Source organism: Aquabacter spiritensis, from assembly GCF_004346185.1.
In the GTDB taxonomy this organism is placed as follows: domain Bacteria; phylum Pseudomonadota; class Alphaproteobacteria; order Rhizobiales; family Xanthobacteraceae; genus Aquabacter; species Aquabacter spiritensis.
In genome coordinates this window covers 1-56,856 of sequence record NZ_SMAI01000016.1, presented here as the reverse complement: position 1 = coordinate 56,856, position 56,856 = coordinate 1, and the positions used below count along the sequence as shown (strand labels likewise).

Here is a 56,856-nt window from a genome sequence, read left to right as displayed (position 1 = left end):
GCCGATCATCCCATTCTTGACGCCGAGGCCGGCATCATTCTTCAGGAAGACCACCTGGTCGCCGGCAGCGAAGCGGCGGACACCGTCCTCCGTCAGGAAGGCATGATCTTCCCCGAGGATCCCACGCTCGACGAGCTTGGCGCGCGCCAGCTCGTTCAGCATGCGCACATCCCGTCGGAGGTGCGCGAGGATCAGGGAGGAGGTCTGAGGATCGTACTCCCGGTTCCAGTCGCTGATCAGGTTGTCGATCGCCTGCGCCTTCAGCTCGGACGCGATGACCCGGCCGTGGGCCTCGTAGGTGGCGAGCGCCTCAGCGACCCGGCCGCGCGCGAAGTCGAACGACGCCTCGCGCATCCATTGCTCGCGCTGGCGACGGATGGTCTCGAGTTCGGCATATCCTATGCGCTCGGCGATGGCGCGGAAGGCGGCTCCCGCCTCGATGGGCTGGAGCTGATCGGGGTCGCCGATCAGGACGAGCTTTGCGCCTGCCCGGGACGCGGCTTCCACGAACATCGCCATCTGCCGGGAGGCGACCATGCCCGCCTCGTCGATGACGATGACCGTCCGGTCGTCGAGAAGGTCTCGGTCCTTCTGCCAGCGCAGCTCCCATGACGCGAGCGTCAGAGAGGAGATGCCAGCTTCCTTCTCGAGGCCCTCGGCGGCTTTGCCCGCGAGCGCCGCGCCGACAACCCGATAGCCGGCCGCTTCCCAGACCTCGCGGGCAGCCCCCATCATCGTGGTCTTTCCGGCGCCCGCCCGGCCGACCACCGCCGCAATGCGCGCCGGCGATGTGAGACGTTCGATCGCCGCGCGCTGCTCTCCGGACAGGGCCGCGTGGCGCGCCAGCGTCGCCTTAGATGCCGCCTCCGGAATGGCGAAGCCATTCGCCCGCGACAAGTGCGCAGCCCTGCGGGCCATGTCCGCCTCGAGGCGGATCAGCTCGCGGGTGGAGAGCCTGGCCGGCGCCCGCGCGCCGGTCGGAAACGCGATGCCCTCCGGCTCCAGGCGCACCACATCCGGGCTCTGGAGCACGCGCGCCATCAGCCCCTGAAAGATCCCGGCATCATTCACATAGCGGTGCAGCACCTTTGCGATGTCCCGCTCGTCGAAGACGCTCTTCTCCCGACTGACAATGTCCAGGACGATTTCAGGGCGACGCTCAATCCGCCGGGCATTTTCCGCCCGCTTCGCCTCGAAGATATCCAGTCGATCGAGCTTCGGCGCCGAGCCGTCTCGCGCTGCCCTTCGCTCGATCGCCTTGGCGGCCACGCCGATATGCGTGGTCGGGACAGTGTCGATCCCACGCTCGGCGTAGGATCGCCCGTCCACACGGACGTCGAGGCCCGCGAGCACGAGGTGGCGGTTCTGAAGGTCGATCCAGCTCGCACGTTGCGCAAGGAATTCGGCCTTCTCTCCGGCCCAGAGCCGGTAGCGGATCTTGCCGGCCTCAGTCCGCTGCGGCGCTCCGTTGTCGCCGAGCACCGGGACCTTCTTCGGGCCGAACCCGGATTCGGTCAACGGGCGCAAGGTCGTCATCAGATGGGCATGCGGATTGCCCGGCTCATCGTGGAAGACCCAGTCCGCGACCTGACCGCGCGAGAGGATGTGCTCCTTCACGAAGTCCCGCATCAGGGCAATGTTCTGCTCGATGCTGAGCTCCACCGGTAGCGCGATGATCGCCTCACGCGCGAACTGCGCATCCGGTCGCTTCTCGAAGGCCTCGACCTTGTTCCAGAAGGCCTCCGCGGCGCCTGATACGGACCGGTCGGCGATCAGCGCCCTGACCCAGGCGGGCGCGTCGGGTGGAAGAACAAACTCCTCGTGGGCGAGCCCGCGCTTATTCCCATAATCGACGGTCCGACCCTCGGCCTCGTGCTCCATCCGCGCGCAATGGCGGTAAGCGGCTGACAGCACCGCACTGCGCCCCGCGCCGCGGCTGATGATCTGGACCGTGAAATGGGTGATGGCCACGCCTGGGAGCGTCCCAGCAGATGGAGGTGGATGGCACTCCCCCGGAACGGCACCACGGCCAGAGGCCGGAAGCAGGACGTCGCGATCGCGACGTATAACTGCGCCCTTGGAACCGCTCCTTCGGAACGGCCGGGATCATCCGCCAAAGCGTCGGCTTCGCCGACCCGGCATTTCTGCCGGGTCGCGCACAGGCGCGCGCCCGGGCAATGGTGTGGGGCATCGCTGATGCTCCCACACGAAAGGCTCTCGGAAATGGTGAAGAAGGCGTCCGGAAAAATCAGGGAGGAGATCGCCCGTCTCCAGGAGCAGCTGAAGCTCGCCGAGACGCGCGAAGCGGAGCGGATCGGCCGTATCGCCCTGAAGGCCGGATTGGGCGAGGTCGAGATCGACGAGGAGGACCTCCTCACGGCGTTCACCGAGGTGGCCGCCGGCTTTCGCAAGCGGCCGAAAACGGCCTCGAAGGCGGACGCGGCTGGCACTTCTCAGGGGGCAAACGGAGCGGCTTGAGCGCATGCAGAGATCGCAAAGCGCGGACGCCCGGAAGAAGGATACGCGAGAGAAGATCGAACTGGGCGGCCTCATCGTCAAAGCGGGGCTTCGCTATGAGAAACGGGCGCTGCTGCTTGGCTTGCTCATCGATGGAGCGGAGCGCCTTAGAGCAAGCGATGCCGAGCGGGCGAGGCTGATGCAGCTCGGCGCAAAGGCGTTCTCGGATGAAGCCGAATAGGATCCTGCTCGCGCTCGCGCCTGCGACACTGATGGTCGGCATCGCTATGGCGACCTCGGGAGGGGAGACCTGGCTTTCTGGTCTCGGCGCAACCCCGCAGGCGAAGGTTACGCTCGCTGCGATCGGGCGCGGCCTCCCTTACGCGCTAGCGGCGGCGCTCGGCGTCATCTTCCTGTTCGCCGCGCATGGTGCGATAGCCATTCGAGCGGTGGGATGGGGCGCTTTCTGCGGAGCCGTCGCGACCACGAGCATCGCCGCCCTTCGGGTGTTCGCCCGCCTGCAGGCTACCGCGGATCGCATCACTGACCACCAGGGCCTCGCGGGCCTCATCGATCCGTCGGTGGCGGTCGGCGTCGCGGCCGTGCTCATGTCCGGGTTCTTTGGGCTGCGCGTCGCGCTGCACGGGAACGCTGCCTTCGCATCGCCGGAGCCGCGGCGGATCCGCGGCCGCCGCGCGGTGCACGGCGATGCGGACTGGATGGCGATGAGTGAGGCCGGCCGACTTTTCCCGGACACGGGTGGCATCGTGATCGGCGAGCGATACCGCGTCGATCGCGACCCGTCGTCTGATCGAGCCTTCCGCCCCGATGATGAGGAGACTTGGGGAACCGGCGGTCGCGCGCCGTTGCTCTGTTTCGACGCATCCTTCGGGTCCTCGCACGGGATCATCTTCGCCGGTTCCGGTGGATTCAAGACGACCTCCATCACCATTCCAACCGCGCTCAAATGGGGCGGCGGGCTTGTGGTCCTCGATCCCTCCAACGAAGTGGCGCCAATCACCAAGGAGCATCGTCGCGCGGCCGGCCGCGCCACCTTTGTGCTTGATCCCCGATCCCCGGAAACGGGCTTCAACGTGCTGGATTGGATCGGCCAGCATGGCGGCACGAAGGAAGAAGACATTGCCGCCGTGGCTTCCTGGATCGTCAGTGACAGTGCGCGAAATGGATCCGCGCGCGACGACTTCTTCCGGGCCTCAGCGCTGCAGCTGATCACGGCGCTCATCGCCGACGTGTGCCTGTCCGGTCATACGGAAAAGGAAAGCCAGACGCTGCGACAGATGCGGGCCAATCTCGCGGAGCCGGAGCCGAAGCTGCGCCAGCGGCTTCAGGCGATTTACGACAACTCCGAGTCCATCTTCGTGAGAGAGAACGTCGCCCCGTTTATCGCCATGACGCCGGAGACCTTCTCGGGTGTCTACGCCAATGCCGTGAAAGAGACGCACTGGCTCTCCTATGTGAACTATGCTGCGATCGTGTCCGGGCGGAGCTTCACGACGGCGGAGCTGGGCGAGGGGCGAACCGATGTCTTCATCGGCCTCGATCTCAAGACGCTCGAGAACCATGCGGGGCTCGCCAGGGTTATCATCGGGGCGCTGCTCAACGCGATCTACAACCGCAATGGTCAGGTCGAAAACCGCACGCTTTTCCTTCTCGATGAGGTCGCCCGGCTCGGATATCTCCGCATCCTCGAAACCGCGCGTGACGCCGGCCGCAAATATGGCGTCAGCCTGCTGCTCCTCTACCAGTCGATCGGGCAGATGCGGGAGGCCTATGGCGGACGTGATGCCAGCTCGAAATGGTTCGAGAGTGCCTCGTGGATCTCGTTCGCCGCGGTCAATGATCCTGAGACCGCGGACTACATCTCGAAGCGCTGCGGCGACACCACGGTCGAGGTCGATCAGGTCAGCCGCGCGTCCCAGACATCGGGAACGTCACGCACCCGCTCGAAGCAGCTCACGCGCCGGCCGCTCATCCTGCCCCATGAAATCCTCCGCATGCGCGGAGACGAGCAGATCGTCTTCACGGCCGGGAACGCGCCCCTGCGGTGCGGTCGCGCCATATGGTTCCGGCGCGATGACATGCGCGCCTGCTCGGGGACGAATAGATCTCATCCGGAGGAAAGATCGTAGGGCCGCACGCAGCGTGCCGAAGCCCTAAGGGAGGGGATACATCAAAGCGTTGAATCGGACCTGCCCGATCGATTCACGAAATGCGTTGGACGTCGTTTCCGGCGAGAGCGACTCTCTGGAGCATGTCACGGACGGACCCACGCCCAGTTCATCTTCGCCGCATCGATCCCGCATTGAACATGCGCCGGTTCTACGTGATCTCGATTCAGCCGACGCTGTTCGGCGGCGCGTCGATGATCCGGAACTGGGGCAGGATCGGTACTGGCGGCCAGTCGCTGATGGAAACGTTCGACACGCCGGAGGAGGCCGATGGCGCGTTCGGTCGGCTGGAGCGGACGAAGCGGCGCCGAGGATATTCGGATCCGTCAGAGCGGAAGTGAGGGCCCTCGCCTTGAGGCGAGGGCCCTTCGGGCGGGGGCCTCAGTCCCGACTCGGCCGGGACCAGATCAGCTGGAAACCTTCCTCGCCCTCCACCTTGACCAGGGTGGCGTAGATCGGAGCGGGGAAGCTCGGGTCATCCAGCTTCACCGAGAGGTAATCGCGATCCGTCTCCCGCGCCGTCTTCTTCCAGGCCGCGCCCAGCTCGACATTCGCGCCCGCGAGAACGCGGAAGTGAGGACCCTTGTCAGAGGGATTGTCGACGCGGACCAGCTTGACCTTGATGTTGAGCGTGAGGGTACGGATGGTGCCGGTGAAGCCGTTGTCGATGGTGGTGAAGGTGCCGATGATAGCCATGTGTCGCAGTCCTTAGATGTTTCTCGGTCGCGCCCATCGCGGCCTCGATAGCGGTCGAGAGACCGGAGGCGATCGGCCCGCACCCTTCAGGGCTGGAACGCAGTGGAAGGCGGCCGGCGAGGGCTTTTTTGCTTCGCGATGCAAAGCCGCTCGGGACCCCGTAGGGGTGGGCGGCGGCGGAAAAAAGCCAGCGACGGACGTTGCGGGAAATAGATCGAGAGCACGCGCCAGCGTGATGGTCCTTCGGTCAGACCAGCCCCGATCGAGATCGCTGGTGGGAGCACCCAGAAGCGTCATCCGGAATGAGATAGGCGATTTCAGATGGCCTCGTTCCGCGCACAATGGAAGCTGCTGCGTGCGTCCACCCACAGCCACCATAAGCAGCTGGATTCGGCGCGAGCATCGCCTTGACGGTCCTGCCGGTGGAGCCCTCACGCCGATGGGGAGCAGCCGGCTTCAACGAACGGCGGGAAGATTGCGCGTGCCTTATCGAGCTGGCCAGACCTTGGCCGCCGATCGGTCTCTTGCTCCATGGCGATGGGGCTGATGGCTCAGCCGTCGCTACGAAAGGAGGCGATCAACCAGCGCGCAGCGCAGGCGGCGAGGGAAGATCTGGCCCGTCTTCAAGGGGCGTGAGGGATAAGAATTCCCACCACGGAGAGGTCGATCTTCAACTCAACCGGCAGTGCGTGCGATCCAACGGTCCTTTGTCCAGCCAGCGCCGACAAAAAAGGGGGGCTTATGCCCCCTCTGCCTCCGTTCGCCGGCGTTCCGCTTCGACGAGCATGTCGTTGAGCTGCCGGAGTGTCTCCTTGCGCTCCTTGACGGTAAGCATGCAGTGCGCAAGCTCCGCGCGCAGCTCGGCGATTTCAGCGTGGATGTCGATGACGGTCTTCATGGAAGCCTCCTTCGTCTTGATGACGAAGGCGAGCCACCGGGCGTTGGAGGGGCGAGTCAGGGATCGCGAAGCGACCGGCGGAGCCGGCGCGTGGGGGAGCCGATTTTGTCGTCGCGCAGCGGCGGAAAAATTGGGAGTACCGCACGTCCTTGAGGCGGCGCGACTGCCGGTATGATGGATGGTCGTTGAGAGAAAGCGGGCCTGGTACAGCGCCGGGGTTTGGCTCTGGTCCAGCGGCGAGGCTGGGAAATCCCCGGCAGGTCAAGTGTCTGTGAACTCGTCTGGCCAGATCTGCGCACCGTGAAGGACGCGCAGGATCCGCACGTTGGTCTTCGTCACCGTGTAGGCGGCGACATAGAACGTGCCGGGAATGACCAGTTCGCGCGTTCCAGGAACACGGCCCGGCCTGCCGCTTTCGGGAAACTCGATGAGCCGGCGGGCGGCCGCGGCAATGCGCTCGTCGATCGAAATGGCGGCATGCGGACTCTCGGCTTCGACGTAAGTGAAGATGGCGTCACGGTCGGACAGCGCGAAGGCGGACCAGACGAGCCTCATGAGCCGGCAGAGCCGGCCTTGCGCAGCGCGGCGTCCCGCCGGGCCGCAAAATGCACATTCGCCTCTTCGTCAGGAGTATCCGGCCGGGCATCCTCGAGCGCCTGCAGCACCTTCGCCCGGAACCAGGCATCATGTGCCTCGCTGTTAGTGATCAGCTCGAGCGGAAGGGTGCCCTCATTGGCCGTCCGCGTCAGCAGGATGCGGACGGCATCGGACACGGTGAGCCCCATGCTCTCAAGGACCGCGGATGCACGGTCCCGTACGTCAGCATCAATGCGGGTCTGGACAAGTGCATTGGCTGCCATGTCGATCTCCTTCTCTTCCCACAATGTAATGCAAATGAATGACGATTGCCAGCATCACATCGTCTGTGCTGTGTATCCTTGAGGAAGGGCTCATGCTCTCCATCGCAGAGCAGGCATCAGGCGGCATCTCGGCCCGCCCCTGACTGCGGCTGGAGACCGTGAAGGAAGGAAACGGCGCGCTGCGCATGGGCGGCCGCGGAGAAGATCGCCCGCTTGTCATTAGCAAGCACGGTGAGCCAGCTGCCGATGTAGGCGGCATGATCGGGCCGTGGCTCCAGCTCCGGCGCGATACCGAGATCCGCGCAAAGCAGGGCGGAGCCGATTTCCGCGACCAGTTCCTCGCGAGCGCGCTCGCTTCGATCCTTGGAATAGCGGCTGAGATCCCTGCCGACGCGCTCCGTAGGGGCCGTCCAATGGACCGTTTCATGGCCGAGCACGGCGACATACGATGCCGCATCGCGGAACGTCTCGAAAGCGGGCATCTGGATGTGATCGGTCGAGGGGGAATAGAATGCCTGCCCCCCGCCGTGGCGGATGACGGCGCGCGTGTTGGCGAAGAAGCGGTCGGCCGCTGCGATCCGTGCGACCGGATCGAGAACCGGCATGGGCCGATGGTGATAGTGTTCGGGCAATCCCTCGATCTGCGCGACGTTGAAGACGCTGTACGCCTTGAGGAACGGGACCTCCCGTTCGACCTCATCGCCTCGTCCATCGGTCTCCGTCTTGGTGAACCGGCTTGCATAAATGACCGTTGCCGCAGACTCGCCCTTGCGGACATGGGCTCCGAGTTCGTTTGCCTGCTTGAAAGTCATCCAGATGGGGGACACGAAGCCACGCACTATTCCTTCCGACCACAGCAATAGGACGTTCATGCCGGTATAGGGCTCACCGTTGTGGCGCAGGGGCCGGGTGATCCGGCCTGTGGCATTTGTCGCGCTCCAAGGCTGCACCCAAGGACGGACGCCCTTCTCCAGCTCGGCGACGATCCGCTCGGTGATGCGCGTATAGAGATCGGCACACAGTCCCTCGTCTTTCCTGCTCATTGTCCTGAACCTCCGCTTGCGGAGCCGCGTCCATCGCGGCCCGTCACGGGGTCGAGGGCCGGGGCCTTCAGAGGGCGGAGCACCCTCCGGGCCGGAACGCAGTGGAGGACGGCGAAGCCGTTGCGCCGTCCACCGGCCACGGCAGGACCCGACCCGAGGCGGGCCGAGATGACTGCTACTGGTCGCTTGCACTCTCTGCCTGGGATCTACTTTCGGAAATGAGGGAGGCGCGATGGGCCGGCCGCTGGCGGCCAGCCGCTTTGCGGGTCGAACCGGGGAGGGCGAGGCCGAAGCCCCGCCCAAGGCCTATCAGCCGAGCGCCGCCATCTGCACTTCGGCCGCCCGGCGATCCACGGTTGGACCGGACGTCTCGGCCAGACGCTCGAAGGGTTTCCAGCTCTCGCCGACAACCTCTTCGTAGGCCGCGGCTGCGCCCTCGGCAGCCATGCAAAGCGCGTGGGCCTGAAGGGCCATGTCGGCTGCGAACTCGCGCCTGCGCTGAGCGGCGCTGTCGAACCCGACCGGGCCGTCACGATCTTCATCCCGGCTGTCGTTGGCGGCCTTGGCGGTCGCGTCGCGAGCTTCGGTCACAGCGCGGCTGTAGAACTGCCCCGCTCCGAAGGCGGAGCTGACATAGGCACCCACGATCCGCTGGAGATGGATCTGCATCGCGCGCTCCGCGAGCCCGTCGCGCAGGCTCTGCGCCGTCTCCACGATGAAGTCCTTGTGGGCCGTGCGGATTCCGTCGCTGTCGATCAGCGAGAGACCGAAGCTCTCGGAAATCCGGTGGACCTGTGCATCATCCGGGCAGGCGAGGCGGACCATTTCAAGGGTTGTACCCTTGCGCAGCGGGACGACACGGGCGGAGGCGCGGGAGGGGGTGACTTTGGCCATGGAACATTCCTTCGTTAGATGTCCCGAAGGCTCGGCCCGGTCCCTGCCGTCCTTCCTTCGGGTGCGGCCCCGAGAAACCGGCGGACAAGCGGCGCTTCATGGTCCGTGGACACCGAGGTGAGCGAAGCTGAGTTGCGCACCCGCGGGGCTGCCGCCCCGCGCCGGGCGCGATCCCTGCTTTGCCGAGACCGGCGTCCTCGGCCGCACCGCGGCGCGCAGCGGCCTTGAAGGGACGCCCGCCGGTTTAAGACCGCGCAAACCCAAGGGGAGAACGACGAGGGCCCTACACAACAGCCGAAAGTGACATAGAGGGAACGCTTGGCCAAAGCCATCCCCTCCCACTCCCCGCAGATCAGGCGTAAAGGTGCCCGAATATGGCGCCGGCCAGAGCCGGCGCCATGTCGATTGGAAAGAAGACACCGGCGCTATTCCGCCGCGATCCGATAGGCCTCATCGACCACAGCGGCTCCTTCCACAGCCTCGGCCGGGTCTCGCTCGGACACCGAGGCACTCTCCTCATCGTCGGCCTCCGCTTCGCCTATCCTGGCGAGCCACGTGGCGAGCTTCGCCGGGTCGGGGGAAAAGAGCGCGGCCGGGTGGACGAAATGCCCGTCCTTGAAGTGCCCCACCAGAGCGGCGCGGGTATCCTTCACCCTCTGTCGCGGCAGCACGGGCGTGTCTGCGCAGGCGCGTTCGAGCGCGGGACGCGAAAGACAGGACAGGAAGTCTTCTGTGCCCATGTTCGGCAGGAAAGTGTCCGCACCGATGGCACTGCCAGCCATGCGGGCTACGATGCCGCTGTCGGATCGATTTTCACGCGCCGACAGGACATCGATGAGTGCTGCGCGCGCGGCGGCGCGAAGGGTGTCCATGTCGAAGGCGAGGTCGCCGCCCTCATCGAAAAGTCGGATGGCGTGCCGCTCCATGCGCGCATATCCGTACACGTCGGAGGAGGCCCCAGACTGGATTGAAACATTGCGCCCAGCAAGCGCGAGCACGAGCAACGCCATCAGCATGTCGTCCTCGATCGGCGCACGCGCGAGGGCCTCATGCAGGGCGTCGGTCCGCAGATCCCCGATCATCTCGACGCCCTTTCGCGTGAGGTCCGGGCGCGAGGCCGGCAAAGCTGGGGCGTCGTCCGGATCCTGGGAGCCAGCCTTGGTCTTCTTGGGCTCTGGCATTCGGAAATGAATGGTCTCCACCTTGCCATCACGATCAAGGTACATCGCAGTCCGGTCGCCCTTGCCTGGCTTGCCATGCACCCGCTCGGCCTTCGGTGGAAGCTGTGCCTGTCCCCATGTGTTGGTCTCCGCGATGATGCCGCGCTTGGGTAGGTTGGCGGTCATCCACTCTTGCTGAGCGCCGAGGAACGCTTCGACATCAGTGGTGTAGCGGCTGTCCTCGTCAGCGGGCGCGAACAGATCCTCCACCCAGGCGATGCCGTACGCTTTGGCGAGTTCATCATCGAAGCTGGCATTGCGCGCATACATCTTCTTCTTCTCGAGCCCGTTCGCGACGTTCGACCAGGAGACTTGCGGGTCGGCCTTCGATGGCTTGTGCTTTTTCCAAACCTCGCGCTGCTCGTCCAAAGATGCCGCAGCGATGATACGCAGCTGCCGCTCGTCGGGTGCGTCGCCCTTGGCCATATGGTCAAGCATCGCGGGGAGAATATGAGCAAGGAGGCGCAGCTTCTTGATCTGGCGGACCGGCAACGCGAGGGCGACGGCGATCGCGTCCTCGGTCCAGCGGAGCGCAACCAGTCGCTCGATGGCGCGCCATTGGTCCACCGGATTGAGCGGCTCGCGTGCGATGTTCTCGACCATCGAGCGCATGGCACCTCCATCCTCGGTCGCATCCGCAACGAGGACGTCAATCTCCTCAAGGCCCGCTGCGATTGCCAACTTCACCCTCCGGTGCCCGGCACTGATGACGTAGCCGTTCCCACCGCCGGCATCAGGGGCGATGATCGGGGGCTGGACGATGCCGACCGCCTTGATAGTCGCGAGCAGCAGCGCGTCCGCCTGCGGCGTGGATTTCGTCTGCCGCGTGCGGTCGGGGTTCTCCTTCAACGCGCGCGGATCAACTTTCATGAGGTGCATGGGAAGCTCCTTTAGAGGCTCCGGACGCGGCGCCCTGCCGGTCCTTCTCGTCTTCTTCTCGAAGACCCCCTCCGGCCCGCGGAGCGGACGGGCCGGCACAACTGCGGCGGAGCATCCCTTTCCGGCCGGCCAAGCGGGGCAATCGCCCCGCGAAGGACGACGGGACGGGATCGCTGGCGGCGCGGTTGAGCTTCAGCGGTGCCGGTCTGGCCGGTCTGCGAGCGGGCTCCTTGCTTCCCTCTTTTCCCTTTCCCCCATCATCAATCCGCCGTGCCGCTTCGGCGGGGCACGGACCGTACGAATGTCATCGTCAGCTCTTCATGCCGCTTATCGTCATCCCAACTCATCGTGACCCAATGAGCTGCTTTACCCGGAACTGAAATCACGATTCGGGCCGGCCGATACTTTGCTCTACGCAAGAACGGATACTTTTCCATGTCCATAGGCGCGAGCAGGAGGACGAAGTTGATACCGAGGATGTTCAGCGCCATGCCCTCGAGTTCGTCTCGTGCGTTCGTCAGCGGCTGAAATTGGAAGCGAAAATGATTTGAGGCCAGGTCGCCAGCATTCATAGTGCAGTAGAGACCAGAACCCTCCGGCCACGTCTCATGTCGATCGAGCATATCGAGTATCAGATCGTCGTGGGCAAACGCGCCTGACAGCTGCTCTCGGCCCCGCGCGAAGGATCCCGAGGCGGCAGCCACCTTAGCCGTCTTCAGAAGCCATCTTTCGAGATCGTGCCCCGACACCAGGGCGTGTTGCCGACCCGTCGCCGTTTCCAGGGATGACTTCAGCGCGGAGAAGAAGAATCCCGCGGCATCGTCGAGCGGGTGCAGGGCGCTATTATGCTTTCGGCAAAGCACATTGGCGGTGAGGTTTTGTGGCCCGATGATCCTCTCCTCACCGTCCTCCAGCCAGGGAAAACCCGCGACCGAAAAATCCCCGGTGCCCGCTAGGACGCGGATGACGGACGCCGAGATGATGTGCTCTCCCGAAATGGTGCCCTCGCAGCTTTCGAGCGCGCGCATGTAGCACTTGGCATGCGACAAGGCTTTAGGAAGGGTCTTGAGACCGAGGGCGGCAGCCGGTTTGTGCCATCGCGTGCCGTCGTGGCAGCACGCATGTGACGCCCTTTTAGATCCGCATGGACACGGCCCCGTGAGGACCGCTTCGATCTTTCGCTTGCGCTCACCCATGCACGCCCCCGTGTCCCGCCACGAATTCAACGCGCAACCCCACGAAAGACAAGCCGGTGAGATCGACATGGCGCTGGCAGGCGACTCTCTGGCGCTGGACGAGCGTCAGGATTTCCTGCCTCCTTCCCTTTCCTGCCCCATCAGCGTTCTGAGGTCCTCGTTCCAATCGGACGCTGTGGGTCGGAGCCGAGCAAACCGGCAGGGGGACGCGACCGTGATCGCAGTGAGACGATCGGCATAGATCTCGCCTTGAGGATTGTTGTCGGTGGCCGCGACGAGATGGATCCCGGGCCGCGCCACAAGGGTGCGGATCGCCGCTTCGGTCGCCGGCGCCCACCCGCCCCCGGTGCTGAGATAAAGACTGTCGTCGGGCAGGCCCTCCAGGGCCGCGAGGCTCATGGCATCGATCGCTGCTTCGGTGACGCAAACGCGGCCGGCATTGGCGGGGCCGAAGCGAAAGAGCACTTTCGCGCCTCCGGCTGCGAAGCCGCGCCAGTCAAGCCCGCGTTCCTCCCACCCGGTGACCGCTCCCTTCTCGTCGCGATGCACCGCCCACATGCTGCCGTATGGCCCCGCCCGAATGCAGTCCTTCCGGACCGCGACGCGCAGGATAGCGTCGGGTATGGCGCGCTCGCGACGGAGATAGCGCCAGGTCGCGGACCCCGGCCACGGCGCGCGGCGCCGCGCCCAGCGTTCGGGTATTCCGAGATCGGGCGTGCGTTTGCGCTCCATCCGAGGCCAGGCGGGTTCGAACGGAACGAAGTCGACAAGCCCCGCCACCCGCCGCAACGCCTCGGCGAAAGGCATTCCGTCGAGATGAGCCACAAGCGAGAAGACGTCGCCCTTGGCGTCCGACCGGGGGTCGAACCAGCCCTGCCCGCGGTGGATCACGATGATGATCTCGTCGCCGCGGCGGTGCTTGACGGCGTTGCGGGTGCTTTCCTTGATGTCGATCGCGAAGCCTGCCTGCTCCAGAACGGCCCCGCAGAGGACGCGGCCCCTCAACGCGTCGATTTCACTCTTTTTCATCCTATTCTCCCGCACGGCTGCGGGACGTCCGTCGCCTTGCCTTCGAACGTCCACCTTGCGAGATCCGCCATGCCGCGAAGACCGGAGCGCGCAGGGGCGCGAGGGACAATCCGGCATATATGCCGGGGCTCGGCTGCGGCGCAGCCTCCCTTGCGCGCGCCCGGGCGTAAGCGGCACCCACTCCAACAGACGAACCCGGCTCAATGAGCCGGTCCCGCCTGGTAGGGGTCGTATTCGTGGATGATGGCCACCTCGACATCGTCCAGCTCCGCGCTCGGAAGGACACCGAATTCCCCGTCCACCTCGAACAGCGTCACCGGCACCATCAAGGTGCGGGCGAGGTGCAGCGCGTGAGATTGGGCGAGGGAAAGATCGTGCGACATGTGAGGGCTCCATCCTGCAGCGGGGCCGATCCCCGCTCGATGGCGCCCATCAGCGTCCGGTGGCGGTCGCGATCACCGCCGAGGCAAAGCCTCGAAGCGGCCGCACGCGTGCGTAGCGGACCCCCTGCGGGTTGATCGTTGAAGATCCGAAGCCGGACCAGGAAGCCATGGAGGAGAGCGGGTATCGGACTTGCTGTAGGTGGCTCGCGCCTGCCGCATGTCCCCCGTCGGGGACCGCTCCACCTGTTGACGGCGTGATTTGCAGGGCGCGGCTATGCCGACGGGAATAGGGTGTGTCCGATCGGCAACCGTGTTTCGAACGACATCCGCGTCAGGGATCGAAGCCCGACAGGGTGAAGACCGCCGGCGGGCTTCAGCGAAGCCGAGAGCCCGACCCGCGCGCGGGGGACGCCACCTTGTCTTGGCTCAACGCGGTTGAACTCACCCCTCCGAACTTTACATATCCGATAATTTGTCAATCTTTAGATGACATTTTGAGTCATCCATAAAGGTCCTCTAGCGCTGACTTTGATCAAATGCTAATTTGTCCATCATGGATCAACAAAGGGGATCAAAGCTAAAGGGCCTACTCCAATCCGTTCCACCCGGCTTTCTGGTGGATACGGCCTGGATGACCCGTCACGTCATTTCGCGCCAGTCCGTTTCCGCCTATGTCAAGCAAGGTTGGCTCGAACGCGTGATGCAGGGCCTCTATCGTCGACCCCTGCCGGTGGAGGAAAACGCGGAAGCGACCATCGGATGGAAGATCGCCGTGCTGTCAGCCCAATGGCTCATGAGGCACGACTTTCATGTCGGAGGAACGAGCGCATTGACCCTGCGCGGGCACATCCACTACCTGCAGCTGGGCGGCGCCTTCACCCTCTATCTCTACGGTTCGGACACCCCCTCCTGGCTCCTGAAGCTCCATACGGACGCACGCGTGATCCATCGAAATGAGGGTCTATTTGGGACCGATCGGATTGGGATTGAGAGCAACGACCTCGACCTGTCGGAGAATGCTGATGCGGCGTTGTCCCGGAGCCCCTGGCGATGGCCGATCCGCGTATCGACGCCGGAGCGAGCAATCCTGGAGGCGATCGATGAAATACCCCAAACCGAGAGCTTCCACACCATCGACATGGCATTCGAGGGGCTCGTTAACTTGCGGCCCAGACAGCTGATGAAGCTGCTGATCGATTGCCGAAGCGTGAAGGTGAAGCGGCTCTTTTTCGTTTATGCCGACAAGCATGCGCATGCTTGGCGCAAACACATCGACCTGACCTGCATCGACATGGGGCGCGGCGACCGGGAGCTGGCGCGCGGAGGCCGCCTACACCCGAAGTACCGGATCACCATCCCGGAAGATCTCCTGCCCAGCGAGACACGTGATGGCGCGTGAGATCTATATGCGTCAGGTCGAACTCCTGGTCAGAACCCTACCCTTCATCGCACGGGAGAAGACACTCGCGCTCAAGGGCGGGACCGCGATCAACCTGTTCTATCGCGACATGCCGCGGCTGTCGGTTGACATCGATCTGGTCTACCTCCCTCTCGAAGATCGTCCAACGGCCCTCGCTGGAATCGACGCTGCGCTCGGCCACATTGGATCGGATCTGACGCGAAGCCTCCGCAGCGCCACCGTCCAGAGGGTTTCTGGCGGGGGCAACAGCGATACCCGCCTCCTCGTCCGGCAAGGTGGAAGCGAGATCAAAATCGAGATCTCGCCGGTCGCGCGCGGGACCGTACACCCAACCGAACGGCTGCCCGTGAAGGAGGCCGTGGAGACCGCGTTTGGTTTTGCCGAAATGCAGGTGGTGTCTTTTGCCGATCTTTTCGGCGGGAAGCTTCATGCTGCAGTCGATCGGCAACATCCGCGCGATCTCTTCGACGTCAAGCTCCTCTATGAGAATGAGGGCCTGACGGACGAATTGTTCCGCACCTTTCTGGTCTATGTCGCGAGCTCGGGTCGACCGCCCCACGAGTTGATCAGGCCGTCCTTTCACACGCTCGACGAAAGCTTTGTGCGTGAATTCCAAGGGATGACGGTCGAGCCAGTTACGCTCGATGACCTTGAGCACGCGCGGGCACGGCTGGTGAAGGATCTCACCGCCCGCCTTGATAAGGGGGCAACGCGTTTCCTGCTCTCGCTGCACGATGCCGAGCCCGACTTCGATGCGATCGGCCTGCCGCAAGCGGCTGCGCTCCCTGCGGTTCGATGGAAGATTAACAATCTCGCGAAGCTAAAGCTGGAAAACCCCGCAAAGCACGCAGAGCAACGCCACGCCATCGAAAACCTGGCGCCATAACTTTCACTCCGGCACACATGTCATGAAGCCCGTCCGACCGTAACATCGGTGCGAGGAACGGACGCAGACGTACATTTTGTCAGAAAACCGGCAATTCGCCCTGGTTAAGAACAAGATGGCGGGCGCCTTTCCAAACTTCCCCCTCAGCGCCCCCTTGACGCCTCGCCAAATAAGCGCAAGTTTATTTCCATGAATATCGAAATAGCATCCCGTCAGCTTGAGGCCCTAGGCAACCCTACCCGGCTTGGCCTCTACCGCACACTCGTCCGGGCGGGCGGGGCAGGCCTGAGTGTCGGCACCCTTCAGGAAAAGCATGAGATCCCGGCATCCACGCTTTCCCATCACCTCCGCAGACTGATCGACACTGGCCTCGTGACCCAAGAGCGCCAGGCGACGACGCTCATCTGCCGAGCACACTATCCCAGCATGAATGCCCTCGTCGGCTACCTCGTGGACGAATGCTGCGCTGACGTTGGCTGCATTGTCCCATCGTCCGAAACTGCCGCGTGAGGTCATCGTCGTGTTCAGAATTTTCGTGATTCTGGAAAGATCGAAGGAGTTGTCGTGATGACCAAAAGTCTTCCCGTTGCAGTCATCGGTGCCGGACCTATCGGCCTTGCCGCAGCGGCACATCTGGTCGCACGGGGCATCGTTCCGGTGATCCTGGAGCGTGGAACCCAAATCGCCGCGTCCATGCGGGACTTCTCCCACGTCCGCCTGTTCTCGCCCTGGCGCTACAACGTGGATGAAGCGGCCCGCGCCCTGCTGGAGGAAATCGGCTGGAGGGCACCCGATCCGGATGGTCTCCCGACCGCCGGCGACCTGATCGACAGATACCTTGCCCCGCTTGCCGCGCACCCCTCCATCGCCCACCGGATCATGCTCGGCACGACGGTCACCGCCATCGGCCGCCTCGGTCTCGACCGGATGAGTTCGGCTGGGCGCGCGGATACGCCCTTCCAGGTCAGATGGAAGGCGAAGGATGGGCATACGGGGACGATCGAGGTACGCGCGGTGATCGACGCTTCGGGGACATGGGCCGAGCCCAATCCCATGGGCGTGGATGGGATGCCGGTCGAGGGCGAGGAGACACTCGGCGACAGCATCGCTTACGGTATTCCCGACGTCCTGGGACGCGAACGGTCACGATACGCGGGAAAGCGCGTCCTAGTCGTCGGTTCAGGACATTCCGCCACGAATGTCGCCCTCGACCTCGTCCGTCTCCGGAAGGAAGCGCCGGAAACCGAAATCCTTTGGGGTCTGCGGAGGGACTGGATCGGAAAGCTCCTCGGCGGCGGGCTCGATGACCAGCTTCCCGAACGCGGTGCGCTTGGGCTCGCGGCCGGAGGCGCAATCGCGAGCGGCCAGGTGAAGACGCTGGCGCCCCTTGCCATTCATGGCGTGAAGCGGACCGAGCGTGCGATCGCCGTCACCGCGAGCTTGGACAGTGCAGCCATTACACTGGAAGTCGACCGGATCGTCGTCGCGACCGGCTTCCGACCGAGTTTCGACATGCTCCGGGAACTGCGCGTGGCCGTCGACCCCATCACCGAGGCGCCTCCGGTCCTGGCGCCGCTCATCGATCCCAATGTGCATTCCTGCGGCAGCGTCCCGCCCCACGGAGCCGTGGAGCTCGCCCACCCCGAGCCGGACTTCTACATCGTCGGATCGAAGTCTTACGGGCGTGCGCCGACGTTCCTGATGGCCACCGGATACGAGCAGGTTCGCTCGGTCGTGGCCGAGATCGCGGGTGATCATGAAGCCGCACGGCGGGTGCAGCTCGTCCTCCCGGAGACCGGCGTGTGCAGCGCACCTCCGCGGAACCGCGTCGCTTCCGGATGCTGCGGAGGCCCTGCCCCCAAAGAGATCGACGCCTGCTGCGTCGACGATGCCGTCGCCAAGACCGAAGGGAAGTCCGGCTGCGGCTGCGGAGCCGCCGCATGACCGGGCACGCGGATGCGGCAGCCTACAAGCCCCTCAGCGGTCGAAGCCTCTTCATCACCGGCCTCGGCATCGGCCAGGTCTGCTCCTGGGGATCGCTGTACTATTCCTTTCCGTTGATCGCCGAGGCCATGGGGCGGGACCTCGGCTGGTCGAAGCCGCAGATGTACGGCGCCGCGACGCTCGGCCTCGTTCTGGCGGGGATCGCGAGCTACCCGATCGGGAACGCCATCGACCGCGGCCACGGCCGCCTCGTGATGGCCGCGGGCTCGGTGATGGCGGGCTTATTTCTCCTGGCCTGGTCCCAGGTCGAGGGACTCCTCGCCTTCTATATCTGCGTTGCCGGCATCGGCATCCTCCAGGCGGCCACCTTGTACGAACCAGCGTTCGCGGTGGTGGCGCGGCGGAGCGGAACGGTCGGCGCACGGTCTGGCATCACGGCCCTGACCCTGTGGGGCGGCTTCGCCTCCACCGTGTTCATCCCCCTGGTCCAGTTCCTCCTCGACGGGTTCGGATGGCGCGGAACGCTCATGGTCCTGGCGGCGATCAACCTCGTCCTGTGCGCCGGTGTCTACGCCGCGGTGATCGATCCGGCAGCGGATCATCCCGAGCATGCGCATGCCAAGGGCGGGCCGTCGGCGGGATGGTCGGTCGTCCGCATGGTCATGCGCCAACCGGCATTCTGGGCGCTCGCCGTCGCGTTCACCGCCTACTCCGGGACATTTTCGGCCTTCACCTTCCACCTGTACCCGCTGCTCGTCGAGCGAGGCTTCGATACCGGGACCGTCGTATCGGCCATGGCGATCATCGGTCCGGCTCAGGTGGCGGGACGGATCGCCATTTGGATGTTCGCGCCGAAGGCATCCGTGCGCCTCATCGGCTGCTGCGTGGTCTTGGCCTTTCCTTTGGCCCTCATCGTCCTGGAGGCCGCCCCGCCCAGCTTCGCCATCGTGGCGTGCGTCGCGGCCCTGTACGGGGGTGCGAACGGCATCATGACCATCGTCCGAGGCCTTGCCGTGCCGGAGATGGTGACGCGCGAGGCCTACGGCGCCGTCAACGGCGCCCTGGCCGCTCCGGCGACCGTTTCCAGGGCGATTGCACCCGTTGGGGCGGCCGCTCTTTGGGCATGGAGCGGATCCTACGATCCCGTCCTCTTCGCTGCCATCGCAGGCGCCCTCATCCTCGTCGCCGGATTCTGGACGGCGGCGATCCTGTCGGCCCGCACCAATCCCTCTTGAACTCCTTGGACACCACTATGCACGACGCTCCTTTCGATCCGGACTTTCCTGCCCTGGAAGGGCACCACCTGGACCTGCCGGATCTCCCCAAGCTCGAGCCGAAGGCAGCCTCCGTTCATCGGCCGCGCATCCTGCTTCTCTATGGCTCCCTGCGTGAACGCTCCTACAGTCGCCTCCTGACCGAGGAGGCCGCCCGCCTTCTCGACCGCATGGGCGCCGAAACGCGGATCTTTGACCCGCGCGGCCTGCCGCTTCCGGACAGCGTTCCGCCCGATCATCCGAAGGTCCAGGAACTGCGGTCCCTGTCCGAATGGTCCGAGGGACAGGTGTGGTGCAGCCCCGAGCGGCACGGCACGATCACCGGTGTGTTCAAGAGCCAGATCGATTGGATCCCGCTTGAGATCGGCGGAATCCGTCCCACCCAGGGCCGCACGCTCGCGGTGATGCAGGTGTCCGGCGGGTCGCAGTCTTTCAACGCCGTCAACGCCCTGCGGGTACTCGGGCGCTGGATGCGCATGGTCACGATCCCGAACCAGTCATCGGTGGCGAAGGCCTACCAGGAATTCGACGAGGCGGGCCGGATGAAGCCTTCTCCCTATTACGACCGGGTCGTGGACGTCATGGAGGAGCTCATGAAGTTCACCCTCCTGGTCCGCGACCGGTCGGACTACCTGGTGGATCGCTACTCCGAACGGAGGGTGCAGGCGGAGGAGCATCGTAAGTCCGTCGCGGCCAGCCTGGCGGATGCCACCGGCCGGACCTGATCCGGAATGTCCGCTGTCATGTGTCGATGGGTTCCGATATATTGAAATAATGCCAAGGTGCCGTCCCTTCGCGGCACCGAAGCCAACGATTTCCGTGCGATCGTCACGGGAGGTGTAGCGCAATCCGGGCACTGACTTCCGAATCCTGAACGCGCTGCATCGAGAACAAGAGTGGGAAGGATGCGGATGGGCACGGGAGCGCTCAATCGGCGTTCCGCCATGATCGCGACGGCGGGATTGCTCCTGTCCTGCTCCGGCTTCGCGCGCGCCCATGAGATCGTTCCGGAACGAGGTCTGCGCTTCGGACTAACCCCAGTGTTCCTCACGTCGGACCTGGAACTGCTCGGACGGCTTCAGGCCTATCTCCAGCGCACCATGGGCGTGCCGGTCTCGCTCATCACGCGACGTACCTACCAGGAGATCACCGCTCTCCTCGTTTCCCGTCAGCTCGATGCCGCTTGGATATGCGGCTATCCGTTCGTCGCCCATCGCCGCGACCTCCAGCTCGTGGCGGTTCCGCTTTGGCGCGGGAAGCCCCTCTACCAGTCATATCTGATCGTCGACCGGGACCGTCCGGCGGAAGGCTTGATGGACCTGCGTGGTGACATCCACGCCTTTTCGGACCCCGACTCCAATTCCGGCTTCCTCGTCACCCGCGCCGCCCTGGCTGAACACGGTCTCAGGCCCGACACCTTCTTCGGCCGGACCTTCTACACCTATGGCCACCGCAATGTGATCCGCGCCGTGGCTTCAGGGCTCGCCGCATCCGGTTCCGTGGACGGCTATGTCTACGACGTGGTCGCGGAGCTGGAGCCGAGCCTGACGGTGTCGACCCGCATCCTTCACGCTTCGGAGCCGCTCGGATTCCCGCCGATCGCGGCGCCCCGCGTCCCTGTGGACGCCGGCCGGCTCACTGCCCTGACGGATGCCCTCCTGCGGATGGGAGAGGACCCGGAAGGGCGCGCCGCTCTCCGGATGCTTCGCCTCGACGGCTTCGCGGCTGAAGATGTTTCCCTGTTTGACGGCATCGCCGCGAAGGCGGCGCTGGTCGCAGCTTCGGGATGACGGCGATGCGCCTCGATCCGCGAACCTGGCCGATCGCCGCCAAGGTCCCGCTCGCGGTCGCGGTGCTGATGATGCTGGTCGGCATCGTGCTGTCCGAGCGCGTCCTGGCGCGCCTCAACGAAACCCAGGAAATGCACGTCCGGGATCTGGCGCAGAGCTACCTGGATATCCTCTCCACCGGCATCACGGAATCGGTCCTTCGCGAAGACACCTGGGAGGTCTTCGACGCCATCACGCGCGCCCAGGACCTCAGCAAGGGCCTTCGCGCGACGGAGGCGATCGTAACCAACGCCAAGGGGCACGTCATTGCCGCGTCGAACCCCAGGCAGCACCCCGTCGGGTCCCTTGTCGAGGTTCCCAACGGCGGAAGTCCGGGCATGCAGCCCTTTCGTTTCGAAGCGGGCGCCGACGTCGCCAACGCAACCCGCGTCCTCGCCTATCCCGGGCGCGTGGTCGGGGTGATCCATGCCGCGTTCGACACCAGCCACCTGGCCGTGGAAAGGCGCGAGGTGCTCACGGCATTGATCGTGACGAACGGCATCCTGACATTGATCCTCGCCGCCGCCGGATGGCTCCTGGTGACGCGGATGATGGCGCCGATCAGGGTCCTCTCCAGGCACCTCGGCGCGGCAATGGAGGGGTACGCGACGCCCGTTCCCGAAGCCACGATCGCCCGCAGCGGCGACGAGTTCAGGCACCTGTTCGGGTCGTACAACGCGCTCGTGAAGTCCATGCACGAGCGAGAGGACCTCGCGAGGAAGCTCTTCGACGAGCAGCGCCTGGGCAGCCTCGGCCGTCTCGCGTCCGCCCTGGCTCACGAGATCAACAATCCCCTGGGCGGTCTCTTCAACGCCATGGCCACCCTGAAGACGCACGGGCAGTATGCCGCCGTGCGCAACAACGCGCTCGGGCTCCTGGAGAGAGGGCTCGTGGGCATCCGGGACGTCGTCCGGACCACCCTGGCGATGCACCGCCAGGAAACGTCCGGGCGTTCGATCTCGGCCAAGGACATCGCCGATTTGCGCCTTCTCATCGTCGCGGAGGCACGGCGCAAGTCGGTCACGGTCGCCATCAGGAACAGCGTCGATCAGGATATCCCGCTGCCGAGCACCCAGATCCGGCAAGCCCTCTTGAACCTTCTACTGAACGCGGTCGCGGCTGCACCGCCCGGGTCCGAGGTCAAGCTGGAGGCCGCGCGGCACGGCGATGTCCTGGTCCTGGTGGTCACCGACCGCGGCGACGGCATTCCGGCGACGGGGATCGACGTTCTCACCGGAGAGGACTCTTCGCCGCCTTTGCGAACCGGCGGCGGCCTTGGCCTTTGGACGACCCGTCGGATCGTGGACGAATTGCACGGGCGGATCGAGGTGTCGCAGCCGAGCCAGGGTGGGACCGTCATCAGGATCGCCGTTCCCATCGAGAAGCCGATCGAGGAGCTGCCCCATGTCGCTTGAGAACTGCATCGTCGGCATCGTCGAGGACGATCCCATCATGGGGGAGAGCCTCGTCCAGCGCCTCACGCTCGAAGGCATGACCGTGAAATGGTGGCAGAGCGGGGCGGAGGCGGTCCGCGACATCCAGGGCACGCGCTTCGGCGCCATCGTCTGCGATATCCGCCTGCCGGACGTGAGCGGCGAGGCGGTGTTCCGCGAGGCCGTCAAGGGCCCCGATGCGCCGCCCTTCCTGTTCGTGACCGCCTTCGGGGACATCGATCAGGCGGTGAGCCTCATGCGGGCGGGTGCAGGGGATTACGTGACGAAGCCGTTCGAGATGGACGATTTCCTGATGCGGCTGTCCGATCTCGTCCGTCACCGAAGGGACGAAGCGACCGGAGTCCTCGGCATCTCGCCGGCCATCAAGGAAGTGGAACGCATGCTCCGGCGGGTGGCCCGCCTCCCGTCGAGCCTCCTGATCACCGGCGAGACCGGAAGCGGCAAGGAAGTGGCGGCCCGGTTCGTCCATGCGGCATCCGCCGCGACGGGATCGCCCTTCATGGCCGTCAACTGCGCGGCCATCCCGGCGGACCTGCTCGAAAGCGAACTTTTCGGGCATGAGAAGGGCGCCTTCACGGGAGCAGCAATGCGCCATCTCGGCTATGCGGAGCGGACCGGCGATGGAACCTTGTTCCTCGACGAGATCGGGGAGATGCGTCCCGAACTCCAGACCAAGCTCCTCCGACTGATCGAGGAACGGGCCTTCCACCGCGTCGGCGGGGAGAAGCCGATCCCCTTTCGAGGGCGGCTCTTGACCGCGACCAACGGCGATCTCGAGACACTGGTGGCGTCGGGACGTTTCCGTCAGGACCTGCTCTATCGCATCAACGTCGTCTCGGTCCGGATGCCTGCGCTGCGGGAGCGATCGGAGGATATCCCGTGGTTGATGGAGCGCTTCTTCGAGGAGTTCTCCGACCACGGCGAGGGATCGTTGAAGGGGATCGGCGCGCTCGCGGAGGAAGCCGCGCTCGCCCATTCCTGGCCCGGCAACGTCCGCGAGCTTCGGAACCGGATGGAACGCGGCATCGGTCTCGCGCTCGGAGAGTGGCTGATGCCGGGTGACCTCTTTCCGGAGATGTTCCGTGCCGCAACGGATATTGGGGAGCGTCTTGGGTCTCTTGAAGACGCGCGCCTCGACGCGGAGCGGCGTCATATCCTGCGCGCACTCTCCGCAACCGGGGGCGAGATCGCCGCTGCGGCCAAGCTCCTTAACGTCGGCCGGACCACCCTGTGGGAGAAGATGAGACGTCTTCGCGTAAGGTTTGATGGGTGACGCTGTCGTGAAATTCCGAAGTCCCACCCTGGGCCCCCAAATCGCACAATTCCAACTCTCCGGAGAAACCAAGCCGAGGGGTCAGGGCAAAACAGATGAAGCATCCCGGAGCGTCGATCACGACGTTTCCCGCCTTCCACCGGACATGACGGAGGTCGAGCGGAGGACCATCATTTGTCGAAGCACTCGTTAGAGGTGGGACCAGGGTCTTCGGGGTTCCTAATTCGTATGGGTCTCCTTTCGGCAATCGGTGTGATTCCGCCATCGCCCAGGTGCATGCTCCTTCTTATTGCGTCGCACATCACTCACGGTTACCTGATGTGGAGACCCGTCAAAGCAGGAAGCATTGTTCGTGAGGGAAGCGCTTGAACGGCGGCAAATCTGGATCTACTTCGCGAGCGTCATCGCTGGCACTTTCGCCGCCTCGGCAATAGCGGGAACCGAAGGGCTGGAACCCCTGGTGAACCCGGCCCTCGCCCTCATGCTCTTCGTCACCTTCTTGCAGGTGCCGCTCGCCGAGGTCGGCAAGGCATTCCGGGAAATACGGTTCCTCATCGCGCTGATGGTGTCGAACTTCCTGGCGGTTCCCTGTCTCGTCCTCCTGCTTGTCAGTTTCGCCCCGAACGATGCGCTCGTCCGGCTCGGCATACTGATGGTCCTCTTAACGCCGTGCATCGACTACGTGATCACGTTTTCCCAGCTTGGCCGTGCCGATGCACGGCTTCTGCTCGCCTCGACTCCGTTGCTGCTCGTGATCCAAATGGCGCTTCTGCCGTTCTATCTCACGGCATTCCTCGGCGATCAGGTCTCCGGCCTCGTGAGCCTGGCCCCCTTCCTGCGCGCCTTCATCTGGCTGATCATGGTGCCGCTCGCATTCGCGGCCGTTGCTCAGTTCTGGGCTTCCTGCGGCCCAACGGGACGTAGGGTCGTCGCGTGGCTTGGTATCCTCCCCGTTCTGTCGACCGCGCTCGTCTTATTCCTCGTGGTGGCTGCCACGGTGCCGCTGCTGGGAAACGCCGCGGACAAGGCCTTGGGTGTTGTCCCGATTTACGTCGCCTTCGCCATATTCGCTCCGATGCTGGGACTCGCAGTCGGTCGAGTATTCAGGCTCGGAACGGCTGCGTCGCGCTCGGTGGCCTTCTCTAGCTCCACCCGCAACTCCCTTGTCGTGCTACCCCTGGCTCTCGCCGTTCCGGGCGCCGTGCCCGTACTTCCGGCCGTGATCGTGACGCAGACGTTGGTCGAACTCATTTCGGAGCTCGTCTACATCAGGATCCTACCTTTGTTCGGCCGGAAGAGCGAAGCAGCGGAGCAATCCGCCTAAGGATCAACATCCACACCCGCGTCGGCCTGGTTTCCGAGAATCACGCATTCGGCTGCCGGGCCGCCCGCGCATTCGACATCGTAGCGCTGGACGAACTGCTCAAGGCTTCTCTCCAATTCGCGCATCTCGGCTACGCTGCCGAGCGGTGTCCGGAATGTCGGATGGCGGTGGCGCAGCACGTTCGGAACCTCGAACATTTCGGTTTCGGCGGGTTCCTGCGCCAATCAATAACATATTGAAATAAAACAACTCCTCCTCCTGGTCCAACTCCTGCAAAGCGGAATGACCCACGCGCACGACGTGGGCTTCCGGGAGGGAGCCAGCATGAAGAGCTTCAGGACCGTCATCGACACGAGCCGCCGAAGGTTCCTCACCGGTGCGGGCATGATGACCGCGGGCATGGCGGCGGCCTCCGTCATGCCGAAGGAGGCGAAGGCCGCCCCGGCGGCCGCCCTCGTCGACTATCCCTCCAACCGCCTCGCCAACGTCGGCGACCTGAAGGTCAACGAGCCGCTCGACGTCACCTATCCGGACGCGGACGCCCCCGGCGTCCTGATCAAGCTCGGAAAGCGAGTCCCCGACGGAGCGGGCCCCGATGGCGACATCGTCGGATTCACGACCGTCTGCCCGCACAAGGGATTCCCGCTCACCTACAACACCGCGGACAGGACCATGAACTGCCCCGGCCACTACTCGCGGTTCGACTGCGAGAAGGGCGGACAGCAGGTCTGGGGACAGGCCACGCAGAACCTGCCGCAGTACGCACTCCGCATCGACGCCAAGGGAGACATCTACGCCGATGGCGTGGACGAGCTTCTCTACGGCCGCCTGTCGAACGTTCTCTGAGGGAGGGAAAGATGGCCTACAAACGCCAGATCGGAAGGCTTCCGATCGTCCCGGCCGACGCCACCGTGCACAATGTCGTCTGCCACTATTGCATCGTCGGCTGCGGCTACAAGGCCTACACATGGGATGCCCGATACGAGGGCGGCACGGCTCCCAAGGACAATGCCTTCGGCGTCGACCTGTCCAAGCAGCAGGACGCGGAGACCACCGCCTGGTACCCGCCGTCCATGTACAATTTGGTCAAGCAGAACGGGAAGGACGTCCATCTCGTCCTCAAGCCCGACAAGGACTGCGTGGTGAACTCCGGCCTCGGGTCCGTACGCGGCGCACGCATGGCGGAGATGAGCTACTCGCGCCAGCGCAACACCGAGCTTCAGCGCCTGACCAATCCCCTCGTATGGCGCTACGGCCAGCTCCAGCCCACGAGCTGGGACGATGCCCTCGACCTCGTCGCGCGCGTCACCGCGAATGTCGTTGCGGCCCAGGGCGAGGATGCCCTGTTCGTCTCCGCCTACGACCACGGTGGTGCCGGCGGCGGCTATGAGAACACCTGGGGCACGGGCAAGCTCTATTTCGGCGCGATGAAGATCAAGAACATCCGCATCCACAACCGCCCGGCCTACAATTCCGAGGTCCACGGAACCCGTGACATGGGCGTCGGCGAACTCAACAACTGCTACGAGGATGCCGAACTCGCGGACACCATCGTCGCCGTCGGCACCAACGCGCTCGAGACCCAGACCAACTACTTCCTCAATCACTGGGTCCCCAACATGCGCGGGACGTCGGTCGACAAAAAGAAGAAGGAATTCGGAAACGAGGCCGTGGACCGGGCCCGCGTGGTGATCGTCGATCCGCGGCGGACCGTGACGGTCAATGCCTGCGAGATCGAGGCGGGCAAGGAGAACGTCCTGCACCTCGCCATCAACTCCGGGACCGACCTGATCCTGTTCAACGCCTGGCTCACCTACGCCGCCGACAAGGGATGGGTGGATCGGGCCTTCATCGCCGCGTCCACGAAGGACTTCGACAAGGCGGTCGCCGCCAACAAGGTCAGCGTCGCGGATGCGGCGAAGATCACGGGAGTCAGCGAAGCCGACATCGTGAAGGCCATCACGTGGATCGCCGAGCCGAAGGCGGGCAACGCCCGGCGCCGGACCATGTTCGCCTACGAGAAGGGCCTGATCTGGGGCAACGACAACTACCGCACCAACCAGTCCCTCGTGAACCTCGCGCTCGCCACGGGCAATGTCGGCCGCCCGGGCGGCGGCTGCGTGCGCATGGGCGGCCACCAGGAGGGATACTGCCGCCCCTCGGACGCCCATGTGGGACGCCCGGCCGCCTACGTGGACAAGCTGCTCATCGAGGGCAAGGGCGCGGTCCACCACGTCTGGGGCTGCGACCACTACAAGACCACCCTGAACGCAATGGAGTTCAAGCGGGTCTACAAGAAGCGGACCGACATGGTGAAGGACGCCATGAACTCCGTGCCCTACGGCGACCGGGATGCCATGGTGAAGGCCATCACGGACGCCATCCGCCAGGGTGGCCTGTTCTCGGTGGACGTCGACATCGTCCCGACCAAGATCGGCGAGGCCGCGCACGTCATCCTGCCGGCAGCGACCTCCGGCGAGATGAACCTCACCTCCATGAACGGCGAGCGGCGCATGCGCCTCACGGAGCGCTACATGGACCCGCCGGGACAGGCGATGCCCGACTGCCTGATCGCGGCGCGGCTCGCCAACCACATGGAGCGTGCGTTCCGCGCCCTCGGCAAGCCGGACATCGCAGGCAAGTTCACCGGCTTCGACTGGAAGACCGAGGAAGATGCCTTCATGGATGGGTATCACCAGCATGAGAAGGGCGGCGAGTTCGTCACCTACGCTCGCCTGCGCGCCATGGGAACGAACGGCTTCCAGGAGCCGGCGGTGGGGCTCGAGAGCACCGGCGCGGTGGCGGCGGGGACATCCACGGGCGCGCCCGGCGAAGTCCTGAAGGGCCCCGCCATCGAGGGTGCGCGCGGGAAGGAGCCCGTGCAGAAGGACGCGCCCACGCTCGCGGGTGCCGCGCCTACGCCGCCCGCCGACACCCAGCGGATCATCGGCACGAAGCGCCTGTATGCGGACGGGAAGTTCAACGCACCGGACGGGAAGGCGACCTTCATGCCCACCCAATGGCGCGGCCTCCAGGCACCGGGGAAGCAGGCCGAGAAGGACAAATTCCCCTACCTGATCAACAATGGGCGGGCGAACCTCGTCTGGCAGAGCGCCTATCTCGATGTCGAGAACGAGTTGGTGATGGACAGGTGGCCCTTCCCGTTCATCGAGATGAACCCGCAGGACATGGCCGAGCTGAACCTGAAGGAGGGCGACCTCGTCGAGGTCTACAACGACAATGGCTCGACCCAGGCCATGGCGTATCCGACGCCCACCGCGAAACGAAAACAGGCCTTCATGCTGTTCGCCTATCCTACGGGCGTGCAGGGCAACGTGGTCTCGGCGGGAGTGAACGAGTTCATCATCCCGAACTACAAGCAGACCTGGGGCAGCATCCGGAAGATCTCCGACGCCCCGGCCGGCGTCGCCCACCTCACCTTCAAGTCGAAGGAATACACGGCATAGGCCCCCCGGCCCCGCGTTTCGGCGCGGGGCCCTCCTCACCGAGGCCGCACCGCCTTTCCCGCCCGAGCTCATCAGGAAGCATCAATGAAGCGTCTCGCATTCTGCGCGGCAGCGCTCGTCATCGCCTGCCAGTCCACGGCCTTCGGACAGGATGCCGAAGCCGGAAAGCGCATCTTCGCGCGCTGCTCCCCGTGCCATGCCGTCGGCCCCAATGCGCCCAACAAGGTCGGCCCGGAGCTGAACGGTCTATTCGGCCGGAAGGCGGGATCCGTTCCCGGCTATGCCTATTCCCCGGCGAACTTGCAGTCCGGCATCACCTGGACCGAGGAGGAGTTCACCGCCTACATCAAGGACCCCAAGGGCGTCATCAAGGGAACCAAGATGAGCTTCGCAGGGGTGAAGAACGAGCAGGAGGTCAAGGACCTCGTCGCCTTCCTGAAGGCGTTCGACGCCGACGGCCAGCCCAAATGACGGTGGACGCCCGTTCGATCCCCCTCCGGCACCAAGCCTCATAGGCGCCCGAGCCACTTCACGGACAGCGAAGCCGTTGCCATTCGGCGCGACGGCCAGCATCGTCACATACACGTCACTCCCGCTGCTTATTCGATCTGTCGACGAGCATGGACATATCGTGCTATACGAGTCCGTGGACGGAAACGCCAATATGCCGGGAGGCACCCGTGACACGCATCTTCAGTCTGGCCATCGCTGCATTGACCGCCGCCGCCGTGCTCGCGCCCGCAGCGCGCGCCGACGATGTCCGAGGAGCGGGGTCGACGTTCGCCTACCCGATCATCTGGAAGTGGTCGCAGGCCTTCCGGGAGAAGACGGGCCAGACGGTCAGCTACCAATCCGTCGGCTCGTCGGCGGGCGTCAATGCGATCAAGGATCGGACGGCCGACTTCGGGGCTTCGGATAAGCCGCTGCAACCGGCAGAGCTCGCGAAACTCGGCCTCGGTCAGTTTCCCATCGTGTTCGGCGGGGTCGTGCCCGTCCTCAACGTCGACGGGATCGGTCCCGGCCAGATGAAGTTCACGGGGGCACTGCTGGCCGACATCTTCCTGGGGAAGATCACCAACTGGAACGATCCGGCAATCAAGGCCGTCAATCCGGACCTGACCTTCCCCGATGCGAAGATCGCCGTGGTTCACCGGTCCGACGGCTCGGGCACGACCTTCAACTGGGTCTCCTACCTGTCGAAGGCGAGCCCCGAATGGAAGCAGCGGGTCGGCGAGGGAAATGCCGTCGACTGGCCGGTCGGCTCCGGGGCACGGGGCAATGAGGGCGTGGCAACCGACGTGAAGCGCATCAAGAACTCGATCGGCTATGTCGAATTCACGTATGTCGTCCAGGTGAAGTTGACCTACGGCCTCGTCCAGAACCGGGCCGGCAAGTTCATTGCCCCGAGCGCGGCTTCGTTCCAGGCAGCGGCCGCAAGCTTCGATTGGACGAAGGCGGATGACTTCGCGGTCATCATCAACGATTCCCCTGCCGAGGATGCCTATCCGATCGCCGCCTCCACATTCGTGCTGATGTACAAAGACCCCAAGGCTGCCGGCGCGAGCCGGGCGGCGTTCGACTTCTGGAAGTTCTCGCTCGGCGAAGGCGAGAAGTACGCTTCGCAACTCGGCTACGTTCCCTTGCCCCCCGCACTGGTAGAGCAGGTCAAGGCGTACTGGGCCCGAACCTTCAAGGGCGGCGCATAGGGCTACGCCGCCGTCAGGCATTTCCAACGAGCGAGATTTTCATGGGCACGGCGACATTCAACGCGGACGACGCAATCAAGGTCTTCGATGCGCTGGCGCAGCCGACGCGGCTGGAGACCTACCGTCTGCTGCTGCGGTACATGCCTTATGGTCTGCCCGCGGGTGATATCGCCCGACTGCTTGCCGTGCCCCACAACACCATGTCCACGCACCTCTCCTTGCTCGAGAGGGCGGGCCTCCTTACCGCGCGTCGCGAGGGACGATCGATCATCTATGCGGCGAACGTCGCGCCCGCCGCCCCACCGCTCGCGTCCCTGATGGGGGAGATGGGCTTCACGGCAACGCCCCGCCGGGGCGGACTCGTCTCTTCCTTCCCACAGGTGCGCACCGCCGCCGCCAACGACCGCATCTACAACGTCCTTCTCGTCTGTTCGGCGAATTCCGCGCGCTCCGTGATCGCGGAGGCGATCCTGAACCGCGAGGGACGGGGGCGCTTCCGTGCCTTCTCCGCGGGGAGCCGTCCGAAGGGGAAGCCCCATCCTGCCGTGATCTCCCTCCTCCAATCCCTCGGCTACGAGACGGATGGGCTCTCCTCGAAGAGTTGGAGCGGGTTCGCGACGAAGGATGCGCCGGAGATGGATTTCGTCATCACCACCTGCGACACGGCGGCGGGCGAACAATGTCCGGCCTTCCCGGGGCACCCGCTCCAGGCGCATTGGGGACTGCCGGATCCCGCCCTCGTGAAGGGCTCGGAGGCGGAGCAGCGGGCCGCGTTCGTCGCGACCTACCGGCGCCTTGCATCCCGCATGTCCGCGTTCGTGAACCTGCCTTTCGCCGAACTCGATCTTGCGACCCTCAAGGATCGCATCGCCGAGATCGGCCGGATGGAAGGGGCGACCGAGCTGACGCTCTCCGGCATCGCCGCATAAGGAATCGATCCTCGTGTCCGTATTCGAGCGCTACCTGACCGTCTGGGTCTTCCTCTGCATCGTCGTCGGCATAGCCCTCGGCGCCGCCGCGCCCTCGGCCTTCCAGGTGATCGGAAGCCTGGAGGTCGCGCAGGTGAACCTGCCCGTCGCTGTCCTGATCTGGCTGATGATCGTCCCCATGCTGCTGAAGATCGACTTCGGGGCGCTTGCCCAGGTCGGCCGGCATTGGCGCGGAATCTCGGTCACGCTGCTGGTCAACTGGGGCGTGAAGCCCTTCTCCATGGCGGTGCTCGGCTGGCTCTTCATCGGCTACCTGTTCCGGCCGTACCTACCCGCCGACCAGATCGACAGCTACATCGCCGGACTGATCCTGCTCGCGTCGGCCCCCTGCACGGCCATGGTGTTCGTCTGGTCCAACCTGACGAAGGGCGAGCCGCATTTCACCCTGTCCCAGGTGGCGCTGAACGACGCCATCATGATCGTGGCGTTCGCACCGGTGGTCGGCCTCCTCCTCGGACTGTCGTCGATCACGGTGCCGTGGAACACGCTGCTCCTGTCCGTGGTGCTCTACATCGTCGTTCCGGTCATCGCCGCCCAGTTGATCCGCGGGCGCATCCTCGCCGGGGGTGGGCAAGCGGCGCTGGACCGGGTCCTCGGCGTCCTCCAGCCCGCCTCCCTCGTGGCGCTGCTGGCCACCCTGGTCCTGCTGTTCGCCTTCCAGGGCGAGCAGATCCTCGCCCAGCCGCTGGTCATCGCCCTCCTGGCGGTGCCGATCCTGATCCAGGTCTACTTCAACTCCGGGCTTGCCTATCTGCTGAACCGGATGTCCGGCGAAGCCCATTGCGTCGCGGGCCCGTCCGCCCTGATCGGCGCGTCCAACTTCTTCGAGCTCGCGGTCGCCGCCGCCATCAGCCTCTTCGGCTTCCAGTCCGGCGCGGCGCTGGCCACCGTGGTCGGCGTGCTCATCGAGGTGCCGGTCATGCTGTCGGTCGTGTGGATCGTGAACCGCTCGAAGGATTGGTACGAGGCCGGAGGCGTGAAGGTTCCGGATGCCTCCCATTGATCAAGCGCGCCGACGCGAACGCGGCGCGAGCACGGGGATGAGAAGATGAGAGTGGGAATCAATGGCCTCGGCCGGATCGGACGCCTCGCCCTGCGGGCCTCCATGGGCGGCGCCGAACGTCCCGTCGACGATCCGCGCGGCAACAATCGCCTCGACGTGGTCCATCTCAACGAGATCAAGGGCGGTTCGGCAGCGATCGCCCATCTCCTCGAGTTCGACAGCGTCCAGGGCCGCTGGCGGATGCCCATATCGGCGGAGGGAGCCGAGGACATCCGGATTGACGGGAAGAACCTGTCCTTCTCCTCCCATGCCGCACCCGGCGATATCCCGTGGGGCGACCTGGGCGTGGACGTCGTGCTCGAGGCCACCGGCAAGTTCCTCACTCCCGAGACGCTGGAGGGCCATCTCAAGCGCGGGGCGAAGCGGGTGATCGTGGCGGCGCCGGTGAAGGACCCTTCCGTCCTGAACGTCGTCGTGGGCGTCAATGAGCACCTTTACGAGCGGTCGAAGCACCCCATCGTGACCGCCGCCTCCTGCACCACCAATTGCCTCGCTCCGGTGGTGAAGGTGGTGCACGAGAAGATCGGCATCCGGCACGGGCAGATCACCACCATCCACGATCCCACGAACACGAACGTGGTGGTGGACGCCCCCCACAAGGACCTGAGGCGCGCCCGGTCGGCGATGCTTTCGCTCCAGCCCACCACCACGGGCAGCGCCACGGCCATCGCCCTGATCTATCCGGAGCTCAAGGGCAAGCTGAACGGCCACGCGGTGCGCGCGCCCGTGCTGAACGCATCCCTCACCGATTGCGTGTTCGAGCTGAACCGGGAAACCACCGCCGAGGAGGTCAACGATCTGTTCCGGGAGGCCGCCGAGGGCGCGTTGCGCGGCATCCTCGGATTCGAGCCGCGTCCCCTGGTCTCGGCGGACTATGCGCGCGACACCCGTTCCTCGATCGTTGACGGCCTGTCCACGCTGGTGACCGACGGGACCCTCCTGAAGGTCTACGCCTGGTACGACAACGAGATGGGCTATGCGTGCCGGATGGTGGACCTTGCCTGCCATCTCGAGCGGGAGGGCCTCTGACATGGCCAGCGCGCCGGCGACCTCAGGGGTTCGCAACTACGCCATCGTGACGGCCGCCTACTGGGGCTTCACGCTGACCGACGGCGCGCTTCGGATGATCGTGCTCTTCACCTTCTTCAAGCTCGGCTACTCGCCGTTCACACTGGCATTCCTGTTCGTGCTCTACGAGGCTGCGGGCATCGGCGCCAACTTCATCGGAGGCTGGCTCGCGGGCCGCTACGGCATCACCCGCATGCTCACGGTGGGCCTCACGACGCAGATCTCCGGTTTCCTGATCCTGTCGGCGGTGTCGCCGTCCTGGGAGACCGCGCTGCTGGTCCCCTGGGTCGTCGCTGCCCAGGGCATCTGCGGCGTCGCCAAGGATCTGACCAAGACCGCGTCCAAGTCCGCCATCAAGGTGACCGAGGCGGACGCCAAGGGGGCCAACGCCAACACCCGCCTGTTCCGGTGGGTGGCCTGGTTCACCGGCTCGAAGAACGCCATGAAGGGCTTCGGCTTCCTCCTCGGCGGCGCGCTCCTCGAGCTCATCGGCTTCCGTCCCGCGCTGTGGCTGATGGCCGGCGCTCTCGCCCTCGTCCTCGTCGGCGTCGTCGCTTCCCTCCCGCCTATGCTGGGGAAGGCGAAGTCGAGCAAGAGCATGAAGGAGCTCTTCGCCAAGAACCGCGGCGTGAACTTGCTGGCCCTGGCCCGCGTCGCCCTGTTCGGCGCGCGCGACGTCTGGTTCGTGGTCGGTGTTCCGGTCTTCCTCTACGCCTCGGGCTGGACCTTCATCATGGTGGGTGGCTTCCTGGCCCTATGGACCATCGGCTACGGCGTGGTCCAGGCGGCCGCTCCCGCCGTCGTCACCCGCAGCCCGGACGGTCTGTCCCGAGAGGTTCCCGCGGCGCGGTGGTGGGCCCTCGCTCTCGCCCTGGTTCCGGTTGCCATGGCAGGCTGGCTTGCCCTCGCGCCACCGCATGCCGACTTCGTCCTCGTGGCAGGGCTGTCCATCTTCGGCTTCGCGTTCGCCGTGAACTCCTCCCTGCATTCCTACCTGATCCTGGCCTATGCAGGATCGGAGAAGGCCGCCGAGGACGTGGGCTTCTACTATGCCGCCAATGCCGCCGGGCGCTTCATCGGCACCCTCTCGTCCGGCCTGCTTTATCAGGTGGGTGGCATCTACGCCTGCCTCGGCGGGTCGGCCCTGATGCTCGCCATCTGCTTCGGAACCACCCTCCTGCTGCCGCTCCATGCCCAGCCGATGGGAGCGCCCGCACCGAGCCGGTAAGGGCGAGACCCTGCGGACATTCACGATCGGAAATTCAAGCGAGCCTTGGACAATGACCGACCATTCCCCCGTCACCATCTGGCACAATCCCGATTGCGGCACGTCGCGCAACACGCTGGCGATGATCCGCAATGCGGGCATCCAGCCGACCCTGATCGAGTATCTGAAGGATACGCCTTCGAGGGAGGAGGTGGCGGCGGCCATCAAGGCCGCGGGGCTGACGGTGCGCGAGGCGACGCGCCAAAAAGGCACGCCCTATGCGGAGCTGGGGCTCGACGATCCGGCCGTCACCGACGACCAGTTGCTCGACGCCATGATGGCGCACCCGATCCTCATCAATCGCCCCTTCGTCTTTACGGACCTGGGCGTCCAGCTGTGTCGCCCTTCAGAGTTGGTCCTCGACATCCTTCCGGCGCCGCAGAAGGGACCCTTCAGCAAGGAGGATGGAGAGGTCGTCATCGATGTCGAAGGGCATCGGGTCCGGTAGCCCGTATCGTCAGCGTATGAGGTAGCGCTTCCCGTCAACCTGCATCGACGAGGAGCTTCGCCGCGGGAGCCGGGCGAACCGACGACCCCTCGGATTGTCATTTGCGGGATGCCGTACCGCATTCCTCGATCCCCACCAGGCGATCAAGGTGGCTCCGGACACGAGCAATCCGACGATCGTGAATCCGATCATGAGGACGTAGTGCCATAGGGCCACTTGGTTAGTCCGATGGATGCTGGACATCGCCTGCGCCATTTCATCGACGGGCATCGCATTCAGGCGTTCGGATGCCGCGATCGTCACCTCGCGAAGCTCCAACCCCACCCAGATGGCCCCGGTGAAGCAGGCTGTGCCGGCGATGAGGCCGATCATGAAGTGGCGGCGCCCCATCATTGCTTCCATATTACGAGATATATCGACATATTATTTAGCGATCGCGTTTGAACGGTTTGTGACGGCATCTCATGCGATCGGAAGCATGAAGAGGAGGCGCAACGATGCGCGTGCCAACGTGGCCATCATCGTAGCCGGTTTCATTACGGCCTTCACCCTGTCAGCATGGCCGGACCTGATCATCGGCCTCGGCATTGCGGCCATGAACGTCGATGCGGCGCGCAAGGGCTCACAGGCGCCGCGGGAAGAGCATCGATCCGCGGAAGCTTGAGATCGACAATCCCGTACAGCCATGACCTTGGCATTATTGTACTTTTGGCAAACGCAGGGCTCCCGCCGCAGCAAACGTCGCCATGCATGCAAGCATGCCCAGAACCGCGAATGTAAATGAAAGGTTCGTTCCGGACCCAAGCAGTCCCGTGATTGGACCCAAAACGATCCAGAACAGTCCGAGCATGGTGATGCGAGCCTTCCGGAGCAACGCGCGATCCTCGACTCCGTTCGACAGTTCGATGAACTGTCCGATGGGGACCTGGGCAAGCGAGCATCCCACACCGAGTGCAAACCAAAGAACCAGCAAGCCGCCGAATGCATCCACGATGCTTCCAATGAAGAGGCCGGACGAGACCAATGCCGCACCGAAAAGGGCGACGGCCGTTCCGGGGATGCGCGCCGCCATTTGCGGGGCCAACACGATCCCGGCAATGCTCCCGAAGCCGAACACCGCCAAGGCAATTGCAACGGCCTCCCCGCTTCGGCCGAATGCCGCCATCGCAAAGACAGGCGTGTTGACCAGCACCATGGAAGCGGCCGCGGCAAACACGATGTTCAGTGCAATCATGCCGCGGAATGACCGACCGCGAATGAGACCTGGCCAAGCTCGCAGCCCGACGACCGATCCTTTCGATGGGGGGTATGACATCGAGTTAGGCAAGCCGGCGAATAAGACGAGGATCATCGAGGCCAGGACCGCGGCGGAGCTCCCGATCATGAGCGCTTCGGCACCCGCGATTCCCAGGAGCAGCAAGGCGACAAGCGGCGTGACGGCGGGCTCGAGGTTGGTCGCCAAGCTTACCAGGTTGGCGGAGTGCTTCCGGTCCGCGTCGGACCGAAGGGTGGAAAGCGCCGCCCCCCTGAAGGCCGCGCCGAATGCAGTCGAGGCGACTTCCAGGAGGAACAAGGCAACGACGATCTGCCAAGCGGAGGCGACGACCAAGGTCAAGGTGGCCGGTATCACCAATGCCGCGCCAGACAGTATGAAGCTGAGCCGAAAGGGTAAACGTCTTACAGCGGAGAGGGCCAGCGCCCCACCGAAGTGCGAGACCACTGTTCGTGCGGCGATCGAAATCCCGACTACGGCGCCCGAGTTCCATCCCGATACAGCGAAGGCGGCCAGATAAAAGCCGATCGCCGCCAGCCCGGTCGCGGTCAGCATGCAAAGCTGAGAAAGGAAGATGAGCCTATAATCCCGGTTCCCGAGCACGCCGAAAACCTTCGCGCCCACGGCGACTTCCGCGGATTGCTTTGTCCGTCGCATCTTGAACCCGAGGCTGAGGGAGGGCGGCGGGCACGGCCCGCCGCCCTCCGAGTTGGCTCGTCAGGGCGTGGTCATGAGGACCGGCTTGTCATTCAGCGCGTTCGGAAGAACCCCGATGTACGGGTTGGCTGGCCGGACAATGACGGGGACGCCCCTGATGGAAGTCCCCGACGTGCCTGCGGAAGCGGACGTGCGCCCACTCGGATAATCCCCTTGCTGCACGTCGTAGAACTCGTGCCGTTCCTGCTCCTCGGCGGTCAACGTCGACGAGTAAGGTTCAGCCTGTGCGCTCGAAACTGCGAGGAGCACGGTGGACGCGATCAGTGCATAGCGAAACATGATTTACCTCGATGATTGGAATTGAAGTGTCGTGGAAAGCTTCATTTCCAATCGGTCGAGGAGGCGGGGTCTCCGCGGGAGGACTTATCGCGACCCACTGCTGATCGCGGATTTCCCAACGAAGGGTCATCGCAAGAAGGGTTGCATTGGCGGCTGGTGTTGGCACGACCACATGGGAGCAGGTGTGGCATTCATCTCCCAAAAGAACCGCGCTACCCGAGTCGCCCTCGGCGTTCTCATCAGGGCTATGGGCCGCATACGAAACCGGTGACTGAGCGAACGAATCCGACGACGTCACGGTGAGACCGGACGCGATGAGCGCAATGACCGCCATAACTTTAATGCCGATCGAGACTATCTTTATAATTTTCGAGATCATCGTTGCTCTCTAAAACCTATTCGCCTCATGGATTGCAATTTCCTTGTGTGTAGACATCTATACTTGATTCTACGAGCAAGTCAATAATTCAAATTGAACACAGATTGGCGAGGTTATACTATATCACTGCGCATTGTTCTTATATACTTCTTGAACACATTGATTGTATCGGATGCGGCAGTGCACCAGTTCGTGTTGCCGATACCACTTATTCTTTTCAACACAGGCCTTGCGCCTGTTTGAGCAAAAACTCTCATGCTCCTTGGCGGTGGCATGCTCTGCATCCCCCGTCTGCGCGAGCGCAGACCCTGCGCATCCCAGCGCCATCACAACGGCGACGATGAACTTCATGATCGCTTCTCCTGTCTTGCGGTGATCAGGCATTCGGCACCGCCGGATTTCAGCAAATCCGTTGATGCCGAACTGCCGATGCGTTTGGACGCGTTCGCGAAGCGGAAGTCTTCAAAACGCTACTTCACATAAGAGCCAGGTTGACTACCCGGTGCTGCCCATGGGGGCGGGAACGGGAGGAACCAAGGGAAAGCCACCGGCGGAGGTTTGGAGGTTTGGGTGCTCTTGCCGTGGGTGGATGGATGGCTGAGACCGAGTTGCACATCTCGGTAAACATGCCGCTCCCTTTGCTTATGCCCCTGGGGGTTTCCTTCGAGAGCTTGGGCCGGAATGGCTGACGTCACGAGCGCCGCTGCAAGCCCAACCGCCCAGAGGCGACGCTGAATGGTGAGGTTGAATCGCATCTCAATTTCTCCAAAGGTCAGGGCGCAGAGAACTTCGCCTGGCCGGACTTTCCGGCGGCGGTCTTCACGACGACGGTGATCGCAGCGCCGGATTGGACCGGCCCGGGTGCCTGCCCCGTGAGCGCATTTCCAGATGCGGTGAGTTGGAGGGTCTTCCGGTCGCCGCCCGAGACCACCATCACGGAGCCGGTGTAGCCCTTCGTATCGACGGGCTTTCCGGCTTCGTCGAAGACGTTCACCGCCACGGTCTGGCCGGATACAACCAGCTCTGCGTGAACGCCGGCGACGTCTTCCATTGGACCGCCGTTCGGGCCCTTCTGGGCGCCGTGGGCATGCTGCGCCAAAGCGGGGCCTGACAGCAGCAGCGCAGCGGCAATGGCAGTCACTTTCAACATGGGTATCTCCTTCAAGGGTTTGGGGTGGAAGCGGCCGCGACGGCCGGATCGGATGGCGCATCCACCTGTTCGGTCTCGCGCCGGAACAGGACGTAGAGCGCGGGCAGGACGAGCAAGGTGAGTATGGTGGAAGAGACGATGCCGCCGATGACGACGGTGGCGAGCGGACGCTGCACCTCCGCCCCCGGCCCCGTCGCCAGCGCCATGGGCACGAAGCCGAGGGAGGCGACGAGCGCGGTCATTAGCACCGGGCGAAGGCGCGTCAGCGCCCCTTCGCGCACGGCTTCCACGATCGCCTTCCCCTCGGCCCGCAGGCGTTGGATGAAGGCGATGATGACGAGGCCGTTCAGCACCGCGACGCCGGACAAGGCGATGAAGCCGATGCCCGCGCTGATGGAGAGGGGGATGTCCCGGAGCAGCAGCGCCGCGATGCCGCCGGTGAGTGCCAGGGGCACGCCGGAGAACACCAGAAGCGCATCCCCCACCGACCCGAAGCTCATGAAGAGGAGCAGGAAGATGAGGGCGAGCGCGATGGGCACCACGATGGCGAGGCGATGGGTGGCCGAGACGAGCTGCTCGAACTGGCCGCCCCATCCGATCCAATAGCCCTCGGGCAGCTTCACCTTCTCCGCCACCTGTCGCTGGGCATCGGTGACGAAGGAGCCGAGGTCCCGCTCGCGCACGTTCGCGCTCACCACGATGCGCCGCTTGCCGTCCTCCCGGCTGATCTGGTTCGGGCCGGGGGATATGGTGAGGGTGGCCAGGGCCGACAGGGGCACGTAGCGGATCTGCGTCACCGCCCCGGTTCCCCAGACGGCCCGCACCGGCGCTTCCCCATTGGGCGGGGGCAGCGGGATGGGCAGGTCGCGCAGCGCCTCGATGTCGGTGCGCAGTTCCTCCGGCAGGCGCACGACGATGTCGAAGCGCCGGTCGCCTTCGAAGAGGACCCCTGCCTCCCGGCCACCCACGGCGATCTCGATCAGTTCCTGCACATCGGCGACGGAGACGCCGTAGCGCCCCATGGCCGCCCGATTGAGCTCCACCGTGAGCATGGGTAGGCCCGAGACCTGCTCGGTCTTAACGTCCGCCGCGCCGGGCACCTTCTGGAGCACGGCCTGCACCTGGCCCGCCACCTGGAGGAGCGTGTCGAGATCGTCGCCGAAGATCTTCACGCCCACATCGCTGCGGATGCCGGAGATGAGCTCGTTGAAGCGGAGCTGGATGGGCTGAGAAAGCTCGTAATTGCTGCCCGCCACCTCTTCGGCCGCCTTCTCGATGTCCTCCATCAGTTCGGTTTTCGGCTTCGATGGGTTCGGCCATTCGGAGCGGGGCTTCAACATGATGTAGCCGTCGGAGATGGACGGCGGCATGGGGTCGGTCGCGACCTCCGCCGTGCCGACGCGGGCGAAGATCTCCTTCACCTCCGGCACCTTCAGGATCCGCTTCTCCAGCGCCTCCTGCATCTCGATGGACTGGGTGAGACTGGTGCCGGGGACGCGGAGCGCCTGGATGGCGGCATCGCCTTCATCCAGGCTCGGTATGAACTCTCCGCCCATGCGGGAAGCGGCAAGGCCGCTGATGATCACGAGGGCCGCAGCCCCCACCGCCACCACGCCGCGATAGTTGATGGAGGCATCCAGCAGCGGCGTATAGAGGCGCCGGGCGCTACGCATGATGAAGTTCTCATGCTCCGACACCCTCCCCGTCACGAACAAAGCGATGGCGGCGGGCACGAAGGTCATGGAGAACAGCGCCGCGCCGAGCAGTGCCATCAGCACCGTCACCGCCATGGGCGTGAACATCTTGCCTTCCACGCCCGTGAGCGTGAGGACCGGCAGGTAGACCACGGCGATGATCATGGTGCCGAACAGGCTTGGCCGGATCACCTCCTTCGACCCCGCGAGGATGGTCTCGAACCGCTCCGCCCGGGTGAGCAGGCGGCCCCTTTTGTGCTGCTCCTCGGCGAGCAGCCGCAAGCAGTTCTCCACGATGATGACGGCGCCGTCGATGATGATGCCGAAGTCGATGGCCCCTAGGCTCATCAGGTTGGCGCTGACCTTGTTCTCCACCATGCCCGTGATGGTGAAGAGCATGGCGAGCGGGATGACAAAGGCGGTGACGATGGCCGCGCGGATGTTTCCCAGCAGCACGAACAGGACCGCGATGACGAACAGGGCGCCTTCGACGAGGTTCTTCTCCACCGTCGCAATGGTGGCTTCCACCAGATGCGCCCGGTCGTAGACCGTGCGGGCAATGACGCCCTCAGGCAGCGAGCGGGAGATGGTTTCCAACCGCTGCTCCACCCGCTCGGCTACCGTGCGGCTGTTCTCGCCGATCAGCAGCATGGTGGTGCCCAGCACCACTTCCTGGCCGTTCAGAGTGGCGGCCCCGGTGCGCAGTTCCAGACCCTCGCGCACGTCAGCGATGTCTCCGATGCGGATGGGCGTTCCGGAATGGGTGCCGATGACGATGTCGCGGATCTGCGCCGCGTCCGCCACCTGGCCGGGCGTGCGCACCAGATACTGCTCGCCGTTCCGCTCGATATAGCCGGCGCCCACGTTCGCGTTGTTGGCCGCGAGCGCGGTCATCACGTCCCGGAACGAGATGCGGTAGGCCATGAGCCGCGCCGGGTCCGGAAGCACATGGAACTGCTTCTCGTAGCCGCCGATGGTGTTGACCTCGACCACCCCAGGCACGGTGCGGAGCTGGGGCTTGATGATCCAGTCCTGGATGGTGCGCAGGTCAGTGGGGCTGTAGGCCTCGCCGGAGGGTTTCTTCGCGCCCTCCTTCGCTTCCACCGTGTACATGTAGATCTCGCCGAGGCCCGTGGAGATAGGCCCCATGGCCATCTCCACGCCGGGCGGGAGCTGGTCCTTCGCCTGCTGGATACGCTCGTTCACGAGCTGCCGGGCGAAGTAGATGTCGGTCCCGTCCCGGAACACGACCGTCACCTGGCTGAGGCCGTAGCGGGAGAGCGAGCGGGTATATTGCAGCCCCGGCAGGCCGCCCATGGCGGTCTCGATTGGGAAGGTGATGCGCTGCTCGGTCTCCAGCGGAGAGAAGCCGGGCGCGGACGTGTTGATCTGCACCTGAACATTGGTGATGTCGGGCACCGCATCGATGGGCAGGCGCGTGAAGTTCCAGGCGCCGAAGGCCGCGATGCCGAGGCATGCCAGAACCACCAGCCAGCGCTGGCGGATGGAGAAGGCGAGGATGGCGTCGATCATTGCGCCGCCTCCGAAGCCTTAGGCTTCCCGGCTTCCCGGATGCGCATGAGATTATCGACGGGGGTGACGAACAGAACGCCGTCGCCCTTGCGGCCCGTCCAAGCAGCCTCCGCCAGCACCTTCGAAATCCGCTCTACGGCTGCCTCGGGGCACACGATCTGCACTTGGAGATGGCGCTGATAGAGAAGATCGGACTCGCTCGCGAGATAAGTGCCCCCGGCACCCCGTCCTCGACCCTGACCGCGGACCTCCACCATCGAGAAACCGGGGAACTCGGGAAGCTCATGGAGGGCGCGCACCACCCGCGCTTCCAGGAGCGGATGGATGTAGGCCGTTATCAATTTCAGCTTCTCAGTGCTCATGGCTGGCGCTCCCCTTGGCGAGCTCGGCCTTGATCACGAAGCTGTTCTTGGCCGCATAGCTGTCGCCGGGCATGAGGCCGAACAGCACCTCGGCCCATTCACCGTCCCGCTCACCCAGTTCCACGTCGCGTGGCTCGAAGGCGTCGCCGTTGCGCACGAAGACGACCGTGCGATTGTCGATGGCCTGGAGTGCGTTGAGACGGACGGCGAGGTCCACGGGCTTCTCCGCGAGCACGATGGTGCCTACGGCGAAGAGGCCCGGCCGAAGGCGCATGCCGTCATTGGGGATGGCGATGCGCGCCAGGGCGCTCTGGGTGTCGGCGGCGCCGATGGGCGAGACGTAGATGACCTTGCCATCTATGGGCGCCCCGCCGTCCTCGGGATCGATCTGGACAGGATCGCCGACGCGGACCTTGGCGAAGTCCCGCCGGTAGACGGAGAGGTCGACCCAGAGAGTCGAAAGGTCAGCCACGATGAAGGCGGGCTTCTGCTCCGAGACGTACTCGCCGAGCGCCACGCCGCGTTCCACCACCGTGCCGGAAATGGGGGATTTCAGGTCATAGGTGGTGAGGCTCTGGTTGCTCTCGATGACCGCGAGGACATCGCCCTTGTTGACCTTATCTCCAAGGCGCTTGCGGATCTCCCGCACGATGCCCGGGAATCGGGGCGCGACCTGGACGATGGCCTCCTGGTTCGGCTGGATCAGCCCGTTCAGGCGAAGCTTCCGGCGCAGCATCTCCGGCCGCGCGGTCTCAAGGCCAATGCTCGCCGCGGCGAGCTTGGTGTCATCGAGTTCGATGGCTCCTTCCGAGTGCCCTTCCTCCTCCCCATGCCCGCTTTCGGCGGCCTGGCTCGGGGTGACGGATGACGGCTTTTCCTGGAGGGCGTACAGCGTCCCGGCGCCGGCCATAAGGCCGAGCAGGAGCAACGCCACGTCGCGTCGCGCCGAGCGGATCATTTGGATTTTCCTTTTGCGAAGGTCACGGGGCGGCCCGTCAGCCCCTCAAGGGTGGCGAGGGCCGTGTGGTAAGAGACGAGCGCGTCAAGTTCGCGCAGCGACGTCTCGGTCAGCGACGATTGGGCGTCCAGCAATTCCAGGAGGGTGTAGCGGCCTTCCGAATAGCCGCTCTCGATGCCTTCGAAAGCGCTCCTCGCATCTGGAAGACCGCCACCGCGCAAGAGCGCGACTTCGTCGTAGGACGATTTCAGGGAATCGTAAGCTCGGCCCACCTGGGAGATGAGGACGCTGCGGACGACGGCTTCCTCCGCCTCCGCCCGGCGCAGCGATTCATGAGCCTCGATGATGCCGCCCTGGTTCCGGTCGAACACCGGCAGCGGCACCGACATGGTGAATATCATCCCGCTGTCGGCGGTCTCGTTGTAGTGGCGATACCCGACTCCGAGCGTGACGTCCGGAACGGCCTGCGCCCGGGCACCGGTGAGTTCTGCGCTGCGCTGTGCCTTGAGCGCCGTGAAGCGCGTGAGCTGCGGGTTCTCCTGCACAGACTTCAGGATGCGGTCGAGCGAAGGCGGGGCGTTCACCCGAACCAGGTTGCCCGTCACGGCTCCGAACTTCGCTTCCTTGAGCCCCATGAGGAGCGCCAGCTCGCGCCGGGCGGTCACGAGCGCCATCTTGGTGCGTTCGAGCTCTACCTTCGCGAGATTGGCCGCCACCTTGGCCCGCGAGATCTCCGCAGGGGAGGACGCTCCGGCCTCGACGCGGTTCTGGAGCAAAGGCGTCCAGCGTTCGATGGCGCTGAACTGGGCCTTCAATATCTCAAGCCGGCTCTGGGCACTGAGGACCGTGACGAAAGCCGCCGTGGTCTCGGCCAGGACCTGGAGGCGCAGCGCCTCACGTTCCCAGCGGGCAACCCCCACTCCGGCACTTGCAGCCGCGATCCGCGCTTCGCGCTTGCCCCCGAGCTCCACGAGCTGGCTCACCTGGAGCGTCTGCTCCGCAAGGTCGAGCCCTTGGTACGAGCCGGAGCCGAAAGCATTGTCCACTTCAAGCGACAGGTTCGGATTCGGGAGCACGGCAGCCTGTACGCTGCGCCCCCCCGCCATGCCGATGTCCCGTTCGGCGACCGTCAGCCTGGGATTCGCGGCGAGCGCGCTGGAGAGCGCCTGGGCAAGAGTCAGCGGCCGCGGCGAGGCGGCGAGCGCAGGTGACGCATGAAGCAGCGCAATCGCTGCCCCAAGCGCGAGCGCGAGGGCACGAGGAGACATGATCCGTTCCGGGCATGGGGCTGCATTGGCCGACGCAGGGCGTCAGCGCGCGACGTGCGGAAGGATCAGGCTTTGGGAGGTCGGAAGTCGGCGCCGGGGACGCGGCCCTCGACCAGATGCACCGGCGGCGCCTGAACCGGGAGCTGCAAGTACATGGGGGCAACGTCGGCCGGGACGTCGATCATCGCCGTGGAGCAGCCATGGCAGTCATGATCGACGAAAGGCAGGTTCGCCGGATGATCCGGCGCCTTCTTGACGATCACGACGTCCTGCGAAGCTCCATCGGAGAGAGCGATCACGACGTCGCCATCGTCGACATGGTGCGCGGAAAGGGCACCTGCCAGCGGGCCGAAAGCCAAGCACAGCATCACGAGCGACATCACCACCCGGCGGATCGCCGGGCGAAGATTCGTACGGAATACATGTGCGAGGGTGCCACGCATGGCCTGAGAAAGACCCCAAGCCTCACGCAGTGTCAAGACAATCGATCCCGAGCGCGTCATTTTGGCCCCAAGAGCAACGTGACGGTTTCGCTCGCTCCAGCTCCGATTTTCATCAATGATCTACAATATCATTGATGGTGGTGTCGGCATTCACCATGGTCCGCCAGAATCTCGATGACGCGGCACTCCGAGACGGTGCCGTGAGCGCATCCTTGGATCATGCGCTGGAGCTCTTTCCGGAGCGCGGCCAAGCTGGCGATGCGCATTTCCACCTCGCCGAGACGGGCGCGTGCGATCTTGTCCGCGGCGTCGCAGGATTGATCCGGATCATCCTGAAGGACCAGCAGGGTCCGAATTGCGTCGATCTCGAACCCGAGCTCGCGTGCGTGCCGAATGAAGGCGAGCCGACGGAGATCGGATGCGCCATAGAGCCTTCGGTTGCCTTCGGTTCGGGGCGGGGACGGCAGAAGCCCGATCTGCTCGTAGAACCGGATCGTGGGCACCTTCACGCCGCTGGCTTTCGCCGCTGCGCCGATGGAAACGTCCCTGGACATTCCGCTTGCTCCTCTAGTCGCTAGAGGATGTAGGGTCCCCCGGAACGATGCGAAAGGGCACCCCATGAATGCTCCTCTCCTCCAGACTCGCTTTCGGGTGAGCGGGATGGACTGCGCCTCATGTGCGGCGAAGATCGACGCGGCCGTGAGCCGGATTCCGGGCGTGGAAGAAGTCGCGGTCTCCGTCACCGCGGGAACCCTGTCGGTTCGCCATGCGCCCCATAGTGATCTCGTTGCCCTGCGAGAGCGCGTCACCAGTTTGGGTTATCAACTCGCTCCGATCGAGGAGAGACCTCATCGCGGCGACCAGGAACGCGCCGACGGTGGAGCGCAGGCGCAGTCGATGCCGCGCGGACCGGGTGATGGTGATCACCATCACGACGGCAATGATGGCCATGAGCACCATGACCACCATCACGGGAGCGATACGCAAAGCGGTGACTTGCATGGTCACGACCATGGCCCGACGGAAGGGCCGTGGTGGAGATCAGGCAAGGCGCGGCTGACCATCCTCAGCGGACTCGCGCTCGCGGCCGCCTTCGCCGTCGGCACATTCGTCCCGTCCATCGAAGCTCCGGCCTTCATCGTTGCCATGCTCGTGGGATTGGTGCCCATCGCCCGCCGCGCGGTGATGGCAGCGCGCATGGGCATGCCCTTCACCATTGAGATGCTGATGACCATCGCCGCCGTCGGCGCCGTCGTCATCGGGGCCGCCGAGGAGGCGGCCGCCGTCGTCTTCCTGTTCCTGGTCGGGGAACTGCTGGAGGGAGTCGCCGCAGGGCGGGCGCGGGCGAGCATTCAATCCCTCACGGCCCTCGTTCCCAAGACGGCGCTGCTGGAGCGGGATGGCGGCACCCGGGAGGTTCCGGCCGAAGACCTTGCAGTGGGTGACGTCATCCTCGTGCGACCGGGCGACCGCATTCCCGCGGACGGCATGATCGTCTCCGGAGAGAGCGCGATCGACGAAGCGCCGGTCACCGGCGAGAGCACCCCCGTTCGGAAAGGCGTGGATGCCAACGTCTTCGCGGGCACCGTGAACGGCGATGCCGCCCTCCGGATCCGCGTGACCGCCGCCGCCGAGGACAACACCATCGCCCGTGTCGTGAAGCTCGTGGAGGAGGCTCAGGAATCGAAGGCGCCGACCGAACGCTTCATCGACCGCTTCTCCCGCTACTACACGCCCGGCGTGGTGGTGGTCGCGGCCCTCGTCGCGGTCGTCCCGCCGCTCCTGTTCGGTGGAGGATGGGACGAGTGGATCTATAAGGGCCTCGCCATCCTCCTGATCGGCTGCCCGTGCGCCCTGGTGATCTCCACTCCCGCCGCCATCGCGGCCGGGCTCTCCGCCGGAGCGCGCCGGGGCCTTCTCATGAAGGGCGGTGCCGTCCTGGAAGGGCTGGGGAAGATCACCGCCGCCTGCTTCGACAAGACCGGCACCCTCACCGAGGGCAAGCCCAAGGTGACCGATGTCATCAGCTTCGGCCGTGGCGAGCAGGACGTCCTCAGGCTGGCTGCCGCCCTGGAGACCGGCTCCAGCCACCCGCTTGCCAAGGCAATCCTCGACAAGGCGGAAGCGGATGGCATCGTGGTGCCCTTCGCAGACGAAGGCAAGGCGCTGGGCGGCAAGGGTGTGACCGCAACCGTCGAAGGACTCCAGGTCTTCCTCGGTTCCCCGAAGGCGGCGGGCGAGCACGTCCCGCTCCCATCGGAGGCGACGTCGCGGATCACCGCCTTGAACGACGAAGGCAAGACGGTGTCGGTTCTGATCGTGGACGGGGAGATCGCCGGCGCGATCGCCATGCGCGACGAGCCGCGTCCCGATGCCCTCCGCGGTCTCCGCATGCTCGCGGATGCGGGCCTGCGCACCGTGATGCTCACCGGCGACAACCGCCGAACGGCGGAAGCCATCGGACGCCAGCTCGGCATTGAGGTTCGGGCCGAATTGCTGCCCGAGGACAAGCAGCGCATCGTCGGTGAACTGAGGTCCCAGGGCCTCGTCGTGGCCAAGGTGGGCGACGGCATCAACGATGCTCCGGCCCTCGCCGCGGCGGACGTGGGCATCGCCATGGGCGGAGGCACCGACGTCGCGCTGGAAACCGCCGATGCCGCCATCCTTCACGGGCGGGTCTCCGACGTTGCCACGATGGTGGACCTTTCGAACCGCACCATGGGCAACATCCGGCAGAACATCACCATCGCCCTGGGGCTGAAGGCGGTGTTCCTGGTGACCACCGTGATCGGGATCACCGGCCTGTGGCCCGCCATCCTGGCCGACACGGGCGCGACCGTTCTGGTGACGCTGAATGCCTTGCGGCTTCTGGGCTACAAGCCGTCATAGCGGGAGCCGTCGCCCGATACGCGTTCGACTGCGATCAAAGCGTGCCTGGAGACGTCAGCGTCCGCGGGTCATCGCCTTGCGGAAGGCTTCGAGGGTCTCGGCGCTCACATGATGCTCTATACCCTCCGCATCGATCCGCGCCACCTCTTCGCTCACGCCGAGCGATCGCAGGAAGTCCTCCACGACCCTGTGTCGTGCCCGGCTTTCGTCCGCCACCTTGCGGCCCGCTTCCGTGAGGAACACGCCGCGATAGGGCTTGCGAGAAACGAGCCCGTCCACCGCGAGACGGGCGAGCATCTTCGCGACCGTAGGCTGTGCCACTCCAAGACGGGCGGCGATGTCGACCTGACGAGCCTCATTGCCATCGTCGATCAGGTCGGCGATCAGCTCGACATAATCCTCGACAAGAGCTCCCCTTCGAGCTTTCCGCGTCTCGCGGAAACCTTCCGATTGAACACCAGCATCCGGTAACGGGGCCTCCCGGGGGATGGAGCGGCTGGTGCGCGGCAATGATGCCTCCTTGTCGATGAACGTTCGGTTCGAACCTGACCATAGAATTATAGCATAGGCTCAATTTTTTCAATTGACGTTAGGGCAGATCGAATGCGCGACAGCCGTATGCACCGCCAACCCCTGCAACTTTTGAGTTGACGCCATCAAATATAGCATATTGAATATTTATGAGTAAAAGCTCAAATTATCAGCTTGCACTTTATCCTGCTCGCCGGGAACCTCGCATGTCCGACTCTCAGGCCGCCACCGCCTCGCGACCCGCCATGGAATTCTCGCGCATTTCCGACGAGGACCGCCCCAGCCTGCCGGAGGTCCATGCGTCGATTGCGGTTCCGCACGCCGCATCATGGGGACGACGCCTCCTCGCCTTCCTGGGGCCGGGCTACATGGTCTCGGTCGGGTATATGGATCCCGGCAACTGGGCGACCGATCTCGCCGGCGGCGCCCAGTTCGGCTACACGCTGCTGTTCGTCATCATGCTCTCGAACCTGATGGCGATCCTGCTCCAGGCGCTCGCGGCCCGGCTCGGAATCGTCACGGATCGCGACCTGGCCCAGGCATGCCGCGCCTACTACCCGCGGCCGGTGAACTACGTGCTGTGGTTCGCCTGCGAACTGGCGATCATCGCATGCGACCTCGCCGAGGTGATCGGCACGGCCATCGCCCTTCAGCTCCTATTCGGCATCCCGCTGATCGGCGGCGCGCTCATCGCGGCGCTGGATGCGTTCCTGCTGCTGTTCCTGATGAACAAGGGCTTCCGCTTCCTGGAGGCGTTCGTCATCGCCCTGCTGGTCATCATCTTCGGATGCTTCGCCATCCAGATTGCGGCCGCGGCCCCGCCGGTCCATGCCATCCTGGAAGGACTTTTCATACCCTCGCCGGAAATCGTGACAAATCCCGAGATGCTGTATGTCGCCATCGGCATCATCGGGGCGACGGTCATGCCGCACAATCTCTACCTTCATTCCTCGATTGTGCAGACACGGGCCTATCAGCGCACCGAGCACGGCCGACGGGACGCCATCAAGTGGGCGACGGTGGACTCCACCATCGCCTTGATGCTGGCGCTGTTCGTCAACGGTGCGATCCTGATCGTCTCGGCGGTGGCGTTCCACGGCACCGGGCACCAAGACGTCGCGGAGATCGGACAGGCATTCGAGCTTCTGTCGCCGCTTCTCGGCCTCGGAATCGCGTCGGTCCTGTTCGCCGTGGCGCTGCTGGCCTCCGGTCTGAACTCGACGGTCACGGCGACGCTCGCCGGGCAAATCGTCATGGAGGGGTTCCTGCGCCTGCGGATACCCCATTGGGCCCGCCGCCTCCTCACGCGCGGCATCGCCATCATTCCCGTGATCATCGTCACGGCGATCTATGGTGAAAGGGGAACGGCCCAACTCCTGGTCTTCAGCCAGGTGGTGCTGTCCATGCAGCTTCCCTTCGCGGTGCTTCCGCTGGTTCAGTTCGTCTCCGATCGGCGAAAGATGCGTGACTTCGTCATCTCCAGGAAGGTCGCCATCCTCGCCTGGATCGTGGCGTCGCTCATCCTCGCCCTCAATTTCAAGCTCCTTTACGACATGGCCACCGGGGCTGGTTGATCTCATGGTGTCGGTTGCGTGCTTGCCAAACTCTGCGCTCGAAGGTGGGCGAGAAAATACCGGAAGCGAAACGCTGCGCCCTGATGTCTCGATCCGCAGGAGCAACCTGCCGGGCCGGAGGAGACGAAAGGGCGTGAGATGAGAGGGCTGACGTCTTGGCGCACAATTGGCGTGGCGCTGGGTTTTGCGGGTGGTGGACTGCCCATCGTGACGCTGCTTCCAGAGGAGGCACGGGCGCAGTCCGCGACTGCACCGCCCGCGGCAGGAGGAGTCATTGAGTTGCCTGCGGTTCAGGTGGTCGACACGTCTCCACTCCACGGTACCGGCATAGCTGCGGACAAGGTGCCTGACCCGGTGAACGCGGTCAGCGCACAGGATGTCCAGCGCCTCTTCACCTTCTCCGTCACGGACGGGCTATTTCAGTATATCCCGGGGGTGACGACATCGGACGTTCAGGGCAATCCTTTCTTCCAGGATTTCCGCTTCCGCGGTTTCGCTGCCACCCGCCTCGACCTTTATCGCACCCTCGTCCGAGCAGGCGGGGCGGGCCTGAGTGTCGCCACTCTTCAGGAGAAGCACGGGATCCCGGCATCCACGCTTTCCCATCACCTTCGCAGGTTGATTGACACAGGCCTCGTCACCCAGGAACGCTAGGCGACGCACGATCACGCCCACTGAGACCTGGCGCCGAGAATCCGGCATTCACGGCCGATGCGGGGAAGGGAAAGTTCAGGGAGACAATGCCTCGACGATGCGGCATTCGGCGACCGTGCCGCAATGGCATTGCTTGATCATGCCGTCGAGCTCACGACGCAGGGCACGCAGGTCGGCGATCTTCCTGTCAACTTCCGCCAAGTGCTTCCTGGCGATCGCGTCGACGGCTTCGCAAGGCCGCTCACGTTCGTCTGCAAGGTCGAGCAGCGCGCGGACCTGATCGAGCGAGAAGCCGAGGTCGCGCGACCTTCGGATGAAGCTCAGCCGATTCAGGTGTTCCGCCCCATAGGCGCGGTAGTTGCCCGACGTTCGCGCCGGCGCGCTCAGGAGCCCGATGCGTTCGTAGTACCTGATTGTCTCGACCTTGGTGTTCGTCAGCCGTCCCAGCTCGCCGATCGCCAGATACGCGTCCATCGTGCATTGACCCTGTAGTTGGTACAGGGTGCATATGGGAGGTCACGTTGGACTTGTCGAGGTGACGAGATGGTTGCCGCCAGTACCCTGAAGCTGAAGATCGAAGGCATGGACTGCGGTGCCTGCGCCGCGAAGATCGAAACAGCCATGCAGCGGCTGCCGGGTGTCGCGGACGTCGCTGTCAATTACAGCCAGGGGGCGCTTTCCCTCACCCTCGACGCAGACCGGACCTCTCGCGCTACGATCGAGGCCAAGATCCGAGCGCTCGGCTACACGCCGGTGGATGGACCTGCGGGTTCCGCGAACGACCGCGATGATGCAGGAGGGCAGAGCGCGTGGTGGTCGTCGCGCAAAGGCCACTTGGTCATCGGTACCGGTGCCATTCTCGCGCTCGCCTATGTCGTCTCGCATTTCGAACCGGCATGGTCGGACTGGGCCTACATTGCCGCGACCCTGATCGGGCTCGTGCCGATCGGCAGGCGAGCGATAACCGGCGCCATGTCGGGCACGCCGTTCAGCATCGAGACCTTGATGTCGATCGCCGCGATTGGCGCCGTTGCCATTGGTGAGGCGGGCGAGGCCGCCGTGGTGGTTTTCCTCTTCGCCGTGGGCGAACTTCTGGAGGGTGTCGCCGCCGGGCGGGCGCGCGCGGGCATCAAAGCGCTGATCGACCTCGTGCCGCGCACGGCACGCCGGGCGCGCGGCTTCGAGGTCGAGACGGTGCCGGTCGAGGCGTTGGGGCTCGGTGACATCGTGGTGGTGCGCTCCGGCGACCGCGTGCCCTCGGACGGCATCGTCGTCGAGGGGATGTCGGAGGTCAACGAGGCACCGGTGACCGGAGAATCCATCCCGGTCGCGAAGGAGGTCGGATCGACCGTCTATGCGGGCAGCATCAATGCCAATGGCGAACTTCGCGTCGAGATCACCCGGACGGCTTCCGACAACACGATCGCCCGCATCATTCACATGGTCGAGGAGGCGCAGGGTTCGAAGGCGCCGACCGCTCGTTTCATCGACAGCTTCAGCCGCTGGTACACGCCTGGCGCCATGGTGGTATCCGCGCTCGTGGTGTTGGTGCCCCCGCTGTTCCTCGGCGCCGAATGGTTCACTTGGATCTATCGCGGGCTGGCGGTGCTGCTGATCGCCTGTCCTTGTGCCCTCGTCATCTCGACCCCCGCCGCCATCGCCTCGGGCCTCGCGAGCGGGGCGAGGCGTGGCCTTCTGATCAAGGGTGGCGCCGCGCTGGAGACGCTTGGCAAAGTGAAGACGGTCGCTTTCGACAAAACCGGCACACTGACCGTGGGGCGGCCGCAGGTCACGGACCTGATCGCGATCGCGGGGATGGAGGCCGACGTGTTGGCGAAGGCCGCGGCCGTCGAACGCAGCACCAGCCACCCGCTCGGCCTGGCGATCGTCGCCGAGGCCGAGACGCGTGGCCTCGATATCCCGAGGGCCTTCGGCGCCGGCATTGCAACGCCGGGCAAGGCAGTGACCGGACGCCTCAAATCCGGCTTCGTCTCGGTCGGCTCACCCCGGCACGCCGCGGAACAGGGCGGTGTGCCGGAGGAGGTGCTGGCGCGGATCGAGACGCTTGAGGGAGAGGGCAAGACCGTCGTGGTGGTCAGCGAGGGCGCGCGGCTGATCGGTCTGATCGCCTTGCGCGACGAGCCGCGTGCGGATGCGGCGGAGGGTCTTGCTAGGCTACGGACGCTTGGCATCCGTTCGATCATGCTGACGGGTGACAACGCACGCGCCGCAGCCGCGATCGGCGGCGCGCTCGGTCTTGAGGCCAGGGCCGAGTTGCTGCCGGATGCTAAGCTCGATGCGATCGCGGCTTTCAAGAGCGAGGGCCCGATCGCCATGGTCGGGGACGGGATCAACGATGCGCCCGCGCTCGCCGCCTCTTCGGTTGGCATTGCCATGGGAGGCGGCACGGACGTCGCGCTCGAGACGGCTGACGCGGCGCTGCTGAGGAACCGTGTCACCGGCGTTGCGGAACTGGTCGCCCTGTCCCGGGCAACCCTGGGCAACATCTGGCAGAACATCGCGCTCGCCCTTGGTCTCAAGAGCGTCTTCCTGGTGACGACGCTCCTTGGGACGACGCCACTCTGGATGGCGATCCTCGCGGATACCGGCGCAACAGTGCTGGTCACCGGCAACGCGCTGCGGCTGCTGCGTTTCGGGCAGGCTGGCAATCCGGGGAAGGAAAGATAGGAATTTGACGCGATCAAACGCCCTGGCGCTCCCCTCCGCGGTTCAACGTGCCAAACGGCGTGTTGCAGGTGAGACATTCCCCGCGCTTTCGAACTTCGAGAAAGCTGCATCGATCATGGTCTTGTTCACCGTCCAAGATCTTGGTGCCGAGACCGCCCCGGGAACCCACTACGGCCATGGCGGTAAGCAGCCATGAATCGTATGCGCATGATCCGTATCGCCTTGTGGGGGCTCGTCGCCGTGGCCTGCATCGCGGTTGCCGGGGTGGCGAGCGGCGTCCTTCCGATTCAAAAATCACCGCCCGTGCAGACCGGTTCCGATATTCCCGACATTGGCGGCCCGTTCCGGCTCACGACGCACAAGGGAACGGTACTGACCGATGCCGACCTTCATGGACGGCCGTTCCTGGTGTTCTTTGGGTTCACCAATTGTCCGGATATCTGCCCAACGACGCTCTCCGAACTTACGATGCATTTCGAGAAGCTGGGCCGCGACGCCGACAAGCTCAGCACGGTGTTCATCACCGTGGATCCGGATCGCGACACTCAGGACCTGCTCTCCCAATACATGGAGGCCTTCGATCCACGTTTCGTCGCGTTGCGCGGAAGCGTGGCCGAAACCGAGGCGATCGCGAAGGCGTACAAGGCTTTCGTTCGCAAGGTTCCGTTGGAGAGCGGCGGCTACACAATGGATCACAATGCGATCGTCTACTTGATGGATCGTGACGGTCGATTCGTGAGCTCCCTCGACCCCCATGAGAGCGAAGACGTCCAGCTTGCGAAGCTCCGGCGCCTGATCGCCGGATGAACCACACACGCTATCCGCTGCCATGTGGGCAAAGCTTGGCAACATTCGACTCGATTCGACCTAGGCCTATTCCTCCAGAAGGCGACGGGTAGCTAGCTCGGGCCGGTCCGGTACGCTCTCGATTGAGCACAAATGCACTGGCCGCAGAGAACGGCTCAACAATGAGGACTGAATAATCGTGGCGTATCCGAGGTTGATTCGTCGAAGTGCATTGGCCGGTGGTGCTTTAACTGCTGCCCTCGCGGTCGATTTCGTCACGAAGTGGCTGATCGTCGACTTTATATTGGAGCCGCCACGCACGATCGAGATCGCGCCATTTTTCAATTTGACGCTCGGTTTTAACACGGGGGTCAGCTTCGGGATGTTCCGCGAGCTTTTCCTTGATCGCCCATTGTTGCTTGCCGGAATCAAGATGGTGATCGTCGCCGGACTTCTCGTGTGGGCCATGAATGCTGCAAGGCCTTCCGAGACGATTGGTCTCGGCCTGATTGCCGGCGGTGCAGCGGGCAATGTGTTGGACCGGATACGTCAAGGTGCCGTCACCGATTTCCTCGATTTCCATGTCGGCGGCTGGCACTGGCCGGCCTTCAACATGGCGGACACGATGATAACGATTGGCGTCGTCCTACTGATCGCAGGCCCCTTTTGGTCGGCGAGGGCGACGATTCCGGTCCAGAAGCGACCGAGCCGTGAGGGGAACTGACGTGGCCGTCATAGACGTGTCTTTGCTTGGGATAGCCACGGCTGTGTTAGCCGGTGCCATTTCCTTCCTGTCGCCCTGCGTACTGCCGCTGGTGCCGGGCTATTTGTCCTATGTCGCGGGAGGAGCAGACTGCGCTGCGAGTGACGGAAGGACACGTCAGCTCCATGTTCTAGGACCCGCGCTCCACTTCGTGCTCGGCTTTACCACCGTCTTTGTTTTGCTTGGGCTCAGTGCCATGGCCCTTGGCGGAATTCTGCAACGGTACCAAATGGAGGCGAACCTGATCGGTGGCGCGTTGGTCGTCGTCTTCGGTCTCGCTATGACAGGACTGCTACGTTTGCCCGTTGCACTGATCGCGGATCGGCGCTGGCGCGGGCCGAAGCAGATCAGAGGCACTTTCGGGGCCTATCTTCTCGGCATAGCCTTCGGCTTTGGCTGGACGCCCTGCATCGGCCCCGTGCTTGCCTCGATCCTCACCGTCACGGCAACCTCGGCGGGCAATGGAGCGGTGCTCCTTGGCGCCTACGGTCTCGGCCTCGGCATCCCGTTCCTGCTTGTAGCACTGTTCTTCGGCAGCGCGGCCGCAGTCCTGAAACGCATGCGGCGCGCCGGAACGGTCCTCAACATCAGCGCTGGGGTAGTGATGGTGGGCGTCGGCATTCTGATGATGACGGGTCGCCTGCAGGAGATCGCCATTTGGATGCTGACGACGTTCCCAGCACTCGGCAACATCGGTTGAGGTGCGCGACCGCATCCTACCATTCAGAACGGCGAATGACCTTGCCCGAACACTTGGTATTCCGAGTGAACCTGCAACGGTGGTCGCGGTCATCGTCGCAGGCTGCACGAAGAGAACCAACCGCGGCCAAGTCAACGGCGTCCGAGAAGAGGCGAAAGCCGACCGTTCGGGCAAGCGATCGCTCGCGTCCGCTGTGGTTGGCGCGGGCTCCGGTGCATTATCACCCGGGGATGGCCGTGAGCCGGCTGATCCACCCGACATCTTGCTCATGCCGAGCGCGCACATGACAATACAAGGCAGCACAGTGAGAAGAAGCGGCGCGATCCCGGCGACCACCAGCCAGTTCCACTTGAAGACGAGGCCCAGACCAAGCGCGGTCAAGCCAAGCATGAGCAGCCCCCGGCGACTGCCGGGAATGGAGCGGATCGCATTGGTTGCGGCGCATATGGCCAAATTCGGCACAGAGCCGCTCGCGGGTGTCATGGATAATTCTGCCATTGTTGCGACGCCGAATGATTGGCGACGGGGGATCGTTGAGGCCTCGCACCTTGGAGACGCCGAACTTCGAACGCCTCGCTGCCACAGGCCGACGCAAGGTGTTTGTGGGGCTGTCTCCAAGACCGACGGCTAATAGCGCGAGCGCGCCCGACCATCGCGCGATCGGGGAGGGTTACGGGTTCCCAAAATAGAGAGTGGGTAGTCCTTAACAGGTGGCCGCAGGCTCTCTGATGTGTCACTTGCAGACGTGTGACTTGCATGTCCACGGCTGGGACTTCGGTCCGCCTTGGTAGGTGCAGTTCCCCCAAGCACTGTCGTTCCGCCTGACAGGTGCAAGTCCCCCAGGCATCTTCGGTCCGCCTTGGTAGGTCCAGGCGGCAGATTGCTCGCCACTTCCGCATGGAGCCGCCTGGGCAAATGGGGTCGTTTCCTCGATCGTCCGAACTTCGGTGGAGGACGAGTGCTTGGTACGCATCCGGCGTAGGCCGCAGTCAGGCAGCTACGGCTTGATCCTGATGGGGTGCCGCGGCCCAATTCCATGGCAGGAGTTCAGGCAGCCGG

At 64.6% G+C, this 56,856-nt stretch carries 53 protein-coding genes and 2 pseudogenes (1 of these 55 only partly in view); 31 read left to right on the top strand and 24 right to left on the bottom strand.

The annotated features are described in order from the left end of the window. Positions 1-1,971, bottom strand: partial view of a Ti-type conjugative transfer relaxase TraA gene (traA, locus tag EDC64_RS20180; RefSeq protein ID WP_132034759.1) — the 5' portion only. 1,338 nt of this gene lie to the left of the window's left edge; 1,971 of the gene's 3,309 nt are visible here — the first part of the coding sequence; it begins with the start codon at positions 1,969-1,971; its stop codon lies off the left edge, out of view. Positions 1,972-2,226: 255 nt separating this feature from the next. Between traA and EDC64_RS20175 the strand changes: the two genes are divergently transcribed. The 4 genes from EDC64_RS20175 to EDC64_RS20160 all read left to right on the top strand — a co-directional run bounded on the left by EDC64_RS20175 (position 2,227) and on the right by EDC64_RS20160 (position 4,987). Next, on the top strand, positions 2,227-2,478 hold the full coding sequence (locus EDC64_RS20175) for a TraC family protein (RefSeq protein ID WP_132034876.1): 252 nt from the start codon (positions 2,227-2,229) through the stop codon (positions 2,476-2,478). 4 nt (positions 2,479-2,482) lie between these two features. Continuing rightward, entirely contained in the window at positions 2,483-2,698 is a 216-nt protein-coding gene (traD, locus tag EDC64_RS20170; protein ID WP_132034757.1) for a type IV conjugative transfer system coupling protein TraD, read from the top strand. Further along, complete coding sequence (gene traG / locus EDC64_RS20165) at positions 2,685-4,607, top strand: Ti-type conjugative transfer system protein TraG (protein WP_132034755.1); 1,923 nt, start codon at positions 2,685-2,687, stop codon at positions 4,605-4,607. The genes traD and traG overlap by 14 nt, the downstream gene beginning before the upstream one ends. Before the next feature lie 122 nt (positions 4,608-4,729). After that, positions 4,730-4,987, top strand: coding sequence for a WGR domain-containing protein (locus tag EDC64_RS20160; RefSeq protein ID WP_132034874.1), 258 nt, complete (start codon positions 4,730-4,732; stop codon positions 4,985-4,987). 40 nt (positions 4,988-5,027) lie between these two features. On the opposite strand, the gene EDC64_RS20155 is transcribed toward EDC64_RS20160, so the two are convergent. The 10 genes from EDC64_RS20155 to EDC64_RS20115 all read right to left on the bottom strand — a co-directional run bounded on the left by EDC64_RS20155 (position 5,028) and on the right by EDC64_RS20115 (position 13,744). Then, positions 5,028-5,342, bottom strand: coding sequence for a DUF736 domain-containing protein (locus tag EDC64_RS20155; protein WP_132034753.1), 315 nt, complete (start codon positions 5,340-5,342; stop codon positions 5,028-5,030). Positions 5,343-6,081: 739 nt separating this feature from the next. Then, positions 6,082-6,240: a hypothetical protein gene (locus EDC64_RS23625; RefSeq protein WP_165933830.1), complete on the bottom strand. Its 159-nt coding sequence runs from the start codon at positions 6,238-6,240 to the stop codon at positions 6,082-6,084. Positions 6,241-6,501: 261 nt separating this feature from the next. Beyond that, positions 6,502-6,795: a type II toxin-antitoxin system RelE/ParE family toxin gene (locus tag EDC64_RS20150; protein ID WP_132034751.1), complete on the bottom strand. Its 294-nt coding sequence runs from the start codon at positions 6,793-6,795 to the stop codon at positions 6,502-6,504. Continuing rightward, positions 6,792-7,100, bottom strand: coding sequence for a type II toxin-antitoxin system RelB/DinJ family antitoxin (locus EDC64_RS20145; protein WP_132034749.1), 309 nt, complete (start codon positions 7,098-7,100; stop codon positions 6,792-6,794). The genes EDC64_RS20150 and EDC64_RS20145 overlap by 4 nt, the downstream gene beginning before the upstream one ends. Positions 7,101-7,216: 116 nt before the next feature. Beyond that, positions 7,217-8,143 carry an ArdC family protein gene (locus EDC64_RS20140; protein WP_132034747.1) on the bottom strand — a complete coding sequence of 309 codons (927 nt, stop codon included), beginning with the start codon at positions 8,141-8,143 and terminating at the stop codon, positions 7,217-7,219. Positions 8,144-8,452: 309 nt separating this feature from the next. Further along, on the bottom strand, positions 8,453-9,037 hold the full coding sequence (locus EDC64_RS20135; protein ID WP_132034745.1) for a hypothetical protein: 585 nt from the start codon (positions 9,035-9,037) through the stop codon (positions 8,453-8,455). A gap of 425 nt (positions 9,038-9,462) precedes the next feature. Continuing rightward, entirely contained in the window at positions 9,463-11,136 is a 1,674-nt protein-coding gene (locus tag EDC64_RS20130) for a ParB/RepB/Spo0J family partition protein (RefSeq protein ID WP_132034743.1), read from the bottom strand. A gap of 260 nt (positions 11,137-11,396) precedes the next feature. Then, positions 11,397-12,164 (bottom strand): hypothetical protein, encoded by a 768-nt coding sequence (locus EDC64_RS23920; RefSeq protein ID WP_245504808.1) that lies wholly within the window; start codon positions 12,162-12,164, stop codon positions 11,397-11,399. A 273-nt stretch (positions 12,165-12,437) separates the two neighbouring features. Further along, positions 12,438-13,361, bottom strand: a complete 924-nt coding sequence (locus EDC64_RS20120) for a DUF3991 and toprim domain-containing protein (RefSeq protein WP_132034870.1) — start codon at positions 13,359-13,361, stop codon at positions 12,438-12,440. Between the two features lie 200 nt (positions 13,362-13,561). Then, the gene (locus EDC64_RS20115; RefSeq protein WP_132034741.1) at positions 13,562-13,744 is read right to left on the bottom strand and encodes a hypothetical protein; all 183 of its coding nucleotides are present in this window, start codon (positions 13,742-13,744) and stop codon (positions 13,562-13,564) included. A gap of 553 nt (positions 13,745-14,297) precedes the next feature. On the opposite strand from EDC64_RS20115, the gene EDC64_RS20110 reads away from it, so the two are divergent. From EDC64_RS20110 to EDC64_RS20065, 10 genes are all read left to right on the top strand, one after another. Continuing rightward, complete coding sequence (locus EDC64_RS20110) at positions 14,298-15,143, top strand: type IV toxin-antitoxin system AbiEi family antitoxin domain-containing protein (RefSeq protein WP_132034868.1); 846 nt, start codon at positions 14,298-14,300, stop codon at positions 15,141-15,143. Next, entirely contained in the window at positions 15,133-16,050 is a 918-nt protein-coding gene (locus EDC64_RS20105) for a nucleotidyl transferase AbiEii/AbiGii toxin family protein (protein ID WP_132034739.1), read from the top strand. Before EDC64_RS20110 ends, EDC64_RS20105 begins: the two co-directional genes overlap by 11 nt. A 189-nt stretch (positions 16,051-16,239) precedes the next feature. Further along, a complete protein-coding gene (locus tag EDC64_RS20100; protein ID WP_132034737.1) occupies positions 16,240-16,560 on the top strand; it encodes an ArsR/SmtB family transcription factor in 321 nt (106 codons plus the stop codon). Positions 16,561-16,617: 57 nt separating this feature from the next. Beyond that, positions 16,618-17,994, top strand: a complete 1,377-nt coding sequence (locus tag EDC64_RS20095) for an FAD-dependent oxidoreductase (RefSeq protein ID WP_132034735.1) — start codon at positions 16,618-16,620, stop codon at positions 17,992-17,994. After that, positions 17,991-19,229 carry an MFS transporter gene (locus EDC64_RS20090; RefSeq protein WP_132034733.1) on the top strand — a complete coding sequence of 413 codons (1,239 nt, stop codon included), beginning with the start codon at positions 17,991-17,993 and terminating at the stop codon, positions 19,227-19,229. Before EDC64_RS20095 ends, EDC64_RS20090 begins: the two co-directional genes overlap by 4 nt. A gap of 17 nt (positions 19,230-19,246) precedes the next feature. Then, a complete protein-coding gene (gene arsH / locus EDC64_RS20085) occupies positions 19,247-19,993 on the top strand; it encodes an arsenical resistance protein ArsH (protein WP_132034731.1) in 747 nt (248 codons plus the stop codon). Between the two features lie 219 nt (positions 19,994-20,212). Next, positions 20,213-21,058 carry a substrate-binding domain-containing protein gene (locus tag EDC64_RS20080; RefSeq protein ID WP_245504806.1) on the top strand — a complete coding sequence of 282 codons (846 nt, stop codon included), beginning with the start codon at positions 20,213-20,215 and terminating at the stop codon, positions 21,056-21,058. Between the two features lie 5 nt (positions 21,059-21,063). Continuing rightward, positions 21,064-22,512 (top strand): ATP-binding protein, encoded by a 1,449-nt coding sequence (locus tag EDC64_RS20075; RefSeq protein ID WP_132034729.1) that lies wholly within the window; start codon positions 21,064-21,066, stop codon positions 22,510-22,512. After that, entirely contained in the window at positions 22,502-23,824 is a 1,323-nt protein-coding gene (locus EDC64_RS20070; RefSeq protein ID WP_132034727.1) for a sigma-54-dependent transcriptional regulator, read from the top strand. The genes EDC64_RS20075 and EDC64_RS20070 overlap by 11 nt, the downstream gene beginning before the upstream one ends. A 352-nt stretch (positions 23,825-24,176) precedes the next feature. After that, positions 24,177-25,148, top strand: a complete 972-nt coding sequence (locus tag EDC64_RS20065) for an arsenic resistance protein (RefSeq protein ID WP_245504805.1) — start codon at positions 24,177-24,179, stop codon at positions 25,146-25,148. On the opposite strand, the gene EDC64_RS20060 is transcribed toward EDC64_RS20065, so the two are convergent. After that, on the bottom strand, positions 25,145-25,345 hold the full coding sequence (locus EDC64_RS20060) for a MerR family transcriptional regulator (protein ID WP_207916148.1): 201 nt from the start codon (positions 25,343-25,345) through the stop codon (positions 25,145-25,147). The two genes, EDC64_RS20065 and EDC64_RS20060, sit on opposite strands and share 4 nt — an antisense overlap. Before the next feature lie 127 nt (positions 25,346-25,472). Here EDC64_RS20060 and EDC64_RS20055 point away from each other — a divergent pair, with 127 nt between their 5' ends. From EDC64_RS20055 to EDC64_RS20010, 10 genes and pseudogenes are all read left to right on the top strand, one after another. Continuing rightward, positions 25,473-25,994: an arsenate reductase (azurin) small subunit gene (locus EDC64_RS20055; protein WP_132034723.1), complete on the top strand. Its 522-nt coding sequence runs from the start codon at positions 25,473-25,475 to the stop codon at positions 25,992-25,994. An 11-nt stretch (positions 25,995-26,005) separates the two neighbouring features. Next, positions 26,006-28,615, top strand: coding sequence for an arsenate reductase (azurin) large subunit (locus tag EDC64_RS20050; protein ID WP_132034721.1), 2,610 nt, complete (start codon positions 26,006-26,008; stop codon positions 28,613-28,615). An 84-nt stretch (positions 28,616-28,699) separates the two neighbouring features. Continuing rightward, entirely contained in the window at positions 28,700-29,086 is a 387-nt protein-coding gene (locus EDC64_RS20045) for a c-type cytochrome (protein WP_132034719.1), read from the top strand. Between the two features lie 209 nt (positions 29,087-29,295). Next, positions 29,296-30,321 carry a phosphate ABC transporter substrate-binding protein PstS gene (gene pstS, locus EDC64_RS20040; RefSeq protein WP_245504804.1) on the top strand — a complete coding sequence of 342 codons (1,026 nt, stop codon included), beginning with the start codon at positions 29,296-29,298 and terminating at the stop codon, positions 30,319-30,321. A 41-nt stretch (positions 30,322-30,362) separates the two neighbouring features. Further along, a complete protein-coding gene (locus tag EDC64_RS20035) occupies positions 30,363-31,250 on the top strand; it encodes a metalloregulator ArsR/SmtB family transcription factor (protein WP_132034715.1) in 888 nt (295 codons plus the stop codon). A 13-nt stretch (positions 31,251-31,263) separates the two neighbouring features. Beyond that, positions 31,264-32,313 (top strand): ACR3 family arsenite efflux transporter, encoded by a 1,050-nt coding sequence (gene arsB, locus EDC64_RS20030; protein WP_132034713.1) that lies wholly within the window; start codon positions 31,264-31,266, stop codon positions 32,311-32,313. A gap of 45 nt (positions 32,314-32,358) precedes the next feature. Beyond that, the gene (locus EDC64_RS20025; protein ID WP_132034711.1) at positions 32,359-33,402 is read left to right on the top strand and encodes an ArsJ-associated glyceraldehyde-3-phosphate dehydrogenase; all 1,044 of its coding nucleotides are present in this window, start codon (positions 32,359-32,361) and stop codon (positions 33,400-33,402) included. Position 33,403: 1 nt separating this feature from the next. Then, on the top strand, positions 33,404-34,669 hold the full coding sequence (gene arsJ / locus EDC64_RS20020; protein ID WP_132034709.1) for an organoarsenical effux MFS transporter ArsJ: 1,266 nt from the start codon (positions 33,404-33,406) through the stop codon (positions 34,667-34,669). A 52-nt stretch (positions 34,670-34,721) separates the two neighbouring features. Beyond that, complete coding sequence (gene arsC, locus EDC64_RS20015) at positions 34,722-35,156, top strand: arsenate reductase (glutaredoxin) (protein WP_132034707.1); 435 nt, start codon at positions 34,722-34,724, stop codon at positions 35,154-35,156. A 490-nt stretch (positions 35,157-35,646) separates the two neighbouring features. Further along, positions 35,647-35,820, top strand: a pseudogene (locus EDC64_RS20010) (cation transporter); the annotation flags it as partial. Between the two features lie 33 nt (positions 35,821-35,853). Here EDC64_RS20010 and EDC64_RS20005 read toward each other — a convergent pair. From EDC64_RS20005 to EDC64_RS19960, 10 genes are all read right to left on the bottom strand, one after another. Then, entirely contained in the window at positions 35,854-37,053 is a 1,200-nt protein-coding gene (locus tag EDC64_RS20005) for an MFS transporter (RefSeq protein WP_132034705.1), read from the bottom strand. Positions 37,054-37,146: 93 nt separating this feature from the next. Next, positions 37,147-37,425: a hypothetical protein gene (locus EDC64_RS20000; protein WP_132034703.1), complete on the bottom strand. Its 279-nt coding sequence runs from the start codon at positions 37,423-37,425 to the stop codon at positions 37,147-37,149. 502 nt (positions 37,426-37,927) lie between these two features. Next, positions 37,928-38,155, bottom strand: coding sequence for a hypothetical protein (locus EDC64_RS19995; protein ID WP_132034701.1), 228 nt, complete (start codon positions 38,153-38,155; stop codon positions 37,928-37,930). A gap of 421 nt (positions 38,156-38,576) precedes the next feature. Further along, positions 38,577-38,954, bottom strand: a complete 378-nt coding sequence (locus EDC64_RS19990) for a hypothetical protein (RefSeq protein WP_132034699.1) — start codon at positions 38,952-38,954, stop codon at positions 38,577-38,579. Positions 38,955-38,965: 11 nt separating this feature from the next. Next, complete coding sequence (locus tag EDC64_RS19985; RefSeq protein ID WP_132034697.1) at positions 38,966-42,181, bottom strand: efflux RND transporter permease subunit; 3,216 nt, start codon at positions 42,179-42,181, stop codon at positions 38,966-38,968. Continuing rightward, entirely contained in the window at positions 42,178-42,543 is a 366-nt protein-coding gene (locus EDC64_RS19980; RefSeq protein ID WP_132034695.1) for a P-II family nitrogen regulator, read from the bottom strand. The genes EDC64_RS19985 and EDC64_RS19980 overlap by 4 nt, the downstream gene beginning before the upstream one ends. Then, positions 42,533-43,501: a divalent metal ion exporter adaptor subunit IhpB gene (gene ihpB / locus EDC64_RS19975; RefSeq protein ID WP_132034693.1), complete on the bottom strand. Its 969-nt coding sequence runs from the start codon at positions 43,499-43,501 to the stop codon at positions 42,533-42,535. The genes EDC64_RS19980 and ihpB overlap by 11 nt, the downstream gene beginning before the upstream one ends. After that, complete coding sequence (locus EDC64_RS19970; RefSeq protein ID WP_132034691.1) at positions 43,498-44,769, bottom strand: TolC family protein; 1,272 nt, start codon at positions 44,767-44,769, stop codon at positions 43,498-43,500. Before EDC64_RS19970 ends, ihpB begins: the two co-directional genes overlap by 4 nt. Before the next feature lie 65 nt (positions 44,770-44,834). Continuing rightward, positions 44,835-45,248, bottom strand: a complete 414-nt coding sequence (locus EDC64_RS19965; protein ID WP_132034689.1) for a hypothetical protein — start codon at positions 45,246-45,248, stop codon at positions 44,835-44,837. A 92-nt stretch (positions 45,249-45,340) separates the two neighbouring features. After that, positions 45,341-45,766, bottom strand: a complete 426-nt coding sequence (locus tag EDC64_RS19960; protein ID WP_132034687.1) for a MerR family transcriptional regulator — start codon at positions 45,764-45,766, stop codon at positions 45,341-45,343. A gap of 64 nt (positions 45,767-45,830) precedes the next feature. Here EDC64_RS19960 and EDC64_RS19955 point away from each other — a divergent pair, with 64 nt between their 5' ends. After that, positions 45,831-48,101, top strand: coding sequence for a heavy metal translocating P-type ATPase (locus EDC64_RS19955; protein WP_132034864.1), 2,271 nt, complete (start codon positions 45,831-45,833; stop codon positions 48,099-48,101). A gap of 54 nt (positions 48,102-48,155) precedes the next feature. Here the strand turns inward: EDC64_RS19955 and mntR are convergent, their stop codons facing one another. Then, the gene (mntR, locus tag EDC64_RS19950) at positions 48,156-48,611 is read right to left on the bottom strand and encodes a manganese-binding transcriptional regulator MntR (RefSeq protein WP_132034685.1); all 456 of its coding nucleotides are present in this window, start codon (positions 48,609-48,611) and stop codon (positions 48,156-48,158) included. A 227-nt stretch (positions 48,612-48,838) separates the two neighbouring features. Between mntR and EDC64_RS19945 the strand changes: the two genes are divergently transcribed. Continuing rightward, positions 48,839-50,206, top strand: coding sequence for an Nramp family divalent metal transporter (locus EDC64_RS19945; RefSeq protein ID WP_132034683.1), 1,368 nt, complete (start codon positions 48,839-48,841; stop codon positions 50,204-50,206). A 138-nt stretch (positions 50,207-50,344) separates the two neighbouring features. Next, positions 50,345-50,857: pseudogene (locus EDC64_RS24095) on the top strand (ArsR/SmtB family transcription factor); the annotation flags it as partial. Positions 50,858-50,935: 78 nt separating this feature from the next. On the opposite strand, the gene EDC64_RS19935 reads toward EDC64_RS24095, so the two are convergent. Continuing rightward, positions 50,936-51,334, bottom strand: coding sequence for a MerR family transcriptional regulator (locus tag EDC64_RS19935; RefSeq protein WP_132034681.1), 399 nt, complete (start codon positions 51,332-51,334; stop codon positions 50,936-50,938). 69 nt (positions 51,335-51,403) lie between these two features. On the opposite strand from EDC64_RS19935, the gene EDC64_RS19930 reads away from it, so the two are divergent. From EDC64_RS19930 to EDC64_RS19915, 4 genes are all read left to right on the top strand, one after another. Further along, positions 51,404-53,548 carry a heavy metal translocating P-type ATPase gene (locus tag EDC64_RS19930; RefSeq protein WP_132034679.1) on the top strand — a complete coding sequence of 715 codons (2,145 nt, stop codon included), beginning with the start codon at positions 51,404-51,406 and terminating at the stop codon, positions 53,546-53,548. A gap of 207 nt (positions 53,549-53,755) precedes the next feature. Continuing rightward, complete coding sequence (locus EDC64_RS19925; protein WP_245504803.1) at positions 53,756-54,355, top strand: SCO family protein; 600 nt, start codon at positions 53,756-53,758, stop codon at positions 54,353-54,355. 178 nt (positions 54,356-54,533) lie between these two features. Then, on the top strand, positions 54,534-55,058 hold the full coding sequence (lspA, locus tag EDC64_RS19920) for a signal peptidase II (protein ID WP_132034674.1): 525 nt from the start codon (positions 54,534-54,536) through the stop codon (positions 55,056-55,058). Between the two features lies 1 nt (position 55,059). Next, the gene (locus tag EDC64_RS19915; RefSeq protein WP_132034672.1) at positions 55,060-55,797 is read left to right on the top strand and encodes a cytochrome c biogenesis CcdA family protein; all 738 of its coding nucleotides are present in this window, start codon (positions 55,060-55,062) and stop codon (positions 55,795-55,797) included. Positions 55,798-56,856: the final 1,059 nt, after the last annotated feature.

What these genes read in the sequence shown, in the direction of transcription:
- EDC64_RS20080 (WP_245504806.1), top strand. Translation starts at nt 20,213, where the DNA reads ATGATCGCGACGGCGGGATTGCTCCTGTCCTGCTCCGGCTTCGCGCGC.
- ihpB (WP_132034693.1), bottom strand. Translation starts at nt 43,501, where the DNA reads ATGATCCGCTCGGCGCGACGCGACGTGGCGTTGCTCCTGCTCGGCCTT.
- EDC64_RS19935 (WP_132034681.1), bottom strand. Translation starts at nt 51,334, where the DNA reads ATGGACGCGTATCTGGCGATCGGCGAGCTGGGACGGCTGACGAACACC.
- EDC64_RS20045 (WP_132034719.1), top strand. Translation starts at nt 28,700, where the DNA reads ATGAAGCGTCTCGCATTCTGCGCGGCAGCGCTCGTCATCGCCTGCCAG.
- EDC64_RS20150 (WP_132034751.1), bottom strand. Translation starts at nt 6,795, where the DNA reads ATGAGGCTCGTCTGGTCCGCCTTCGCGCTGTCCGACCGTGACGCCATC.
- EDC64_RS20140 (WP_132034747.1), bottom strand. Translation starts at nt 8,143, where the DNA reads ATGAGCAGGAAAGACGAGGGACTGTGTGCCGATCTCTATACGCGCATC.
- EDC64_RS20115 (WP_132034741.1), bottom strand. Translation starts at nt 13,744, where the DNA reads ATGTCGCACGATCTTTCCCTCGCCCAATCTCACGCGCTGCACCTCGCC.
- EDC64_RS20075 (WP_132034729.1), top strand. Translation starts at nt 21,064, where the DNA reads ATGCGCCTCGATCCGCGAACCTGGCCGATCGCCGCCAAGGTCCCGCTC.
- EDC64_RS20070 (WP_132034727.1), top strand. Translation starts at nt 22,502, where the DNA reads ATGTCGCTTGAGAACTGCATCGTCGGCATCGTCGAGGACGATCCCATC.
- EDC64_RS19945 (WP_132034683.1), top strand. Translation starts at nt 48,839, where the DNA reads ATGTCCGACTCTCAGGCCGCCACCGCCTCGCGACCCGCCATGGAATTC.
- EDC64_RS20135 (WP_132034745.1), bottom strand. Translation starts at nt 9,037, where the DNA reads ATGGCCAAAGTCACCCCCTCCCGCGCCTCCGCCCGTGTCGTCCCGCTG.
- EDC64_RS20110 (WP_132034868.1), top strand. Translation starts at nt 14,298, where the DNA reads ATGGATCAACAAAGGGGATCAAAGCTAAAGGGCCTACTCCAATCCGTT.
- EDC64_RS20130 (WP_132034743.1), bottom strand. Translation starts at nt 11,136, where the DNA reads ATGCACCTCATGAAAGTTGATCCGCGCGCGTTGAAGGAGAACCCCGAC.
- EDC64_RS20095 (WP_132034735.1), top strand. Translation starts at nt 16,618, where the DNA reads ATGACCAAAAGTCTTCCCGTTGCAGTCATCGGTGCCGGACCTATCGGC.
- EDC64_RS20090 (WP_132034733.1), top strand. Translation starts at nt 17,991, where the DNA reads ATGACCGGGCACGCGGATGCGGCAGCCTACAAGCCCCTCAGCGGTCGA.
- EDC64_RS19955 (WP_132034864.1), top strand. Translation starts at nt 45,831, where the DNA reads ATGAATGCTCCTCTCCTCCAGACTCGCTTTCGGGTGAGCGGGATGGAC.
- arsH (WP_132034731.1), top strand. Translation starts at nt 19,247, where the DNA reads ATGCACGACGCTCCTTTCGATCCGGACTTTCCTGCCCTGGAAGGGCAC.
- EDC64_RS20160 (WP_132034874.1), top strand. Translation starts at nt 4,730, where the DNA reads ATGTCACGGACGGACCCACGCCCAGTTCATCTTCGCCGCATCGATCCC.
- arsJ (WP_132034709.1), top strand. Translation starts at nt 33,404, where the DNA reads ATGGCCAGCGCGCCGGCGACCTCAGGGGTTCGCAACTACGCCATCGTG.
- EDC64_RS19995 (WP_132034701.1), bottom strand. Translation starts at nt 38,155, where the DNA reads ATGAAGTTCATCGTCGCCGTTGTGATGGCGCTGGGATGCGCAGGGTCT.
- traD (WP_132034757.1), top strand. Translation starts at nt 2,483, where the DNA reads ATGCAGAGATCGCAAAGCGCGGACGCCCGGAAGAAGGATACGCGAGAG.
- EDC64_RS20100 (WP_132034737.1), top strand. Translation starts at nt 16,240, where the DNA reads ATGAATATCGAAATAGCATCCCGTCAGCTTGAGGCCCTAGGCAACCCT.
- EDC64_RS20055 (WP_132034723.1), top strand. Translation starts at nt 25,473, where the DNA reads ATGAAGAGCTTCAGGACCGTCATCGACACGAGCCGCCGAAGGTTCCTC.
- EDC64_RS20025 (WP_132034711.1), top strand. Translation starts at nt 32,359, where the DNA reads ATGAGAGTGGGAATCAATGGCCTCGGCCGGATCGGACGCCTCGCCCTG.
- EDC64_RS20120 (WP_132034870.1), bottom strand. Translation starts at nt 13,361, where the DNA reads ATGAAAAAGAGTGAAATCGACGCGTTGAGGGGCCGCGTCCTCTGCGGG.
- arsC (WP_132034707.1), top strand. Translation starts at nt 34,722, where the DNA reads ATGACCGACCATTCCCCCGTCACCATCTGGCACAATCCCGATTGCGGC.
- traG (WP_132034755.1), top strand. Translation starts at nt 2,685, where the DNA reads ATGAAGCCGAATAGGATCCTGCTCGCGCTCGCGCCTGCGACACTGATG.
- EDC64_RS20145 (WP_132034749.1), bottom strand. Translation starts at nt 7,100, where the DNA reads ATGGCAGCCAATGCACTTGTCCAGACCCGCATTGATGCTGACGTACGG.
- EDC64_RS23625 (WP_165933830.1), bottom strand. Translation starts at nt 6,240, where the DNA reads ATGAAGACCGTCATCGACATCCACGCTGAAATCGCCGAGCTGCGCGCG.
- EDC64_RS20000 (WP_132034703.1), bottom strand. Translation starts at nt 37,425, where the DNA reads ATGTTTCGCTATGCACTGATCGCGTCCACCGTGCTCCTCGCAGTTTCG.
- EDC64_RS20035 (WP_132034715.1), top strand. Translation starts at nt 30,363, where the DNA reads ATGGGCACGGCGACATTCAACGCGGACGACGCAATCAAGGTCTTCGAT.
- EDC64_RS19930 (WP_132034679.1), top strand. Translation starts at nt 51,404, where the DNA reads ATGGTTGCCGCCAGTACCCTGAAGCTGAAGATCGAAGGCATGGACTGC.
- EDC64_RS20105 (WP_132034739.1), top strand. Translation starts at nt 15,133, where the DNA reads ATGGCGCGTGAGATCTATATGCGTCAGGTCGAACTCCTGGTCAGAACC.
- EDC64_RS19985 (WP_132034697.1), bottom strand. Translation starts at nt 42,181, where the DNA reads ATGATCGACGCCATCCTCGCCTTCTCCATCCGCCAGCGCTGGCTGGTG.
- EDC64_RS19960 (WP_132034687.1), bottom strand. Translation starts at nt 45,766, where the DNA reads ATGTCCAGGGACGTTTCCATCGGCGCAGCGGCGAAAGCCAGCGGCGTG.
- EDC64_RS20155 (WP_132034753.1), bottom strand. Translation starts at nt 5,342, where the DNA reads ATGGCTATCATCGGCACCTTCACCACCATCGACAACGGCTTCACCGGC.
- EDC64_RS19925 (WP_245504803.1), top strand. Translation starts at nt 53,756, where the DNA reads ATGATCCGTATCGCCTTGTGGGGGCTCGTCGCCGTGGCCTGCATCGCG.
- EDC64_RS19980 (WP_132034695.1), bottom strand. Translation starts at nt 42,543, where the DNA reads ATGAGCACTGAGAAGCTGAAATTGATAACGGCCTACATCCATCCGCTC.
- EDC64_RS23920 (WP_245504808.1), bottom strand. Translation starts at nt 12,164, where the DNA reads ATGCGCGCGCTCGAAAGCTGCGAGGGCACCATTTCGGGAGAGCACATC.
- EDC64_RS20060 (WP_207916148.1), bottom strand. Translation starts at nt 25,345, where the DNA reads ATGTTCGAGGTTCCGAACGTGCTGCGCCACCGCCATCCGACATTCCGG.
- EDC64_RS20050 (WP_132034721.1), top strand. Translation starts at nt 26,006, where the DNA reads ATGGCCTACAAACGCCAGATCGGAAGGCTTCCGATCGTCCCGGCCGAC.
- EDC64_RS19970 (WP_132034691.1), bottom strand. Translation starts at nt 44,769, where the DNA reads ATGTCTCCTCGTGCCCTCGCGCTCGCGCTTGGGGCAGCGATTGCGCTG.
- EDC64_RS19990 (WP_132034699.1), bottom strand. Translation starts at nt 38,954, where the DNA reads ATGTTGAAAGTGACTGCCATTGCCGCTGCGCTGCTGCTGTCAGGCCCC.